This window comes from Marinospirillum sp., from assembly GCF_035271045.1.
In the GTDB taxonomy this organism is placed as follows: domain Bacteria; phylum Pseudomonadota; class Gammaproteobacteria; order Pseudomonadales; family Halomonadaceae; genus Marinospirillum.
In genome coordinates this window covers 1-57,671 of the sequence record NZ_DATESC010000028.1, presented here as the reverse complement: position 1 = coordinate 57,671, position 57,671 = coordinate 1, and the positions used below count along the sequence as shown (strand labels likewise).

Here is a 57,671-nt window from a genome sequence, read left to right as displayed (position 1 = left end):
TTACTATCGAAATAACCATTTTCAAGAAGATATAGAGGTTGACATGGAAATCACAACGAATACAACAACGCGTCAATTAAACACGCCAACAACCCAAGCCACATTAAAAAACAATCAAAGCCCCTCACAAGAAACAATCACTGCTCAAATAAAGCCAGAATTAAGTTCCACCAGCCAAGCCGTGACGCAGGCTTTTCAACAGGCGGTGGATTGGCTGCAACAAGAATCAGTTGAACCTTTTCAAGGTCGTATGGATCAGTTGGGTAGAGTCAGCGTAAACATTGATGTAGGGCGCTACAACCTTTACTTGGTAGATAAAAAAGTTAACGAATTACAAGAGCAGTTAGGTAACTCTGTTGATATCAAAGAAATGAGAAGTCAGTTAATCCAAGCTTCTGGCATTACTACTGAAAACCCACTAAATGCTGCCAATAGAAAGGATCAGCTAAATCAAAATGTAGCTGGCCTTTTACATGAAAAAGATGTGCAAGCACTAACCGACGTGTACATCCATGCCAAAGAAAAGGGTCTTGATACCGAGCAAGTCAACCATCTAGGATTCTTTATGGGGATTTACCGCCAGAGCCAACAATCCACTCACTACTTTCACCCACCAACAGAACCTGCCGATCCAGCAACAATACAACAAGCTCAGGCCATTTATTCTAGTAAAGAAACACCCCTTGTGCAGTTTGATTCTGGCTTTCTGGAACAAATGCTCCACCCTGAAAAAAACCTTAAACCCTTCAGCAAGATGGTCGATCTGGATTTCCTTCAGGAAATGACAGGCGCAGGTGCAGGGGGTGATGTCTTTTTACCAGCAGAACAACCACCCAAGCGCCCTTCAGCAGTAACATCTGATAAAACCACCAGCCCATCAAAAGATGAATTACAAGCACAATTAGCCACTTGGCTAAACCAGCATTGGTCACAAGAAGCCTCACTGGTTAATCAACTGCTTGGCTTAAACTTAGACGATCAGCAGGATCTCTGGACACAATTACGGAGTAAGTTTGCGTGATGATTGGTGATGGCAAAAACAGTAAATGAAAACAAGAGCGCCCCTGCTGATATCAAAACAGCAGGGGCTGTTTTATCGACTCCTACCTTTAAGCCTTGTGGTAAATCTTCGCTCCCGTGGCTAAGAACTCTTTGGATTTTTCAATCATGCCTTCTTGTGCTTGGGCGTTAATGGCTGCGACTTGCTTTTCATCTAAATCACGCACTTCTTGGCTTATTTTCATGGAGCAGAATTTAGGGCCGCACATGGAGCAGAAGTGAGCAACTTTGGCTGAGTCTTTAGGTAGCGTTTCATCATGAAAACTACGTGCTGTGTCTGGGTCTAAACCTAGGTTAAATTGGTCTTCCCAACGGAATTCAAACCTTGCTTTAGAAAGGGCGTTATCACGACGCTGTGCCGCTGGGTGGCCTTTGGCTAAATCCGCTGCATGGGCAGCTATTTTGTAGGTGATAATGCCGGTTTTTACATCGTCTTTATTCGGCAAGCCTAAGTGTTCTTTGGGTGTTACATAACAAAGCATGGCACAACCGTACCAGCCAATTATCGCCGCACCGATGCCGGAAGTAATGTGGTCGTAACCCGGTGCAATGTCGGTAGTTAAAGGGCCAAGCGTGTAGAAAGGCGCTTCATCACAGCATTCTAATTGCTTGTCCATATTCTCTTTAATCAGGTGCATAGGCACATGCCCTGGGCCTTCAATCATCACCTGCACATCGTATTTCCAAGCCACTTTAGTTAGCTCGCCCAAGGTTTCTAGTTCGCTAAATTGGGCTTCATCGTTGGCATCAGCAATCGAGCCAGGGCGCAAACCATCGCCCAAAGAAAGTGCAATATCGTATTGGGTACAGATTTCACAAATTTCTTCAAAATGTGTGTAAAGAAAACTTTCTTTATGATGCGCTAAACACCATTTCGCCATTATCGAACCGCCACGGGACACGATTCCGGTTAAGCGTTTTGCGGTCAGGGGCACATAGCGCAGCAACACGCCTGAGTGAATGGTGAAATAATCCACACCCTGTTCGGCTTGCTCAATGAGCGTGTCACGGAAGATTTCCCAAGTGAGGTCTTCGGCCACGCCATTTACTTTTTCTAGCGCTTGGTAAATAGGTACGGTGCCAACGGGTACGGGAGAGTTACGAATAATCCACTCACGGGTTTCATGAATATGCTTACCGGTGGATAAATCCATAATGGTGTCGGAACCCCAACGAATGCCCCAAGTCATTTTGGCCACTTCTTCTTCAATGGAAGAACCCAAGGCTGAGTTACCGATATTGCCGTTAATTTTTACCAGAAAGTTACGCCCAATAATCATTGGTTCAGTTTCTGGGTGGTTAATGTTGCAAGGAATAATTGCCCGACCCCGTGCCACTTCTTCACGTACAAATTCTGCGGTGATTACTTGTGGAATGGCTGCACCAAAAGACTGTCCTGGGTGTTGATGACCTAGCAAGGCTTCGACAGCTTCAGTACCTAACTCATGGCGCTGCTGGTTTTCACGCAGGGCAATAAATTCCATTTCTGGGGTAATCATGCCTTGGCGTGCATAGTGCAGCTGGGTAACATTTTTACCCGCTTTGGCGCGGCGTGGCTGGCGTTTCAGGTTAAACCTTAAAGCTTCTAAAGTAGGGTCTTGGCTACGGCGCTTACCAAAATCACTGGTTGGTGCGTCAAGCAATTCAGTATCTTGGCGCTCTTCTATCCATTGCGCTCTTAAAGAGGCTAAACCTTGGCGAATATCTATCTTGGCTTCTGGGTCGGTGTAAGGGCCGGAGGTGTCGTAAACCAAAATATCAGGATTTTTTTCTTCGCCTGAATCAGTGGCAGTGATTGCTTGGCTAATGGAACGAAAAGGCACACGAATATCAGGGCGTGAGCCTTCTAAATAAATTTTACGAGAATTAGGTAAAGGTTGGACGCTGGCCGAATCGACTTGGGCAGTTTCTTTTAAATGCTGACGGGTGAAGTTGGTTTTGGGTTGATTCATTGTATGCTCCCACGTTATTTTAAGTGCGGGAACCGGACGGGCGGACAGGACGAGCAATTACTGCTTTTACTTTTCAGTAAATTACGTTTAAGTAAACAACAGAAAAAGTGCAAATATCTCGATTCCTACGCCGGTACTAACCGGTTCAGGTTCAACGGGTGTTATCTCAGCCCTTATGCAGTTTAAGCATTCAAGCACCCCGTCAAGATGTTGGGTATAGTCTAACAAGCCAAAGCAAGGTAATAAAGCAGCAGTTTTTTAATTTTCTTCTAAAGTTTTCTAATCTGAAGCCGAAATAGTTGAGACAGTCGTATTTATATCTAAAAGGTAGTAGATGCCACCATGCGTATTGAAAACGCTTATACAAAATCACTCGAAGTTCAAGAATCTCTGAACACCTCGCTAAATTCAGCGCAGGGTGCTCAATTTTCCTTGGTACTAAGTTTGATGATGGCACCTGTTTACTCACCCGACTTACATCACCTCTACAATAATCTACCCACGCAAAGTTACGCACCGCAAAGTATTTACCCCAGCCATATTCCTACTGCTTTTGACCCACCTGGATTAACTGATTACATCAATCGTCCACCTGCACATCACAACATTGTGCTAGTAGAGGATACTTACAGCCGTAGTTTAGCGCGGAATATTCAAAGTGATATGGGGCAAGCTTTAGTGCAAGGCAATTCTGGCTACTTTAGTTGGTTACGTGCTTTAACTGAAGAATACCCACGCCTGCAATTTATTACTACGCTTAAAGCGGCCGGTGCGCCTGCACCTAGCCAAGTGGCTGCTGCTTATGCTGAACAAGCTAAACCAGACACAGCAACCCTTATCAAAGAATTAAACTCCATCAGCGTTGCTGTTTAATAACGGCCGCCATGCGCTGCAAAGCTTGCTTTAGCTGTTCTGCTGTACAGCCAAAATTTAACCGCACATGAGAAGCTTGCCCATAAGCCTCACCTGCTGAAAGTGCCACACCACCGCTTAAAAAAATCGCAACCGGATCAGCCATCTGCAAAGCCGACACGTCTAACCAAGCCACAAAAGTTGCTTGTGGGCGCTGATAACCAATTTGCGGAAAGTCTTTTAACCAGTGTTCTAACAAATCCAAATTAGCATTTAAGTGAACTTTAAGCGCGTTTAACCAAGGCTCTCCTTTTTTCCAAGCGGCTTGCGCGGCAACCAAACCTAAATAATTCATATCCGGCATTAAGCCGCGGATAGCCTTGCGATAACTGGCACGCAGTTCTTGGTTAGGAATCACTGCCACAGCGCAAGACAACCCCGCGATGTTAAAGGTTTTGCTAGGGGCCATTAGTGTAACGGAACGCGCTGCTGCTGCGGAGCTAACACTGGCAAAAGGCACATGGCGTAAATGAGGTTCAAGCAGCAAATCACTCCAAATCTCATCCGCGATGACTAACAAGTCTTTTTCTTCGGCTAACTTGGCTAACGCTTCTAATTCAGCACGGCTATAAACCTTGCCCAGTGGATTTTGTGGATTGCATAAAACCACCGCTGCTGTTTCTGGTTGCAAAAAAGCCGCAAAATGCTGTTGCGTCACTGGCTCGTTAACCAACACATCAACGCTTGGGCGCTGGCGCAAATGACCCACAACACGAATGGGTGGGTAAACGGGCGATTGTACTAACACGCCTTGTTCAGCGCTTAACCAAGCTTCAATGGCCAGATTAAAACCTGGCACAACACCGGGAATCCACACCAACCAATCTTCTTCTACTGGCCAAGCGTACTGGCTAGCACACCAATCAATAAAAGCTTGGTTCAACGCAACAGGCACTTCGCCATAGCCAAATACACCCTGCTCAACGGCTTGCTGCAACGCTTTTTGCACGGCTGGTGGCGACCTTAAATCCATATCCGCTACCCACATAGGAATAACGTCCTGCTGCTCATAACGCTGCCATTTTAAACTGGCCGTGTTTTTTCGTTGTACTGGTGTTACAAAATCAAAATTCATGGTTATACCTTACTAAATCACACTTTAAACTGTGCAACCTGTTGTTTTAAATGTGCAGACAAACCAGCCAAATCATTGCTTGAAACCCTAGTTTGTTCGGTTGCTGATGCATTTTCTTCGGTTAATTGCACTAGATGTACAATATTATGGTTAATCTCTTCGGCAACTGCGGCTTGTTGTTCTGCTGCTGAAGCAATTTGATGATTCATATCTCGAATGTGTTCAACAGCACTGGCAATGGCACTCAGTGAACCCTTGGTGCTTTCTACCGCTACGACGGTTTGCTGCGTTTCTTTGATACTTGCCGCCATAACACTAACCGCTTGATCTGCCCTAGCTTGCAGCTGTGCTACCATTGTATTAATTTCTTCGGTACTTTCACGGGTTCGACTGGCTAAAGAGCGCACTTCATCAGCCACCACCGCAAAACCACGCCCTGCTTCACCGGCACGCGCCGCTTCAATCGCGGCATTAAGCGCCAGTAAGTTAGTTTGCTCAGAAACACTACGAATCACATCCAGCACCGTACCAATGTTAGAAGAATCATCACTTAACTGATTAATGACCTCCGTTGACTGGTGTACTTGATGCGCTAAACGGGCAATCGCTGCTGTCGCTAATTCAACATTATTGCGGCCTTCAACTGTCGACTTGTCGGTAGTGGTTGCAGCCGCAGAAGCATCACTGGCATTACGCGCCACGTCTAAAAAGCTGGCACTCATTTCATTCATGGCCGTTGCAATGTGATCGGTTTCTTGCGCTTGGCGAGCTTGGTTTTGAAACGCTTGCTCAGACGTTGCCGACATTTGCCCTGCAGCGGAGGCAACAGAATCCACTGAATGTTTAACTTCAGAGACTAACCCCTGAATCTTGTTAGTAAAAGCATTAAAGTGCAACGCTAGCGCAGTCACTTCATCGCGGCCTTTTTCGCTAAGGCGCACGGTTAAGTCGCCATCACCGCTACCAATTTCACGCATCGCATTCACCGTTGCATCTAACGGACGCGTAATTGAATTAGTAATCAACCAACCCATCAGCATTAGCAGCAATAACACCACAAAAGAAATTGCGCCCAGCGTTTTTAAGCTAGCCATAAACAAGGCATCAATGTCATCCACATAAACACCCGTGCCTATTAACCAATCCCACTCAGCGTTGTAGCGAACATAGGTGATTTTTGGTTGGGGTAATTCACTACCGGGGCGATTCCAGTAGTAAGGCATATAAGATTCACCCGTTGCTAAAGCTTCAGCATTTAAAAGGCTAAAAAACTGTTTACCGTTAACGTCTTTTAATTCACTTAGGTTTGCACCGCGTAATTTCGGACTAGGGTGCGCTAGCATATTCATTTTAGAATCATGTACCCAAACATAGTCATTATATTGACCATAAGTCATGGCACTCACCCTTTCTAACAAAGCCGCCCTTGCTTGCGTTTCTGTCAACTCACCCAATGTTACCCTTTTTTGATAATCAATCATTACACCTTCGGCAACATCAACCAAATGGCTGATTTCTTGCAATTTCATGCGTTCCATTTCGTTATACTGCTGTTTCACTGCAACCAACAACATCAGCAACATACCAATGACTGCAAGCAGGTTGATTATCCAAATACGGTGCTCAATTCTTATTTTTCGGAGCATAGCAGCCTCTTAAACTCAGCAATAAAATATTTATAATTTTAAAAAACAGCTTTACGTTTACGTCAAGAGTAACTCTAATAGGTTTTAGTTTTGTTAGTATTTTGTTACTTAACACCCAAATACCCTTATGGAGATCAAGTAATGTTCACCCTTAAATTTGAACCCAGCTTTACGGATACCGATGCTTTAGGACACATCAACAACACTCGCCTGCCCGTTTGGTTTGAACGCGCACGCAATGATTTATTTCGTTTATTCACCCCCGACTTAGACCCTAAAAAATGGCGTTTAATTTTAGCCAGTATTAAAGTCGATTTTTTAGGCGAGCTTTTTTATGGTGAAAACATTGAGATTCGCACCTATTTAAACCGCATTGGTAATAGCTCGTTTGTGGTGATTCAAGAAGCTTGGCAAAACGGTAAGATGGGTTCGCGCGGTGAAGCAATTTTAGTTCACTATAGCTTTGAAAACAAAGTGTCCATGCCGATTGAAGGCGAGCTGCGCGACGCATTAACAGCCCACCTAATTACAGAATAGAACGAATGAACAATAGTTAGCCAAGGACGGCTAGCTTAGAAATGAAACATAATACCTAGATGCGGGCGAAATATAACTTCACCACGCTCATTGGTATTTAGATTATTAGGGCCATAAAGCGCAGACACAGCACCTGAAATTACAAAATGACGGGTAATGGGTAACTCGTAACCTAAACGCAAATCCACACCCAGCTTAGATTTAGCCGCCTTCTTTTTATCACCATACCAATAGCCTGCACCTAACTGAAAAAAGCTACCGCTTAAATACTTTTCGTTATAGCGCTTAAAGCCCAACTCAAGCACTTCATACCTTTCGCCCGAGGCCAAGCCCATGATTAAAGCTGAACGTCGCCCAACCGAAACTTGCCCTGTCAAGTTAACCTGCCCATCGTCTTGGTTTTTATCCAACTGGCGAGCCAAATCATAGCCAAAACCAATACTTGTCGCTGCTTGAGCTGAGCCAATAACCAATAAAGACAATACTAGCCCTGCAAGCAAGAGAACCCAAAAGCGATTAAACATGAATAACTCCAATTATGGATATAAAAAACTAAAGCAAAGCATCTTAAAATAAAAGCTGCCTGCTGCCTACTCTATTAGTATTTTAAGCTGGCTACGCAACCATTTATCCAGCGCTTTCTTACCCTTCAAACCTAATGCATCTTGTAGTTTTTGCTCAGAAACCTCTTGTAGAAGTAATTGCACCCACGGCGCTAGGTTTATATTTTCTCTTGGTTTAGCCAGCACATTCCACAACCAAGCTTTTAAAGCGGTGCGACTAACCGCTAATGAGCGGTGACCATTAGCAAAGGCGTGTAATTCCAGCTGATTTTGTTCATTTAATAGCCTAGTTTTTAAAGGCAAGTTTTTTAAAGGCAAGGCTTGCAGAATTTGCACCAGTAAATCAGCAGGTAAAGCTTGCAGCCAAAGCGATAAAGCATCGGGCAAGGTTTCAATAAACCTGGCTAATAGCCGCTGCTGCAAGGCTTTTCCGGCCACAGAAATGCCTTGTACAACTTGTAAAGTATGCTCACCACTGGCTTGATCTTTGGTAATGCCTAAACGCACAGGTTGATAGCCTGCGTTAAACCAAAAGGGTAATAATTCCGGCGTTGCACCAAAGCTACTACCAATTAAATCTAACGCCGGCTGCTGCTGGGCTTTTTTTAAAACAAAATTTAATAACTGCTGCCCAACGCCTTGGCGCTGTAACCGTGGGTGAACTAAAATCCGTTGAATGCGCCACCAATTAAGCTCTGCTGCAGTTACTAAACCACCGTGAAAAGCCAGTGACTGAGCCAATAAATGCCCTTGTGGACGGCGTTTACCCATAAAAATGGCTTGGGCTAATTCAGCATCAAAACCACCTTCGTGTTGAATTAACGCTAAACCCACCGGCAAATCCCCCTGCCAAGCACAGGCTAAATGCATATTCGGTGCATCGAGTAATTGGCGAAAATCATCAGGTGTGGTGCGATAATGCGCCAACACCAATAAACCAAATACCTGCTGCAACAGCACCTCATTCGCTGCTAAATCCGCTTGTTTTAACCAACTAAAAGTCAGTGGCTGCTTGTTAATAACAGGGTTAAGAACAGGGTCAATTACCTCAGCATCTAACAGTAATAAACGATTCACCAAAATTTCTAGCGGATCACCCACAGCCCAACGCCACGGCTGTTGCAGATTAAAGGCCAACCAATTAGGCGCGTACTGGTTTAAGTGTTGCGTAAAGCGCAGTGCAAATCCCCGACCGTTGCCTTCATAACCTTGCTGCGTGGTCGCAAATACACAAGTAGGATAAGCCGCTAGCAACGCTTGTAAAACCGGCACAGGCATTGCTGCAGCTTCGTCAACGATTAATAAATCAGCAGGCGGTAAGTTTTGCAATACAGCATCTGGCGCAACAAAGCTCACTTGTGCTTGCTGCTCAGCAGGTAGATCAGCAAAGCGTGCAAAAATAGCGGCAGCAGCTTGGGTGGAAGGAGCTGTTACCAGTATTTTTTTGACAGAAGGCTGCTGAATGAGTTCGCGTAACAACAAGCCCAAGGCGCTACTTTTACCTCGCCCACGATTAGCAGTAAGCACCACTGGCGCCAGCGGTTTAGATTGAAACCAGTTCACCAACTGTTCAACCAAAATCGCCTGTTCTTCACCAGCAACACTTAACGCTGCTGTTGGTAGGTATTGATATTGAGGTAAAGCCCAATCACCCATTTTGCCTTGCGACTGACTGATTTGCGGCGCTTGGCTTTCTATTAACAACCTTTCACAACGCGCTACAAAATAATGCGTTAAATTTTTAGCGTCTAAAGGCCAAGCAGCAAAGCGTTGGTAATCTGGATCAATGGCTTCTGACCAAGCTTCTGGCGTTAATAGCAGCAGCAAACCACCGGCTTGCAAAGTACCCGCCAAAGCCCCTAAAGCATCAGGATGGAATCCACTAAAAGCATCTAAAGCCAAAATCTGTTGTTCACTGCCTAACCAGCCTCGACTTTTAGAAGCAGGCAAAAAAATCATGCCTTCAGGTAAGTCAGGCTGAGTTGAACTACCTACAATCGCTTGCACCCAACACCCTTTTAAAGAAGAGGTTTGTAGCGTTTGTTGGGATTCAATAAGTGATAAAGCTTGTGCTTGGCACCAAGCCTGTTCACCACGCAACCAAATTAGCTGGCGAAAACGGTAGACTCTAAGGGTGTGTAGCAGGTTAACAAAGGTATCTTGATTAAGCATATGACTAGAATTCATTATTTCTTAGCCTGTTACAAGTCTAAATAGACTTGTAACAGGCTAAATAAAAAAAGACCACTGTTCGAGGGAGTGAAAAGTGGTCAAAGGCATTACTCAATAAATCGACTAAATAACATTACTGAGTGGTATAACCACCATCAATAACAACAGCTTGACCCGTAATACCGCGGCCGCGGCCACTAGCTAAAAACAAGCAGTAATCAGCCACTTCTCTTGGCTCTAATAAACGCTTTTGCGGTACCAGTGGGTAGATAACTTCCTCTAATACTTTCTCTAGTGGCACGCCTCGTGTTCTAGCCAAATCATTCAGCTGACCACGCACCATTGCTGTATCAACATAACCTGGGCACAAGGCATTAACCGTGATGCCATATTCAGCGCCTTCTAAAGCGGCAACTTTGGTTAGCCCTATTACGCCATGTTTAGCAGAGTTGTAGCCCGCCTTGCCAGAAAAGCCTACTAAGCCGTTGATGGAGGCAAGATTAATAATTCGACCACCTCTCTGACGCTTCATCACAGGAAAAACCTGCTTAATAATTAAGAAGGGTGCGACCAGCATTATGTCTAAGAGTTTACGAAAGCTGTCGGAAGGAAAGTCTTCTATCGGTGCAACGTGTTGTAGACCTGCATTATTGATTAGCACATCTAAGCCACCAAACTTTTCTACCACTTCATTTACTGCTGTGTTTAGGGCTGCTTCATCGGTTACATCACAAGCCACACCCATACGGTCTGGCCCAGCACCGCCTAGGCGATCTAACGCCTCGGCGAGTGCTTCTTTATCTAAATCAAGAATCGCAACACTGTCACCTTCTTCTAAAAAGGCGCTGGCAATTTCAAAGCCTATTCCTTTCGCAGCACCTGTTATAAGTACTCGTTTACCAGCCATAATACTAATCTCCTACTTATAGAATTATTTTTATAAAAGACCCGGCAGCCAAAGTATAATGGCAGGAAAGGCAATACAAAGTATTAAGCCTGTTACTTGCAATAGTACATAAGGAATAATTGATTTATAAATAGTCGTTATTTTAACCTTACCTTCAGTAACACCTTTTAAATAAAAGAGTGCATAGCCAAAAGGCGGTGTTAGGAAGCTAGTTTGTAAATTAATTGCCATTAAGATACCAAACCACACCAAAGTAGCTTGAGTGGTCATACCAAAATCTAGCAAAGTAATAACAGGTAGCAATAGAGGTAAAACAACATAGCTAATCTCTATCCACTCTAAGAAAAAGCCAAGGACAAAAATCATTAACATAATGGATAGCAGTAAACCGTAAGGGCCTAGGCCAATCGATGAAACGATATCCATAATTAAATAATCGCCACCTAGCCTTTTAAATATCAAGCTATAAGCAGTCGCAGCAATTACAATAAATACAATCATTGCCGTACTTTTTGCTGTGTCGTAGCAAACATCTCTCAAGGTTACATAATCAAGTTTTCTAGCAATAATTGCTAAGAATATAGCACCCAAAGCACCAATGGCTGCGGCTTCGGTTGGTGTTGCAATGCCGCTCATAATAGAACCCAGCACTGCCACCATAAGAAACACAGGGCCAACCAAATCTCTTAATAAAGCCAAAGCTAGGGGTGTGGTATCTGTATCTAAGTCATCAGGATCAGCTAAAGGCATCCATTCAGGTTTAAGCCAGCCCATAAAAAATAAATAACCAATATATAAAGCACCCAACATTAAGCCCGGAATCAAAGCACCTTTAAAAAGGTCCCCTACTGAAACCTGCATAATGGAACCCATTAAAACCAGCATAATGGAGGGTGGAATAAGAATACCCAGCGTGCCAGAAGCAGCTACAACGCCTAGCGCCATTTCTTCTTTATAGTTCTGCTTAAACATAACTGGTAGCGCCAGCATTCCCAACATAACTACTGAAGCACCCACTATGCCGGTACTCGCCGCCATAACCACGCCTAATAAAGCAACAGAGATGGCTAGGCCACCACGTACTTGCCCGAACAATCTTTGTAAAGTTAATAACAGGCGACTTGCCACGCCTGATTTTTCTAGCATTAAGCCCATAAATACAAAAAGAGGAATGGCGATATACAGCCAGTTTTCAACCACCCCGCCAAATATACGTGAGCCCATAATGCCTAAATAAGGCAGTGGTATATCACCTATCAAAGCAAAAATAATGCTTAGGCCACCAAGTACAAAGGCAACAGGATAACCAGTAAAAATACCCAGCAATAAGCAGACCACCATTAAGATGGGCAGCATATATTCAATGAACATGGAAAGGCTCCTTAGTTGCTCGTTTTGGATCTATTACTATAGATAGGCTATAAAAAATTCGGCCTAAAGCATTAAGTGCCATAAAAACGAGCGCTATAGATAAAGCACCCTTAATTATAAAACGATCGGTAAGACCACCAAAATTTGATTGTTCACCTGAATTAAAACTCATCACTACTTGTGGCCAATACAAATAAGCAACCATCAAACAAAAAGGAATTAGAAAAAACACATGCCCAACCAAATCAACAAAATGCTGTGTTCTTGGTGAAAAGCGTTGGTACAACAAATCAACCCGCACATGGGAATTAGTATGGAGGGCATAGGTTGATGAAAAAAGTATTAAAAAACCATATAAGTACCACTGAAGTTCTGTTGCAGAATTAATAGTAAATGCTTTATTAAAAAGAAATATTGAGTTTTCCCAACGCAATAGCTCATTCATTCCCAACAGGTTCATAATAATAGTCGTCATGACAGCGGCTATGACTGCCAGAACAAGCCAGCTAGTCAGTCTTCCTACCCATATCCCAACCCCTATTAAGGGTTGAGATAGGTAGTGAAGAGCCGCCGCCACTTTTAGGTGAGCGGCGTCATTCATTATTTTAGCTCCTGCAAGTCGTACCAACCATCAATCAGCTTGGCGTGTTCCATCAATGACTCATAAGCTTCTTTAAAGCGTGGATTATTAGCCATTTCTTCAACGACCACTTCATCCCATGCGCCTTCTAGTGCTTTTAATGTTTCATCATTAAAGCGTCTAACTTCAAAACCTTCTTTCTTTTCCATACGAGCAATTGCACGCATCTGCTCGGGTGGCGATGCAGTCATCGACCAAGCAAGCGTTGACTGACAAGCCGTTTGGAATTGCTGCTGTTGTCTTTCACTGTACTTATTCCAAACATTTTTATTAATAATGAGCGAGAACCAGCTTGCAGACTGGTGCCAGCCTGGGAAGTAGTAGTATTTAGTGATTTCATTAAAGCCCATCACCTCATCTACCTGAGGCACCGAGAACTCTGCACCATCAATACGTCCACGCTCTAGCGCTAGGTAGATTTCACCACCAGGTACTAGCTGAGTAGAAGCACCAAACTTATTAAGTACACGCGCACCCAAGCCAGAAATACGGAAACGTAAACCATCAAAATCTTTTACTGAATTAATTTCTTTATTGTAGAAACCGCATTAAACACTTCAAAAGCTGGTACTAGATCACCTGGCTCATGCACTCGGAATTTAATCTTGCCATCAGAAGCGACATTAATTTGCTTACCCATGTACTGGGCACCTGCTCCAAGGAAGTTATTGGTTGCGAAGGTACTAGCAACATCAATACTCTTTGGCCCATCAGCCAGTGCGACTGTAGATAAAGCCATAGTTGCAGCAGCTATAGCGGCAACAAGCGGTTTTTTAATCATGATTACGACCCCTGATTATTATGTTTATTCTAGGAATTACTTAACCGCTTAGCTGGCGGCTTAAATATAGCTAAGCAAAAATCAGACCTAAAGACAATATCTACAAACAATTCAACGACTTAACAAAAGAATCTTTAATACGCAACTATCCCTCTAAATAAAAAGCCCATAAATTCCTAAAAACAGGAAACTATGGGCTTAAATTACATTGAATCTATTGTCTACAGCGTTCGGATAACCGGACTCATTCCACTTTTCAGGAAAAAATAGGTAATTATACCTTAAATCGGCCTGTTTGCTGCTGCAACTCTTGGGCATACTCGGCTAGCGCACCACTAATTTTACCTATTTCATCAGAGCGCGCCGCGCCTTCTGCAGCCAAGTCATTAATTTCGGTAATACTGCGGTTTATTTCATCAACTACCTGTGTTTGCTCTTCTGTAGCCGAGGCAACACTTACGTTCATATCAGCAATTTGGCTAATAGAATGCAGAATTGCTTGAAGCTCTGTTTCGGTATCTGCCGACAGCTTTTCAGTCGCTACAACTTCTTTACTGCCTTTTTCCATCACCTCAACAACTTCAGCAACACCAGATTGCAAATTAGCGATCATGGTTTGAATGTTTTCGGTAGATTCTTGAGTACGGCTTGCTAGCGTTCTTACTTCATCAGCAACTACAGCAAAACCACGGCCATGCTCACCTGCTCTAGCTGCTTCTATTGCTGCGTTTAGGGCAAGCAAATTCGTTTGTTCAGCTACACCTCTAATCACATCAAGAACGGTTGTGATGTTTTCAGAGTCTTCTGCTAGCTTTCTTATCGCAGTAACGGCTGTTTCAATTTGCTGGGAAAGACGGCGAACTTGCACTGTAGAGCTATGAATAATCTCTGCACCTCGATTACCATTTTCTTCAGCGCTTTGCGTTAATACCGATGCCTGCGAAGCATTACCAGCCACCTCTTCTATAGCGCTATGCATTTCATTAATGGCAGTCGCCACCATAGAAATGGCATCGACTTGTTGTGTTACGCCACCCTCATTATTTTTTGCTGCCTGAGCCAGTCTTGCAGCTTCATCTTTGAGGCTAATCGTTAAATTTTGCACAGCACCTATCATCTGCTGAAGATTGCCTAATACTGCATTAAAGCTGTTAGACAATTTACCTATATCATCATCATTAGTAACAGGAATACGCTGCCTAAGATCCCCTTCACCCTGTGCAATGTTATCTAACTGATCTCGAATCTGCTTAATAGACTGCACGATCAACTTTAAGAAAATGAAAAACAAGACCGCACTTAAAGCTAGAGTTAAAAGTGTAATAACCAATATAGTAATGGCGCTTGAATAAGCTTCTGCTGAAGCCTCCGTAGCTTGTAAATTAGCCTGTTTATCTGCGTGCTCACTAATTTTATCGTACAAACTTCTTAAACTAGAAAATAAAAGCAGTGTTTCAGATTTATGCAATTTTTGTGCAGCTTCTACACGGCCACTGCTCGCCATCTGCATAACTTTCTGAGCAGAATTAATCCATTGTTCAAAAGCCTGATCAAAACCTTTGACATACTTTTCAACACCTGTTCCTGCAAGGCGCGATGCGGCCTGTTTAAAGCGGTCTTTAGCCTGTTGAGCGTTCTCATTAAAATCATTTAATTCAGATGCACTTTCTTGCTGATATTCGACTGCTTCTACATAATTAACCTGAGCAACCAAAGCTTGGTATAGATCACGATCACCATTAAGAATTTCACTGACTGCTGGCAAATAATTTTCTGCCACCTCATCAACATCTAAAACAAGATTACGAACAGCATTAATACTAAACAACCCAATAAAAACTAAAGCAGCTGCAGTAATTATAAATGGCAGCGCTATTCGGGCACGAAATCCTAAAGTTCCAAGTTTAAACATAGCTAAATCCTTATTTTTTATTAGATAACAATTACAGATTACAATACTTTGCTATTGGGAAAAACATTTAACTCAACCCCTCCCAATGAAAGATTCATTAGTTAACTCGTAACGAGACAACTTGTCATAAATAGTTGTTTTTCCTATACCCAGCATTTTAGCAGCCAGTTGCCGATTACCTTTACAAGTAATTAAAGCTTGTTCAAGTATTTCTTTTTCTGCCACAGCCAGTTGCTCTTTTAACGTTCCTTCCACTAAATCCTTATCTGCAATTACAACCCCTGCTGTTAAAGAAGCTGGTAGCGCCTGCAAAGAAATTTTATAGCCTTGACTAAGGTAAAAAGCAGATTCAATGGCATTTTCCATTTCACGCACATTGCCTGGCCAAGTGTATTCAAGCATACGCGTCAAGGCATCGGCGGTTAATTTTGGTGCTCTGCGCCCTGTTCGAGTAGCTAGCCTATTTAAAAAATGTTCAGCAAACGCTGGAATGTCTTCACGCCTGTCTCTCAGTGGTGGTAAATCAACAGAAACGACGTTAATTCGATAATAAAGGTCTTCTCGAAACTCCCCTGCTTCAACCAGCTTTTCTAGTGGCTGATGGGTAGCTGTTACTAGGCGAGTATCAATTTTAACTAGACGATTAGAACCCACGGCTTCTATTTCACGGTCTTGCAACACACGCAATAACTTAGCCTGCATTGTTAGGGGCATATCACCAATTTCATCAAGAAAAAGCGTACCCTTGTCTGCTAGCTGAAACTTACCTTGTTTACCGCCATGTTTAGCACCAGTAAAGATAGAGCACAAAACCGATTGCGCCTATAACTTTTCCTGCTTGGCGAATGGGATAGCGATTGGTAATCATGTGCCGCCCACGCACTTCTTGTAATTTAGATAATTCTTCTTGACCACTTTTTATAACAAAATGCATACGTGTATTTTCAATTACATCAACAACATAGCATCCATAAGACGCTTCTCGCTTAATACCCAAAAATTGAGCGTAAGGCAAATTAATGAATTGGATCTTAGCAGCAGCATCAACCACTACAATCCATTCATCTAACGCATCTAAGGCTAAGTTCAAGCTAGTGAGATCTCTGTTTAAGTCAATATTCATACTTGTAGAGCTCAGTAGAGTGAAGGTGATTTAGGGTCTGGCCGTGTTTTAAAACGGCGGTGCATCCATAAATATTGTTCAGGGTTAATTCTTATCATTGCTTCAATAACTTTATTCACCTGAGTGGCATCGGCTACATCATCGCCACTGGGGAAGTTTTCTAAAGGTGGTAGGTATTCTAATGTGTAGGTGTAGTTATCTGGATTACGGTGAATACGTAGCGGTAGCACTTGTACTTTTGCCATTCTTGCAATACGAGCGGTCATAACAATGCTAGCTGCCTCAACACCAAAAAAGGGAGCAAAAACACTAACATCACGTCCAAAATCTTGATCGGGTGAATACCAACAAACTTTACCGTTTTTTACTCGACGTACTAGCTTTTTTAAGTCACTGCTAGGTATTTGTTCTTCAAAATATTGGGTACGGCCTCGCTCAATAAAACGATTAAAGACTGCATTTTTATGTGGTTTATAAATAGAGTCTCCTGTAAAAAAAAGACCATGCAAGGCACCACCTAGATCTAATGCTGAAAAATGCACACCTAAAATAATCGCGCCTTTGCCTTCAGCTAGAATTTTATCTAAATGCTCACGCCCTTTAAAAGTAACCCTCTTTTTTAGAAAAGAGATACCTCTTACTAAAGCTGTTGCGGTTTCAAAAATACCTATGCCATTAGCTAAGAAGCATTCTTTAACAAGCTTCTTCTGTTCTTTTGCTGTTTTCTCTGGAAAGCAAAGCTTTATATTTACTTCAGTAATATGCCGACGACGACCTGCAGCATACATGGCTAGATAGCCCAACCCTTTACCAAAAAATATTTTTACAGGCCAAGGTAGGTAGGCAGTAATGGTTAGAAAACCTATAATTAGCCAGGTTCCCCAATAACGAGGGTGCCAAGAATTTTTTGGGTATTTATTTTTTGCCATCAGCTGCCATCCTAAAAATCAAAAGACTAATTCTAACCTACCAGAAAAAAGAAAACCTCGGTGCTAGGCCGAGGTTTTAGTGTTATTAATAATTAGAGATTAATTTTTAGCTTTAACTAGCCAGCCATTAAGCTCTTGCAAATCTTTTACTACTAAGCTGCCTGCGACTCGCTTTAAACGCAACTGGTTTATAATGTAGTTATAACGCGCAGCATCATAATCACGACGCGCACCCCACAAAGCACGTTCAGCATTTAGCACGTCAACAATGTTGCGCGTACCCACTTCATAACCTGTGCGCGTGGCTTCTAACGCACTTTCTGATGACTGAATGGCTAATTCACGCGCCTGAACAGCCAGAACATCAGTACTCACCTGAGTAAAAAGGCTACGTGTTTGTTGCAATACTTGGCGTTTAGCCAATTCTTCGTTAGCGCGTGCTTCTTCTAATGCTGCTGAACCTTCACGAATACTAGCACTGGTCAGACCACCACCGTAAATTTCTACGTTTGCGGTAATCCCAAAAACCGTTCGATCATAACCATCACTGCTTTTAAGCTGATTAGGTAAATCGGAATCATTACTGTATTCAGCAAATAAAGCCATCGTAGGCAAATGTTTGCTGCGTTTAGATTTCAAACCTTCTTCAGCAGCTTTAAGCCCCGCCCTAGCTGCTTTTAAAGCAAGACTAGCGGTTAACGCTTGATCGACCCAAGCCTGACGATTATTAGGTAGTGGTGCAACAACAGGCAAATCAGCATTTAAGGTATCTATCTTTTCGTAACGCTCGCCAGTAATTTGCTCTAAGTTTTCATAGCTAATCATTAATGCTGCTTCTGTACCGATACGTGCTGCACGCGCACCATCGTAAGCAGCACGGGCTTCTAATACGTTAGTAATCGAAATAAGCCCCACATCGTATTGCTCTTGTGCTTGATCTAGCTGGCGCTTAATCGCTTGCTCTTCTGCTTCTGAAGAACGTAAATTATCCTCAGCACGCAATACGTTAAAATAAGCCTCAGAAACCCTTAGCAACAGATTTTGCTCTGCATTTAAATAACCCGCTTCAACCGCAGAAAAAGCTGCTTTTGCGGCACTTTTACCAAACCAAGCTTCACCGTTAAACAGTGCTTGTTGGGCAGATAATGTAACATTGGTGTTACTAACTTTATCCGTCATATTGCTAGCATCAATGTGCGAAAAAGTACCGCTAGCATTGATTTGAGGCAAAAGGTAAGAATCTGCTTGCTTCACTTGGGTACGGGATACTTCTAAACGCGCACGCTCTACCGCTAGCTCGGCATCTTGCTTAACGGCATCTTGATAAACTTCTAATAAACCAGCAGCCTGTAAGCTTGGCGCCAGAAAAAGCGCCAGCGCACTGGCTAAAAGTGTCTTGTGATACATAAGGTTAATATCCTCTTGCGCGTAAAAAAGCGACTATATAACGTTTAATCTATTGGCTAAATACAGCGAGCTTACATCAACTAGACCAGCCAGTCTACTCAAGTAAAATCCAGTATTTACAATATTAGCGCGTATTAATGTATATTTCATCCATTAACATTAAACCTAACAAATAGTCCCTTTTGTAAAACTTATAGCCGTTAGCATAACAATAACCTTGATTGATTTTACAACTTACATTAGCTTTAACATTTTCACAGGAGGTTACGCATGGAACGTCAGTACATGACTCTGGGTTACTACTCAGGCTTTGACAAACTTTTCAAACCCACTTTTGAAGTGATGGATTACTTAAAAATACCCGTCTGGGGTGATACTAAAAGCATTCGTGAGCTAGTCAAAGACAAGGTAATTCGCAGCGAAAATGATTTAGAAGGCTTAGCCAGCCACCTTAAAAGCCAAGATATCTTACATCTAACCGGACACCTCGTTGAGGGCATTATTCTTGACCGTGCCGTGCGTGAAAGAGTTCAAATTGAATTGCCGTTACGCGAAGAAGAAAAACGTTTTGGTATGGCTTGGAGTACCATCAACAAGCTTGACACCACCAATGGACGCTTACGCCGTGATGTAAAATTGCCCATTGGCGTGTTTGAAAAAGACACGCCAGTTATTGAAATATTACGCGGATTAAAGCCAGTTTTCCCTTTATTTAATTTAGACTTAGCGTTAACCGATGGCGTTAACAAAATGCTATTAATGCACCGTGAGAGCTTATTACAAGAACTAAACGCTACACAAGAATAATTCGACTCTGAGTCAATTTCAGTGGTGAGCCTTATCTTTAATTAAAAAAGCAACTGACTGAAATTGAATTAGCTTTTACGTCCTAACGCTACATCGGTCAACAATAACAGCGCCGTTTTATACGCTGAATTTGGAAGCACTTCTAAGCAGGCTTTCGCTTTTTCTGAACAAAGGCGAGCCTGTTCACGGGTGTAATCTAGCGCACCCGTTTTATTAACGATCGCCAAAACTTCATCTAAAGAATCCAATCCACCTTTGCGAATTGCTTGACGAATAAACAAAGCATCGGCTTCGCTGGCTTGTTGCATGGCATAAATCAGTGGCAGGGTTGCTTTGCCTTCGGCTAGGTCATCGCCCACGTTTTTACCCATAGTGGCTGCATCGCCTTCATAATCTAGCAAATCATCAATTAACTGAAACGCCAAACCTAACTGAGCGCCGTATTCACGCATCGCTTCTTGCTGTTCTAAAGTAGCTTCGGCCAGCACCGCAGCAGTTTGCGTTGCGCCTTCAAACAACTTGGCTGTTTTGGCGTAAATCACTTGGCGGTATTGTTCTTCGCTTACCTTGGGGTTACGCACATTGGTTAGCTGCATCACTTCGCCTTCAGCAAGCACACAAGTCACCTTGGCTAGAATTTCCATAATACGCATGGAATTAACCCGCACCATCATTTCAAACGAGCGTGAATAAAGAAAATCACCCACTAAAACGCAGGACTGATTGCTCCACTGGGTATTGGCCGTCGGGCGACCACGACGTAGGCTAGATTCATCCACCACATCATCGTGCAGCAGCGTTGAAGTGTGCATAAATTCAATTAAAGCGGCCAACAACAGGTGTTTGTCGCCTTGATAACCCAGCGCACGGGCAGTCAACAAAGCTAAAAGGGGACGTAAGCGTTTACCGCCGCTGTCGATTATGTGGTGGGCAATTTTTTCTACCAGCGGCACCTGTGAGCGGCACTCTTGGATAATAAGCCGATTAACGGCTTCAAAATCATCAGCAACAACAGCGTGTAAAGAAGAACTGGCAGACATGAATTCACTTCCTAAGCGACATTTAAGGATAGCTCAGCATCCTAGCAGCCGCTCAGGGTGTGTCAAGCAAAGGCAAGATCTAGCCAACGAATAGCAAAATTATTGCACCAACTCTTTTTCAGTAAAGATACCGTCAAACAAAGGTGTCGATAAATAACGTTCACCTGAATCGGGCAAAATAACCACAATCATTTTATCTTTGTTTTCTGGCAAGGCGGCTAAACGCAAAGCAGCCGTTGTTGCAGCACCACAAGAAATACCGGCCAAAATACCTTCTTTATTCATCAGTAAACGAGTCGTAGCAATTGCTTCATCGTTGCTAACCTGTTCAACCTTGTCGACCAAATTCAAATCTAAATTGCCCGGTATAAAACCAGCACCTAAACCCTGAATTTTATGGGGTGCAGGTTTAAGTTCAGTGCCTGCCAATGTTTGACTAATCACGGGTGAGTCGCTTGGCTCGACCGCAACGCTGGTAATCGCCTTGCCTTGGGTGTTTTTAATATAGCGAGAAATGCCGGTAATGGTGCCACCTGTACCCACGCCAGAAACCAAAATATCAATTGCGCCGTCGGTATCTTGCCAAATTTCAGGGCCGGTGGTTTGTTCATGAATAGCGGGGTTAGCGGGGTTTTCAAACTGCTGCAACATAATGTAGGTATCAGGGTTGGCATCGACCAATGCTTGCGCTTTGGCGATAGCGCCTTTCATGCCCTTGGCTGGTTCAGTTAATTCTATTTCTGCACCCAAAGCTTTAACTAGCTTGCGACGCTCTAATGACATGGACGAAGGCATGGTAAGAATTAAACGATAACCCTTAGCCGCTGCAACAAAAGCCAAAGCAATGCCGGTATTACCACTGGTAGGCTCAACCATTGTCACGCCAGGTTTTAGCAAACCACTGGCTTCGGCAGCATTAATCATGCTGGCACCAATGCGGCATTTCACCGAACCGGCTGGATTGCGTGATTCCAGTTTTGCATAAACATTACCAGCCGGCCAAAGGCGCGACAGGCGTACTAAAGGTGTGTTGCCAACCGTTTGAGCGTTATTATCAAATAATTTCATTGCACCCTTTCCTTAATGAAATAAATAGAATTTACATCTAGTCATTCTAGTGTAACTAAATAAAATATTCTGTCTTAGCTAAACTTGCTATAAGAATATAAAAAGCCAGTAGCACGCTAACATTCATCTTGCTTGTTATAACCGACTGCTTTAAAATCACGCGTCCTTTCGTCTGGACGGCTCCCTGCACGAGGGTTACCAAAGTGTTTCCCTTCATCAACAGGTATTAGCAGCCTTTCTGATCCAGAAGAAGTTAAGCAAGTGGAGAGCAGTATGTACGCAGTTATTAAATCGGGTGGTAAACAGTACCGCGTTAAAGAAGGTCAAACGCTTAAACTAGAAAAGCTAGAAATAGCGACTGGTGAAACGATTAATTTTGACGAAGTTTTATTGACTTCTGATGGCGAAAAAATCAGCGTTGGCGCACCTTTTGTTGCTGGCGCAAAAGTAACCGCTGAAGTGATTGACCACGGTCGTCGTGACAAGGTTACGATTATCAAGTTCCGTCGTCGTAAGCACCACATGAAGCGTCAAGGTCACCGTCAGTGGTACACTGAAATTAAGATTACTGGCATTTCTGGTTAATTTTCTTTCACCAAGAATTTGAGGTAAAGCATCATGGCAACGAAAAAAGCGGGTGGTAGTACTCGTAACGGTCGCGATTCCGAAAGCAAACGCCTTGGCGTTAAGCTGTTTGGCGGCCAAGCAGTTCAAGGCGGTAATATCATCATTCGTCAGCGCGGCACTAAGTTTCACGCTGGCGTAAATGTAGGTATGGGCAAAGATCACACTTTATTTGCCAAAGCCGAAGGCGTTCTTAAATTTGAAGTAAAAGGCCCTAAAAGCCGTCGCTATGTAAGCGTAGTGCCTGCTTAATTTGCTTCAAGCAAGTAATAAGCCGTAAGTAAAATTAAACTTGGTACAATTAAACTTAGTACAATTAAACTTATAGCTAAAACAAGGCTCTACCAACCGGTGGAGCCTTTTTATATGGGGCCCTCTGACCCCAGAGGTGATACCAGATGCAATTTTTAGATGAAGCAAGAATTACCGTAATCGCTGGTAAAGGCGGTAATGGCTGTATGAGTTTTCGCCGTGAAAAATACGTGCCTAGGGGCGGCCCCGACGGTGGCGATGGCGGTCATGCAGGCAGTGTTTACCTTATTGGCGATGACAGCCTAAATACCCTTATCGACTTCCGCTTTCAAAAACACTACCGTGCCCAAAGTGGCGAATCAGGTCGTGGCGGTCAGTGTGCAGGTAAAGCAGGCGAAGACCTTTACGTTAAGGTTCCTGTTGGCACTAGTATTGTTGATGAAGACACCTTAGAAGTGATTGGCGACATTACTGAAAATGGACAACTATTATTAGTCGCGCAGGGCGGCCATCGTGGACTAGGCAACATTCATTTTAAGTCTTCCACTAACCGTGCGCCCCGCCAAACCACCAAAGGTACCGAAGGCGAAGAACGCAACCTAAACCTAGAAATGAAGGTAATGGCAGACGTTGGCTTGCTTGGTTTGCCTAATGCGGGTAAATCAACGCTCATTCGCTCTGTTTCTGCTGCTAAACCTAAAGTCGCTGATTACCCTTTCACTACGCTAGTGCCTAATTTGGGCGTTGTAAAAGTCGGCTTTCACCAGCATTTTGTAATGGCAGACATCCCCGGTTTAATTGAGGGTGCTTCAGAAGGCACAGGTTTAGGCTTTAAGTTTTTACGTCATTTAACGCGCTGCCGTTTACTGCTGCACGTGGTTGATATTGAGCCTGTTGACCAATCAGACCCCGTTGAATCGGTGCGTGTTATTGCTAAAGAATTAGCTAGCTACAGTGAAACCCTAGCCGAACGCCCACGTTGGTTAGTGCTTAATAAGCTCGACTTAATGCTAGATGAAGATGCTGACGCTGCTTGTGAAAAAATTATTAGTGAACTGAACTGGCAAGGCCCAGTGTTTCGCATTAGTGCCATTAGCAACCAAGGCACAGAGCGTTTAAGTCAGGCCATTATGACCTGGCTATTAGAGCAACGGGCTTTAGAAGCTGAAAACCCTGATGCTGCCGAAGCTGAACAGCAAATACGCAGCCGTATGGAAAATGAAGCCGTTGCGCGTGTTGAAGCTTGGTTAAACCGCCGTCATAAGCGTAAAGAAGCGGAAGCAGAAGACGACGATGATGACTACGACGACGATGACTACGACGTTGCTTTTGAGTATGTGCAATAGCTCTAGGTATGATAACCATGCAAAATGAACGCCAATCGCTCACTAAAAGCCGCCGTGTGTTGGTAAAAATCGGTAGTGCTTTATTAACTAACGACGGCCAAGGGCTGGATGTTGCGGCTATTGAAGGCTGGGTCGCGCAAATGGCCAAGCTTAAAGCACAAGGCCGCGAACTGGTTTTAGTCACCTCCGGTTCGGTTGCTGAAGGCATGGTGCGCCTTGGTTGGAAACAACGTCCCAAAAGTGTTCACGAACTACAAGCAGCCGCAGCAGTTGGACAAATGGGATTAATTCAAACATGGGAAACCGCTTTTAAAAAGCATGGCATTAACAGCGCTCAAATTTTATTAACCCATGATGATTTGTCTAACCGTAAACGCTATTTGAATGCACGTAGCGCCCTGCGTACTTTGCTTGATTTAGGTGTTGTACCCATCATTAATGAAAACGATACCGTTGCCACGGACGAAATACGTTTTGGTGATAACGACACGTTAGGTGCTTTGGTGACTAATTTGTTGGAAGTTGACACGCTGGTGCTGTTAACCGACCAACTGGGTTTATTTGATGCCGATCCGCGTGACAAGCCTGAAGCCAATTTAATCCACGAAGGTCGTGCTCAAGACCCAGAGTTATTAGCCGTTGCCGGTGATGGCGGTGCGCTAGGGCGTGGCGGTATGTTTACCAAAGTGCGTGCGGCGCGTTTAGCGGCGCGTTCAGGTGCCAAAACGGTTATTTTAGGCGGGCGTACCGAGCAAGCATTAATTCGTCTGTTTGACGGAGAAACGCTGGGTACACTGCTGCTGCCAGATGACGAACCCATTACGGCGCGTAAGCGTTGGTTGGCGGGGCATCTGCAAGAAAAGGGTGTGCTGGTACTGGATGCCGGTGCAACAAAAGCGGTGCAAGAGCAGGGTAAAAGCCTCTTGCCAGTCGGTGTTAAAGAAGTGCGTGGGCGATTTAATCGTGGCGAATTAGTCGCTTGTGTAGATGAAAATGAGCAACGCCTCGCCAAGGGTTTAATCAACTACTCTTCTAGCGAAGCACGCTTATTAGCCGGACAAGCCAGCAGCCAAATTGAACGTATTTTGGGTTATATCGAGTCGGCTGAATTAATTCACCGCGATAATTTAGTGGTTATTAAATGACTAATGAGCAATCTAACGAACAACCCAACAATCCGTTGCATGGCATTACCTTAGAGCAACTAGTTACCCAATTACAGCAACATTATGGTTGGGATGGCTTGGCAAAACGTATCAATATTAATTGTTTTAAAAGTGAGCCTTCGGTTAAATCGACTTTAAAGTTTTTGCGCCGTACCCCTTGGGCAAGAACGCAAGTAGAAAACCTTTACATGAATTCTCGTTTTTAACCGTTTTTCTAAGCACCTACTTTTAACCACTACCTTTACCGGCTAGCGGTGTGGTAGAATTCTCTTCCCTTATTTTTAGGGATTTCTTGCTGGATAGAACCAGCTTTTACGATCATTGCAAGACTCCAAGGAGTTATCGTGGCCAATATTAAGTCTGCCCAAAAACGTGCGATTCAATCTGAAAAACGTCGCCTACACAACAACAGCCAACGCTCTATGGTTCGCACCAGCATCAAGCGTGTATTCAAAGCAATTCACACGGGTGATTGGGAAAAAGCGATGGCTGAATTTAATGCTGCTCAGCCCATTATTGACCGTATTGCTGACAAGGGTGTTTTCAATAAGAACTGGGCTGCTCGTACTAAGAGCCGTTTGAACGCTCGTGTTAAAGCACTTAAAACTGCCTAAGTTTTAAATTGCTAATAAAAAACCGGCCTAGTGCCGGTTTTTTTACATATAAAGCCCAAATAAAGCCCAAATTATGATGAAAAAACGTAAAAAACGCAGCTTATTAAGCTCTGGCCTTATTGTTAGTGCCATGACTTTTTTATCACGCATCTTAGGCTTAGTGCGCGATATAGTTATTGCCTCTTTTGTGGGTGCAGGTGGTGCTGCCGATGCTTTTTTCATCGCCTTCAAAATACCCAATTTTTTACGCCGCCTCTTTGCTGAAGGTGCATTTAACCAAGCCTTTATTCCGGTTTTAAGTGAATATGCTGAGAAAAAAACCAAAGCAGAACTGCGTTTATTAATTGATTCAGTAGCCGGTTGCTTAGGTTTGTCTTTAATTGCTTTAACCAGTGTTGCCATGTTGGCAGCACCGCTTTTAGTGTGGGTATTTGCACCTGGCTTTGCCAGCGACCCTGAAAAACAAGCCATGACCGCTGATTTGCTGCGTATTACCTTTCCCTATTTACTGCTGATTTCTTTAACGGCTTTTTCTGGCAGTATTTTAAATACTTGGGGGCGCTTTGCCATTCCAGCCATTACTCCCGTATTTTTGAATTTAAGCTTAATTGGCTGCGCTTTATTCTTAACGCCTTTAGTTGGCTCTGCTGCTGAAGCCTTGGCTTGGGGTGTGTTAATTGCTGGCATGGTGCAGCTAGCTTTTCAATTACCTTTTTTAGCCCAAATTGGCTTATTTCCCATTCCTCGCCCGCATTGGAAAAATGAAGGCGTTAGGCGCATTTTGAAGTTAATGGCACCGGCTTTGTTTGGGGTTTCGGTCAGCCAAATCAATCTGTTATTAGATACCGTTTTAGCGTCTTTTTTAGACGATGGCAGCGTGGGCTGGTTATATTATGCCGACCGCCTTGTTGAATTACCGCTGGGCGTTTTTGGCATTGCCATAGCCACTGTTATTTTGCCTTCCCTTTCACGCCAACACGCCAGCACCGATACCGATAAATTTGCTAAATTATTAGATTGGTCAATTCGTATGGTGCTATTAATTGGTCTGCCAGCTGCCTTAGCATTAATTATTCTTGCTGAACCTTTACTCATTACGCTCTTTCAATACGGCGCTATGACGGCGAACGATATCGTTATGTCGGCCCGCGCTTTGCAAGCTTACGCCTTGGGCTTGTTGGCTTTTATGCTGATTAAAGTGTTAGCGCCAGGTTATTTTGCCCGTCAAAATACCCGCACCCCAGTAAAAATTGGTATTAAAGCCATGCTTGCCAATATGGTATTTAACTTAATTTTAATCGTGCCTTTAGCCCACGTAGGTTTGGCCTTGGCAACCGCCGCTTCGGCTTTTTTAAATGCCGGTTGGTTGGCACAAGGGCTTAAAAAAGAAGGGGTTTTGCGTTGGTCAGCAGGCTGGGGGCGTTATAGTTTACAGCTAACAGCGGCTTTAGCAGCAATGGTGCTAGTGCTGCTTTGGGTATCGCCCAACGCTGCCACTTGGCTGGAATGGTCGATCACTGAACGCATTATACGTTTAGGCGTGGCTGTCGTGGCAGGTGCAGGCATTTACCTAGGCGTATTAGTTGTAGCAGGTATACGCCTAGGGCATTTAAAACATCAAGAATAGGAAATTAAGAACAAGAACGCTGTTGCTTATTTTTCAAGCTGAGCGAGCCACGCTTAAATGCCCAAAGCGTAATAAACGCGGGAATGTTCATTAAAATGCCATAAAGCAAAGCCACCATGCCCAACTCTGGCGCTTGTAAAAAGCTAAAGGCAATCATAATTGCCATGCCCGCATTTTGTACGCCAGTTTCAAAGCTTAAAGTGCGTGATTGCGCTTGGCTTAAACCAACCAACCTTGCCAACCCATAACCCAAAGCCAGTGCCAGCGTTGCCAAGAGTACAACCATTAACGCACTTAGCCCAAACACAGAAGGCAAGACATGGGCGTTCACCACAATAAGTACCAATATCATTAGCATTAACAACCCAATGGATACTTGCTTTAGGCGTTGTTCATTGGTTTGCACCCAGCTAGGGTAAAGTTTACGCAGCCCCATACCCAAAACTAAAGGCAAAGCCGTTACCAAAAGAAGCTGTAACACCACTTGTACATAAGACAGCTTAAATGCAACGTCATAGCCCAACCAGCCCAACTGGGTTTGTGCTGCCCAAGGCATCCAAAGCGGTGAAAGCAAGCTAATTACAGCGGTTAAAGCAATCGACAGCGGTAAATCACCATCGGCCAGCTTACTGAACAAATTAGACGTTGCACCGCCAGGGGCGCAGGCTATTAACACCAAACCAGCGGCAATAACAGGTGGCAGGTGCAAGGCTAAAATAAGCACCCACACAATCATCGGTAATAATACTAGCTGGGCAACAATGCCTAATAAAACAGCTTTAGGCTTGTGCAGCACGGGTAAAAAACTTTGTAGACTAAGCCCTGTACCCATCACCAACATAATTAAGGCCAAGCATAAAGGCAGAAGAATTTGATTTGCTAACATGGTCATTGCATTCCCTTGTATTAAATCGCTTATATTACCGCCAATGTTGCAATGGGGCAAAAGGACGTTACTGTTAAGCCAAAACTTCAACTTAGATCAATAAAGCAGCAAATGCACCTTGTCCTTTCTTAGCAAGTAACTAGGCTAAAAATACCCCTGAACATGGAGTCTAGTTCATGCCTTACGCTAACGGTTTTACGCTTTTAGAGCTACTGCTAAGCTTATTGTTAACCGCTTTAATGGTGATAGGTGTTACGCAATACTTAATGGTCAGCACACGGATTCATTTAACGATACAGCAAGAAGCGCTGGCAGCAAGAACACTAGAAGAACTGATTTTGAAAAGCACCCTGCAAAGCATTAACCATCCACAATGCCCTAACAATCTAGCCTTACCAAATTTTAGCTGTAGCACCAGCAGCACATTTTTATTAATTAAATGGCAATCACCCAGCGGCTTACGCCAGATACAACGGCCTTTTTCTTAACAAGGAGAGTGTTAACAAGGAGAACACACCATGCAAAAAGGTTTTACACTACTTGAAATGCTAATGGTTAGCTTGTTTGGTGGTCTACTACTGCTAGCAGCTAGTCAAGTAATTATTAATTTAATTAATACGCAAGCCGATCAATCAGAACTGTTGCGCCTTGCTGAAAATGCTATGTTAGCTGAGCTAGTTTTAAAAAAAGAAATTTCAGAAGCTAAGAGTATTTTATTAAGCGGCGAGGCAATCAATAGCCGCCTAGTAAAAACATCAGAATCTAATTTGTTAACAGCTAATAATCTAAACAACGAAATAAAATTTAATCAGTTTAAAAATTCTGACTGGCTATTACTATATACTACAAGAGTAAAAGAAAATAATAACTGTGACAACAAATATATCATATTACACATTGATAAAAAAGAATATGCTTACGGTTTGTCTTATAAATATTATGAAATAGCAAGTAAAGGTACAATAACCAACGCGACAGATAAAACAATCGAATTAGATCCACTAAATAACCCCATATTAAGTAGTGATACCTCACGTTCTGATACGCTAGTCAGCCAAATTGAGTTAATCCGTTTTCGTTATTTTTATGAACAAGAAAGCAAATGGATAAAAAGCAATGAAATCCTAGACTATAGTTTAATTAAAAAAGTTCAGTTCGCATTTATTATAGGTACTAACAACCCTGTTAAAAAACAAAATCCTAATTATTTCACACTATGGGATGAAATAATTAATCTACCTAAAGATGGCATTTATCGACAGCTAGTTACAGCCATTGTCAATTTGAAAGGTGTAGAATGCATAGAAAACACAACCAAGGATTTATATTAGCACCTATACTAATATTAACATTAATTAGCTTGTTAATTATAGCAACCGGAAGTAACGAGTTGCATCAAACAGTATTAATGCATAAATTACAGCTTTATAAAAATTGCATAAATATGATTGAACAATTTGAACCTAAATTAGAAGCAAGCTTTTGCCCTGCTTGCCCACTGCCTTTAGGCTGTCATTAAAATGGCTGGACAGCGCGGTTTTAATTTAATAGAGGTATTAGCCACCCTTGCCATTGCTAGCTTTTTAATGGGCATTGCTGTGCCTTCTTACCAACGTATACTTGAACAGCAAAGCCAAATGTTAGCGCTAGCAAGGCTGCAGGCCGTATTAAGTCATGCGCGTTTAATGGCAAACGTAAATGCAACATCTGCAACTGCAATAAAAGTGGAAGATAGGGGGCTTATCTTGTGTTACAGCACCAACGGTCAAGATTGCAGCACAGAAACAGCCACCAATGATAATATTTTAGTGCTGACTAAAAAAGATCGGCAGTTAGTACATTTCTCAAGCGGTGCAGGTTTTATACTGATTTGGCCAGCACCTGAGTTGCTTATTCGCCCACTACCTAACCGAGGTTCAACGGGTACTTTTTTACCCTGCACGGGCTTTAAACACGTTAAACCCAAAGGCATCACGTTGTCTTCAGCAGGCAGCCTAAGGGTGAATGATGGCACAGGCAGAGCGACTAATTTAAAATTAATAACGGAATTAGCCAACCAATGCCTTTAAAGCGAATAATGCAAGCGGCTGTTAGTAATAGCGTATCTTCTATATAATCATCTGCTCAAATTTTATCACTCTCATCAACTAACCAGAGCCTAAATGGAACTGATTCGCGGTATTCATAACCTTCGTAAAGAGCACCGTGGCTGCGTGGCAACCATTGGTAATTTTGACGGTGTACACCTTGGCCATCAGCAAATTCTGCAACAAGTCAGAGAAATTGCTGCACGCCTACGCCAACCGTCAACGGTTATGGTTTTTGAGCCTCAGCCGCGTGAATTTTTTGCAGGCGATCAAGCACCACCACGCATTAACAGTTTTCGTGAAAAGTTAGAGCGCTTAACTGAATACGGTGCTGAGCGCATTGTTTGTTTGCAATTTAATAGCCGTTTACGCCAACTAACCGCCGAAGCGTTCGTCCAAAAAATTTTGGTGGATGGCTTAGGTATTGCACACCTAGTAGTAGGCGATGATTTCCGCTTCGGCTGCGATAGGTCTGGTGACTTCCATCTATTACAAAAACTAGGGCCAGAAAAAGGCTTTAGTGTTGAACACACCCATACCTTTTTAATGGACAATGAACGTGTTTCTAGCACACGAGTGCGTGAACAACTCATCAACGGCAATATCGCTGAAGCTGCCCGCTTGTTAGGCCGTCCTCATAAAATTTCTGGACGCGTTGTACATGGTCGTAAACTTGGCCGCACGCTAGGCGTACCGACTGCCAACCTTTTACTTGGTGATCGTAAACCTGCATTAAATGGCGTGTTTAGCGTATTAGTAAAAATGCCTAATGGCCTTATGCGCCCCGGCATTGCCAATATAGGGCTACGCCCAACCGTTGATGGTGTTGTACCTGCGCTTGAGGTGCATTTACTGGGTTTTAATGGCAATATTTATGGTCAGCGGCTTGATGTTTTTCCGCTTGCCAAACTTAGAGATGAACAAAAATTTACCGGTTTAGAAGCATTAACCACCCAAATCAATAAAGACATTACTCAGTGCTACCACTTTTTTAAGCAGTATGATTCTCAATGGCAGTCTGGTGAATTTTGGTTAACAGCAAACACCGCGCCAATGCTAGCCAAAATACCGCTTTAATTTCAATTAATAATTTCCAGTTAACCGCAACCTTGATGACACAATAACCATGACCGACAAGAACACGGACCAATACAAAGCTACGTTAAACCTTCCTGAAACCACCTTTCCAATGCGCGGTAATTTGCCTGCTAAAGAACCCGAACGTTTAAAGCAATGGCAGGCAATGGATCTTTACGCCCGTTTGCGTGAAGAAGGTAAAGGCCGCCCTACTTTTGTACTCCACGATGGCCCACCCTACGCCAACGGTAGCATTCACATTGGTCATGCGGTTAACAAAATCATTAAAGACTTTATTGTTAAATCACGCACCCTAGACGGCTTCGATGCGCCTTACGTGCCGGGTTGGGATTGCCACGGTTTGCCAATAGAACACAAGGTTGAAGTCACTCACGGTAAAAATTTACCATCAGACAAAGCCCGTGAATTATGCCGTGATTATGCTGACAAACAAGTTCAAGGCCAGATGCAAGACTTTATTCGTTTAGGCGTTATCGGTGATTGGAAAAAACCTTACCGCACGATGAATTTTGAAAACGAAGCCGGTGAAATTCGTGCGCTAGCTGAAATGGTAAAAGGCGGCTATGTTTTTAAAGGCTTAAAGCCGGTGAACTGGTGTTTTGATTGCCGCTCAGCCTTGGCTGAAGCTGAAGTTGAATACGCTGATAAAAAGTCCGACGCTATCGACGTTGCCTTTACTTGCAACGACACTAGCGAACTGGCTGCTGCCTTTGGTTTAGCTGAATTAAGTAAACCCACTGCGGTGGTTATTTGGACGACTACCCCTTGGACCATTCCTGCCAACCAAGCGTTAAATGTTCACCCAGAGTTTGTATATGCGTTGGTGGATACTGGTGAGCGCTTCCTACTGCTGGCTGAAACTTTGGTTGAATCCAGCCTTGAGCGCTTTAAGTTAGAGGGTAAAGTTATTGCCACAACTACAGGTGATAAACTAGAAAACATTCGCTTTAAGCACCCTTTTTATGAGCGTTTATCGCCCATTTATTTAGCCGATTACGTTGAAGCTGAAATTGGCAGTACGGGCATTGTTCACTCAGCACCAGCCTATGGTTTAGATGACTTTATTTCTTGCCGTGAACACGGTATGGAATTTGATGACATCATCAGCCCCGTACAAAGCAACGGTGTTTATTCCGACGATTTAGATTTTTTTGGCGGTCAAATGATTTGGAAAGCTAACCCACAAATTGTGGCTAAGCTGGCTGAAGTGGGCGCGTTGATGAATCACCAAGAAATCACCCACAGCTATATGCATTGCTGGCGACACAAAAGCCCCGTTATTTACCGTGCCACCGCGCAATGGTTTGTAGGTATGGATATTCCTAGCAAAATCGACGGTAAAACGCTGCGTGAGAAAGCCCTAGCCGGCATTGAGCAAACGCAGTTTGTGCCTGCTTGGGGGCAAGCACGTTTGCACTCAATGATTGCTAATCGTCCTGACTGGTGTATTTCACGTCAGCGCAACTGGGGCGTACCGATTCCTTTCTTTTTACACAAGGCAACTGGTGAACTTCACCCACGCACCACCGAGTTAATGGAAGCCGTGGCAGTTAAAGTGGCAGAAAAAGGCATTAATGCTTGGTTCCAAATGGAAGCCAGCGAATTGCTAGGCGCTGAAGCCGCTGATTACGATAAAGTCACTGATACGCTAGACGTATGGTTTGATTCAGGCACTACGCACTGGCACGTTTTGCGTGGTTCTCATGCGCATGGACACGAACAAGGCCCGCGTGCTGATTTATACCTAGAAGGCTCAGACCAACACCGTGGTTGGTTCCATTCTTCATTATTAACCGGCTGTGCGATTGACGGGCATCCACCGTACAAAGCGCTGTTAACCCACGGTTTTACAGTCGATGCTAAAGGCCACAAAATGTCTAAATCTTTAGGCAACGTGGTTGCACCACAAACAGTCATGGATTCAATGGGTGCCGATATTTTACGTCTGTGGGTGGCTTCTACTGATTATTCCAGTGAAATGGCGGTTTCTGATGAGATATTAAAGCGCACTGCTGACTCTTACCGTCGCATTCGTAACACTGCACGTTTCTTGCTTTCTAACCTAACTGGGTTTGATCCAGCCAAAGACTTGCTACCAGCGGATGAACTGCTGGCACTAGATCGTTGGGCTGTAGATGCTGCTTTACAGCTACAAGAGCGTATTACTAAAGCCTTTACTGACTACCGCTTCTTAGACGTTTATCAACAGGTTCACCACTTTTGTGTACGTGAATTAGGTGGTTTTTACCTAGATATAATCAAAGACCGCCAATACACCATGCAGCCAGATTCACGCGGTCGCCGCTCTTGCCAAACTGCGCTGTATCACATTGCTGAAGCCTTAGTGCGTTGGGTTGCGCCCATTCTTAGCTTTACAGCCGAAGAAATTAACGAAGCCCTACCCGGTCAACGCCCTGATTCCATTCAGTTAACCACTTGGTACAAGGGGCTTTACGCACTACCCGCTAACAGCGATTTAAGCCGCGAATACTGGGGGCGTTTAATTGAAGTCAAAGATGCTGTTAACAAGTGCTTAGAAGACGCACGTAATGAAAAGCTGGTTAAAGGCTCGTTAGGGGCTGAAGCCACGCTTTATGTCAGCGATGAATTAAAAGCTGACTTAGAGCGTTTGGGCGATGAGTTGCGTTTTGTGTTGCTTACTTCTGAAGTTACTTTAAAGCCTTTGGCTGAAGGCACAGCAGCGCGTAGCACAGACTTAGATAACCTTAAAGTTACCGTACAAGCTTCTGAAAAAACCAAGTGTGTACGCTGCTGGCATCACCGTGAAGACGTAGGTAGCCACGCCGAACACCCAAGCTTGTGTGGCCGCTGCATTACTAACCTGCCAGAAGGTGAGGGCGAAAGCCGCAGCTATGCCTAATTCAATTAATCAGGATAGCAAGCAGCAAAACTGGATAACGCAGGGCTTAAGCAGCCTTGCGTTTCAAAAGCGCAACTTGCCTTGGGTGCTTATTGCGGCGCTGGTGGTCTTGCTTGATCTTGCCAGCAAAGCTTGGATAAGCGGCAATTTTGACTATGGGCAACGGCTAGAAGTCTTGCCCGTATTTGATTTGGTATTACTGCACAACACCGGCGCAGCCTTCAGCTTTTTAGCCGACAGTGGCGGTTGGCAACGCTGGTTTTTTGTCGGTATAGCCGTGGTTGCTTGTTTAGTTATTTGGGGCTGGTTGAATAAACTAAAAGCCCATGAAAAGCTCACTGCCTTGGCTTTGGCACTCATACTAGGCGGCGCATTAGGCAACCTACATGACCGTTTTTTTTATGGCTATGTGGTTGATTTTTTAGCCTTTCATTGGCAGCACCGCTACTTTCCAGCCTTTAATATCGCCGATAGCGCTATAACGCTAGGCGCACTACTGCTTATATGGGAAACGCTGTTTGGGAAAAAACAAAAATAGCCTGAATTCAAGACCAAAAAAAGCCTTCAATTGAAGGCTTTATTTTATTTTTTATTAATATAATCAATACCGCTCAGTGCACAGAAGTCTGCCAAACTCCTTACTTCACCCAAACCATAAGCAGTTCCCTTTAAGCCATCACCATAAAAAAGTCGCAGCACTCTTTTTTTAGCTCTCGCCCTTAAATAAGCCCCATCTAACGCCCGTTTAGTGCTGGTGCTTTTATGCCAATGGTGGGTAGTGTGCTCTTCCCCTGCTTTTTTATATAAATGGTAAAGCGGTATGTAGTTAGGGTTATAAATATCCCAGCCACGCGTATAAGCTCGAACTGCTAAGCTTTGTTCTTCGCCATGAAAGTAAAGGTAAGGGTCGTAGGGTACTTCCTGCATAAAATTAGCACTAGTAAAGATAAACCCACCTGCAAGATGATAACCCAACACTGGCTCATCACTTAATTGATGCTCGGCTCTGAACCTTAATACGGCATTGTCTTCATTTAATGAAGTGTCTGGATGAGGCCTTAGTACCAAGGCATATTTTCGAGAAGGTTCCTTAAAAGTAGGATTGTTATTTTCATCAAAAGAAAAAGCATAGGGGTAGGTTGAAATAATTGGCTTAGCCGACTTCTTCTTCAACTCTTGATACTGCTTAAGTAAGTTTGTATCCCAACCTTCTTCAAAAAGGGTGTGAGAATCTATTTGCAGCAAGTAATCTTCATCATCCCATAAAGAAAAGGCAACATTTCTTGCCCAAGAAACCCCAAAGGTATCTAGCTTATTAATAAATACATACCTAACTCTTGCCCCTAAACCTAGTCCTTCTATGGCATCTTTTTGCGATGCTTCATTCTGATCAACGACACCAAATACTAGGTTTTCAGGTATAGCAGCCTTAGCTAAGCAGTCTTTAATGGTAAAAAAAAGCAGCTCATCGCAATAAGAAGCAACACTAATAAAAATCTTCATATAACTCCCTAGAAACAATCTAGTAGAAAATAAATAAAAAAGCCTTCGATTATGAAGGCTTTTTAACTTAATAGTTAACGCTTAAAACTCTTCCCATTCTTCATCATTTTGACGCTTGGGTGCAGGTAAAGGCTTGCTAGCTACTTTTCTAGCTGCTGGCTGGCTGACTGCTGCTTTTGTTTTCTGGGTTTGTTTTACAGCTAACTTTGGCTGAGGTGCCGATTGTTTAGCAGCGGCTGAAGCGAGTTGTTTAGGCTGGCTAGATTGATTAGCAATGCGGAATTCTGCCACTGCCTCATCTAAAGATACTACCTGCTCTTCAAGCGACTCAGCTGCAGCGGCGGCTTCTTCAACTAGCGCAGCGTTTTGCTGAGTTACTCCATCCATCTGCATTACGGCTTGGTTAACCTGCTCTATGCCCTGGCTTTGCTCATCAGATGCAGCAGCAATCTCACCCATAATATCGGTAACACGCCTAACGGAGCCAATAATTTCTTCCATACTGGCGCCAGACTCATTCACCATTTGGCTTGTTGCACTAACAATTTCACCATCTAGCTTAATTAACTCTTGAATCTCTTTGGCGGCGGCGGCTGAACGCTGAGCCAAGGAGCGCACTTCACCGGCAACAACTGCAAAGCCACGGCCTTGCTCGCCAGCACGCGCTGCCTCTACGGCTGCGTTTAACGCCAAAATATTAGTCTGGAAAGCGATACCATCAATAACCGTAATAATTTCGCTCATTTTTGCAGCACTGGCTGACAATTCGTTCATTTTCGTCACGGTATAGCGAACTTTTTCACCGCCTTTAACTGCTTCTTCATTAGCAGCAGCAGAAAGCTGGTTAGCTTGGCGAGCGTTGTCTGCGTTTTGTCTTACGGTTGAAGTTAACTCTTCTAAGCTTGATGCAGTTTCTTCAAGGCTCGAAGCTTGCTCTTCTGTACGCTGAGAAAGGTCTGAGTTACCTGCAGCAATTTCACTAGCTGCTGTGCCAATACTGGCAACTGATTCTTTAATGCCGCCAATTAAGTCATTTAAGTGATCGGCCATTTCTTGCAGGGCTACGGCTAGACCACCAATTTCATCAGAACGGCGTAAGTGCTTAGGATCAATACGCTGAGTTAAATCACCCGCAGCTATGGCTTTAGCAAAGTTAACAGCATCAATTAATGGACGACTAATTAGGCGCGATAAAATAATACCCAGCAGTAAACCAATGATGATTGCTACAAATACACCAATAGTAATGATTTGGGTACTATGATTTTGAGTACTTATCATCTGTGCAGCACCTTGTTGAGCCGCACCTTCAGCCTGCTTAATCACATCCTGACCTAAAGTAGCCATACGTGGCAGGATTTCTTTAATTAACTTGTCATCATTAACAATCCAAACAGCAGCAGCAGTAAAATAATTATTAGTAGCAATACGCGCTGCATTCACTTCTTTATCGGTTTTACTAGGATCTAATTGATTAAAATAGCCGGTTAATCGTGTCCGTAGCTCTATCATCCTCTTATAGTGCGTACGATTCGCATGAATCCGCTCTTCTTTTTCATGCTTCATAATCTCTAATGCCGTTACCCAAATACCTAATGCCGCATCAGAAGGCGCTTGCCTATATTGACTTTCTGCTAAGCGAGCAACTTCTAAGCCATTTTGAATCATCAACTGAACGGCTGCGTTATTTTCTTGTAAAGCCTTTACACCTGCATCATAGCCTTTACGGTACTCATTAGTGCCTTCTCTGGCAGCCTTGGAGCGGCGTAATAAATCAGGATCTGTGCTTGATGCATCTATTTTATCTAAAGCACTAATAATAATATTCATACTATTAAGTGCTTTTTGGTGCGTCTCAGCTTTGGCTTCTAACAGGTAGTTTTTTTCTTCCATAATGGTTAAGTACGCATTACGTTCAACTTGCGTAGCTTGCTGTAGACCATCGAACTTTTCACGTATTTCATTTAAGTTAATGATTGCCGTAACACCAAGTATCGTTAAGATAGTAAGTACAGCGATAAAACCAGCTAGAATTTGTTTACCCAAATTCCAGCTAAACATTCCTGATGATTCACTACTTTTAGTCATAAAACTTCCCCTTCACCTAAATCGAACATTCTGATGCTACAGCCATATTATTACATTTTGTAATAATACTTAACTTACCACTAAATTATTATCTTAATATGTTTTTAGCCAGTTATGTTATTAGCAGGCCCAACATCCAAAGCAACTGACTGAGTGTTTCTTGACTATCCGTGATAAGATTTTGCTTTTATTAATTGCCCGGAAAAACACCATGAACGACTTAAAAATAAGCGAAGGTACACAAGTATCCCTTCACTTTGCACTGCTACTTGAAGACGGTGAAGCCGTCGATTCTAACTTTAATAAAGAACCCGCAACGCTAATCATTGGTGATGGCAATCTACCTGAAGGGTTTGAAGCTTGCATTCATGGCTTGGTTGCAGGCGATCAAAAGACATTTACTGTCTTGCCTGAAAAAGCTTTTGGGCAACACAACCCTAGCAACGTTCAACAAGTCTCTCGTACTGATTTTTCTAATATTGATGCATTAGAAACGGGCATGATTATTGGCTTTACTGATAAGGCAGGGAATGAACTGCCCGGTGTTGTTGCTGAAATTGGTGAACGTCAAGTGACCATTGATTTCAACCACCCTTTGGCGGGGCGCACGCTCACCTTTAAAGTTGAAATTTTAGACGTTAATCCCGTTACACTTCAATAATACAGGTAAAAAACATGAATAAAAATATCCAGTTAGCTAATCCTCGCGGTTTTTGTGCTGGCGTTGATCGTGCCATTGAAATTGTTAACCGTGCGCTGGATGTTTTTGGTCCGCCCATTTATGTACGCCATGAAGTAGTTCACAACCGTTTTGTCGTAGAAAAACTGCGTGACCGTGGGGCTATTTTTGTTGATGAACTCGACGAAGTACCCGATAACGTTATTATTATTTTTTCAGCACACGGTGTTTCGCAGGCTGTGGAAAAGGAAGCCGAACGCCGCAACCTAAAGATTTTTGATGCGACCTGCCCGTTAGTAACCAAAGTTCATATGGAAGTCTTACGCTATGCTCATTTAGGGCAAGATTGTGTGCTGATTGGTCATGCCGGACACCCTGAAGTCGAAGGCACTATGGGGCGTTATGATGTCAGTCACGGTGGGCATATTTATTTAGTTGAAAGCGAAGCCGATGTAGCCAGCCTAGTGGTTAATAATCCAGAAAATTTGGCTTACGTTACCCAAACCACTTTATCAATGGACGATACAGCACGAGTGATTGATGCCTTACGCCAGCGTTTTCCTAGCATCAGCGGGCCGCGTAAAGATGATATTTGTTACGCTACTCAAAACCGCCAAGATGCTGTTAAAACGTTGGCTGAAACGTCTGACCTAGTGCTGGTGGTTGGTAGCCCCAATAGTTCTAACTCCAACCGTTTACGTGAACTAGCCGAACGTATGGGTGCAAAAGCCTATTTAATTGACGGCGCTGATGATTTAAAAAAAGAATGGCTTGATTCGGCACAATCTATCGGTATTACCGCAGGCGCTTCAGCGCCAGAAATTATTGTCCGCGATGTTATTAATCAGCTAATGCGCTGGGGTGCTGTGTCACCTAAAGAGCTTTCAGGGCGACCTGAAAACATCACCTTTTCAATGCCAAAAGAGCTACGCTTAACGCCCATTGATTAAACGTACCTTTAAATACCTATCAGCCTTGGGCTAACTAGCCGAATCCGCTAGAATGACGACCCTATTTTATACAAGCCGCTTCTAGGAGGCTTTTTTGATGTCTGTTACTTCTGCCCAACACCTTGTATTTGTTCCGGGTCAACGCTGGATAAGCGATGCTGAAATTGAGTTAGGACTTGGCACTATTTTGCAGTGTGACCGGCGCAGTGTAACGCTGCTGTTTAATCACAACGGTGAAACAAGGGTTTATTCAACTTCGACCGCTCCTTTAACGCGCGTTATTTTTAGCGAAGGCGATCAAGTTACGCATCAAGACGGCTGGAATATGCGCGTTACCGAAACGCAGTCTTTAGACGGCTTGCTGGTTTATTTTGGCGAAAGTGACCAAGGCGAGCCGCTTGAATTAATGGAAACGCAGCTAGATTCACAAATACGCTTCCAAGGCCCAAGAGAACGATTGCTAACGGGGCAAATTGATAGAAACAACGAATATATGCTGCGAGCGCTGAGCCGCCAAGCCCAAACCCGTTTAGCTAAAGACCCGATGCGTGGCTTGCGTGGCCCTAGAGTTGGACTGATTCCGCACCAGCTGTATATCGCTTATGAAGTGGGTCGCCGTTTAGCGCCCAGAGTGTTGCTAGCCGATGAAGTAGGTTTAGGTAAAACCATTGAAGCCGGTTTAATTTTGCATCAACAACTGATTACTGGCCGTACCCGCCGTGCATTAATTTTAGTGCCCGGTAGCCTTTGCCACCAATGGTTGGTTGAACTACTGCGCCGTTTTGGTTTGCCGGTTACTTTGGTAGATGCAGACCGCGCCCAAGCCACAGGTGCGCCATTTACCGATGCGACCATCGCCTTAGCGAGTATTAATTGGCTAACCAACGATGCAGAAGCCATGCAGCAAGCGCTGGCTGAAAATTGGGATTTACTCATTGTTGATGAAGCACACCACCTGCGTTGGTCGCCCGATGAAGCCAGCCCAGAATATGAATGCGTGCGTAAGCTTTCTGAGCCAACACCTGGTTTATTATTGCTAACAGCAACGCCAGAACAATCGGGTGAAGCGGGCTTCTTTGCCCAGCTGCAACTGCTAGACCCAGCACGCTACCCCAACTTAGAAGACTTTTTAGCCGAAGAAGAAGGCTACCGTTCGTGTGCTACTGCCATTGCCCGACTTGAAGCCCAAGAACCTTTAGAAGTTGAAGATTTAGCCGCCCTAGAAGAGCGCCTTAGCGGTGACAGCTTAGCCTTATTAGCCTTGCTAGATAACCCACAAAGTAGCAACGAACAGCGCAATACCGCACGTCAGCAATTAACGGAACAACTGCTTGATCGCTACGGTACGGGGCGCGTGTTATTCAGAAACCGCCGCGCTAGCGTCCCCGGTTTTCCAGAGCGTAAAGTTTTCCCTGTTGCCCTAGAATGCCCTGCTGTTTATAAAACCATCTTAGAAGAATACGAAGAACCACATAAACAACTGATGGCAGCGGCCTTAACGGGGCAACATTGGCCCTATGCTGCGCTCTATCCAGAACGCTTATACGCCATTCAAAAACGTGAAGAAGGCGACTGGTGGAAATTTGATCCTCGTGTCGATTGGCTGCTTGAAAAATTAGTCGAATTACACGACGAAAAAGTGCTATTGATTTGTGCCCATGCCGATACCGCACTAGATTTAAGTGATGCGCTGCGCCGTAGAGCCGGTATTTTAGCCGCTGTTTTCCATGAAGATATGCCGCTGATTGAGCGTGACCGAGCTGCGGCTTGGTTTGCCGATGACGAAGATGGTGCACCGATTTTAATTTGCTCTGAAATTGGTAGTGAAGGGCGTAACTTTCAGTTTGCTCACCATTTAGTGCTGTTTGATTTACCCGCACACCCCGACTTATTAGAGCAACGGATTGGTCGTTTAGACCGTATTGGACAAACCCAAACCGTTAAAATTCATGTCCCTTATTTACAAGACACCGCTCAAGCGCCTTGGTTAGCTTGGTGCAATGAAGGTTTAGAACAGTTCACCCATCCACGTCCGGTTGGCGCGACTTTGTGGCTACAATACCAAGATGAGCTACATAATTTTTTAGAAGGCATTCTGGAAGCGGATGACTTTCTACCCCAAGTAAAAGCCACCCGCCAAGCAGCAGAAATCGAGCTTGAAGCCGGTCGTCATCGCTTATTAGAATTGGCTTCTCACCGCCCTGACATTTCAGCCCAGCTGGTTGAACAGCTAGCCGATACTGAAATGGACAAAGAGCTTAGAAATTATTTAGAAGTAGCGCTGGATGTTTATCGTATTCAAAACGAAGATTTAGATGCTGACACTTGGTATTTAAAACCTGGCCAAGAATCGGACACCGCTATTTTTACTGATGTGCATTTTGATATGGAAGAGGGCAGCTCTGGCACTTTCTTGCGTGATAAAGCTTTGGCGCGTGATGATTTGCACTTTTTAACGTGGGAGCACCCTTTAACGCGTAACTGTTTAGAGGCGGCAACTAGCACGGTGCAAGGCAACGTAACGGTTGCCTTGTTAAAAAACCCAGCCTTGCCTGCGGGCACTTTGTTGCTAGAAGTGTTCTTTTGCTTAGAAAGCACGCAGCGTAACAGCCTAGATATTAATCGCTACTTACCGCCACAAAGCTTGCGTTTATTATTAGACGGACAAGGTAATAACCTAAGCAGCAAGGTAAAGTTTAAAGGTTTATCACGCCAACTGGTTCGAATGAAAAAAAGCCTCGGCCGTGAAATCGTTAAGCTGCGTAAAGATCAGCTGCGCCAGTTATTAGATAAAGCAGAAACCCTTGCTGAAGAAGAATTGCCTTCAATACTTGAACTAGCACAAACAGATATGCGCGAGTTGCTTGATCCTGAAATTGCGCGTTTAACCGCGCTGCAACAAAAGAACCCAGCGGTACGCAGCGAGGAAATTGACCAGCTAGTGCAATTACGCAAACAACTCGACTCATCGTTAAATGCTGCAACGCTACGCTTAGATGCGCTGCGGGTGATCGTTGCCGGTGGGCAAGAGTAAAACGATCCAAAGGCAGGACTAAGATGCAATTATTTACTTTACTCAGTGGCTTATTGCTTATTACCCTGCCTAGTTTGTTACTAGCAGCCAATAATACTAACTGTGCAGAGTCCATTGTTGGTTGCTTTCAAACGTCTGAACAATCGGCTTTAAGTGTTTACGAACCCATGTATTTAATTGCTGGTGGTGAATACGGCGAAGACTTAAAAGGACGCTTCCAATTTAGCTTTAAATACAAGTTATTTGATGATCAGTCTTCTTTAATTGACTCAGCACCTTGGCTAGATAGCTTACATCTTTCTTATACACAAACCAGTTTGTGGAACTGGTCTAAAGATTCGTTACCTTTTGAAGATACCAGCTATAAACCTTCTTTTTATTTTACGCTAAACGAAAGCCCCTTTTATGATTTACTGGCTTTTGGCTATACCCATGAATCCAATGGGCAAGCTGAAGAGGTTTCGCGCAGCATGGATGCACTTTTTATTCAGCCCATTTGGACTTTTCCAGTAGCCAATAGCTCATTAACCGTTTTTCCACGGTTTTTGTACTACCTAAGTAAAGGTGAGTTTAATGACGATCTTGCCGATTACCGTGGTTATGTTGATTTAAACCTACGTTATGGTAATGAGGATAGCTGGGGAATTAACACCCTTTATCGCTACGGAAGATCAGGCCAATACAGTGTGCAAGTTGACCTAACCTACCCCATTAGAACCCCCATTTCGATACGCACGGGTGGCTTTTTATACCTACAATACTTTCAAGGTTATGGCGAAAGTATGTTGAATTATAACGAACAAGTAGGCCCAATTTTAAGAATTGGGCTGGGCATAGTGCGTTAACTTTTTATAATATTTTTTAAAGCAGTATCTAATTGTGGGTAAGCAAATTGAAAACCTTCTTCCACTAAACGCTGCGGTAGCATTTTATCGCTGACCAGCAACAGTTCAGCCATTTCACCAAACAGCAGCTTTAAAACTTTCTCTGGCATAGGGAAAAAAGTTGGACGGTTAAGCGCCTTGCCCAATGCTTTAGTGAAATCAGCATTAATAACAGGATTAGGCGCACTGGCGTTAAACACACCGCTAACGCGTTCAGTTTTTAGCAACCAAGCATAAATGTTTGCCATATCATCTAAATGAATCCACGGAAACCAATGCTTACCCTTACCCAAAGGCCCACCCATGCCCATACGAAAAGCCGGCAGCATTTTAGCCAACGAGCCACCGCCTTGCCCCAACACTACGCCAGTACGCACCAAGCAAACCCGCACACCTAAATCGTTAGCTGCTAACGCTGCGGTTTCCCAAGCGGCACATAAATCATGCGTAAAACCAGCAACGGGCTTGGTTTGCTCCGTTACGGTTTGCTCACCCTGTTCGCCGTAATAACCCACCGCAGAAGCCGATAACAAAACTTTAGGGCGAATGGCTTGTGCAGCGATCCACGCCACTAGCTGCTCAGTGGTTTTTACACGCGAGCTAATTAATTGCTGTTTGCGTTCTTTTGACCAGCGCTTATCAGCAATGCCAGCACCGGCTAAATTAATCACCGCTTGTACTGAATTAGGTTCTAATTCATTAAGCTGGTGTACATAATCCGTTACACCTTTGGGTAAACGTGGTTTTAATTGCCTTGTCCACAAAACTAACTCGTACCCTTGACTCGCCAGCAAAGGACAAAGTGCTTGACCAACAAACCCTGTACCACCTGTGATTAAAATACGCATACTCACCTCAAGCAACTTAATGTACAATAACTATACAATACTTTAACAACGTACAATAAAGCTAGGTAAACAAATGAAAAAAATAAACTCAGTTGTTATTGGTAAACACGCAATCATCGGCGCAGGTCTTGCTGGTCTGGCAAAGCCGAGACTTTATTACTTGAAGCACACCGTTGGCTGTATGCCTTTACTGCACAATCATTGGGCGTGGCTTATTTACAAAAGATTTAGCCCAAAGATTAAATGTGTGTGGTGACTATTGTGGCTGCTTAGGTGATGATTTAAGTCATCAAGCTGAAGTGGTTTGGCTTTCCGGCGATCAATTGGGCAAACAGCTGACCAAAGTTATACAGTAATTCTTCCAATACGCGACTAAACTGTATTTAACTTTACTTTAAGTTAAACTAATTTATTCAATAACACTGCAGCAGGCTAAGTAATGGAGACTCACCAAAACCCCTTATACCCCATTCGTGAAGTGTCACGTCTAACCGGCGTAAATACAGTCACACTTCGCGCTTGGGAAAGACGTTATGGCTTAATTACGCCACAGCGCACACCTAAAGGGCATCGCCTTTATTCTGCAGAAGACATTGAAAATGTACGCCGTATTTTACAATGGCTAGATAAGGGCGTTACGGTTAGTCAAGTCAACGACCTACTTGATAAGCCACCTGAAGCCATTGCGCCACCAGAACCTGCGGGGGATTGGTTGGTATTAAGAATGCAATTTAATGCCTGTTTACAAACATTAAATGAAGAAAATTTAGACGCACTGTTTTGTGCAAGCTTTGTGCGTTGGTCTGCTAGCCAACTGGCTCAAGCCGTGTTCCAACCGTTACTAAAACAGCTAGATGCAGCAACTGCCGCGCAAGGTTTATTGCTGCGTTATTTAAGAACACGGGCTGGCGAACGCATTCAACAACGGCGCAAATTGCTGGCTGGGCCAAAACTTTTACTCTGTGCAACTGAATATAACCCAAGTGAACTAACCCTAACTTTGCTGGCGCTTAGTGATTTAGACTTTCAAGTTTTTTGGTTCGATCAGCCGCTGAGCTTTAACGAAATTATGCATACTGCTCAACAATTTAAGCCGCAAATACTGCTGCTCGGACAAGGCATTTACACGTCAGAAGACCATAAAACACTGGCAATAAGCACTAACGCAACGGTTGCCGAACTTGCCACGTTAACGGACGTTAATTCGATAACACTTTACAGCCTGCTAAGAGAAAAATAATGCCGCGCCAGCTTATGTGGTTTCGTAATGATTTACGTGTTGAAGATAACCCAGCATTTTTTCAGGCCTGCCAGCAGAGTGAAGTGGTGGCCGTTTTTGTTCATTCGCCAGAACAATGGCAAGAACATGGTTGGGGCGCTTTAAAAACAGCTTTTGTTCTAAGCAATCTTCATTCCTTACAGCAGCAGTTAAGTAAGCTGAATATTCCGCTAAAACTACTCACTATTACAGATTTTACTGCCGCACCTGCTGCACTGTTAAACCTTGCCCAAGAGCTAGGTGTTAGTGGGTTATTTTTTAATGATGAATACGAATTTAATGAACAGCAGCGCGACAACCAAGTGGTTACTGAGTTTACTAAAGCAGGATTAGACGTAGAGCGTTTTACTGACCAAGTTATTTTTGAACCGGGTAGAATCCGTACTGGCAAGGGTGATTTTTATACAGTTTTTACGCCTTTTTACCGTAACTGGCTAAGCCAACTTAAACCAGAACACCTAGTACCTTTGCCAGCACCCAAAGCCCAAGCGTCTACTCAACTAGCCAATGACCCTTTACCCGCCTTTGTAAGCAGCCAACAACTTGAGCATTGGCCAGCCGGTGAAGCGGTTGCCCACCAAAAGCTACAAGATTTTTGTGAAAAAGCGTTGAATAACTATGACCAACAAAGAGACTTTCCAGCGATTGAAGGCACTAGCCAAGTATCAGCTTATTTAGCTGCTGGCGTGTTATCAAGTCGTCAATGTTTAGCCGCTGCACAAATGCATTCTGCTGGCAGGTTTATGGACAAAAGCACCGGCGCTGGCGTATGGGTTTCAGAATTAGTCTGGCGGGAATTTTATCGTCATTTGCTAATTGGCTTTCCACGTATTAGCAAAGGTCGAGCTTTTAAACCAGCAACAGAAAAGTTAGCTTGGCGCTCGATTGAAAACTCTAAAGTACAAAGGGATTTACAGGCTTGGCAAACAGGGCAAACCGGCTTTCCTATTATTGATGCCGCCATGCGCCAGTTGTTAGAAACAGGCTGGATGCATAACCGTTTAAGAATGCTAGTGGCGATGTTTTTAAGCAAAAACCTGCTGATAGACTGGCGAGTAGGTGAAGCCTTTTTTATGCAGCATTTAATTGATGGTGATTTAGCGGCCAATAATGGTGGGTGGCAATGGGCGGCTTCCACCGGCACCGATGCTGTGCCCTACTTTCGTATTTTTAATCCCTACACCCAATCCGCTAAATTTGACCCAGAAGGTAAGTTTATTCGCCGCTATGTTCCAGAATTAGCCCACTTAACCAATAAACAAATTCACCAACCGCCTGCTAACCTGTCATTTAATCAGCAACAGGCTGTGGATAAGTTAACCGGTGATTTGTTTAGTAATGAAAGTGGAAATGAAGATGGCAAGCGCAGCAGCTACCCAGCACCCATTATAGATTTAAAGCTAAGCCGAGACAGAGTAATGCAAGCTTTTGAAGCGATTAAGTAGTGTGTGCTAATTTATAGCCATAAAAAAACCGCAGTCTTAATTAAAAGCTGCGGTTTTTATTAGGCAAGTCAAAAAACAATGTTTTTGAAGGTGCAGCTAGTTATTTTTAAGCTTTCTTTACAAACTCAGTTTTCAACTTCATCGGTCCAATGCCATCAATTTTACAATCAATGTCGTGGTCGCCTTCAATTAAGCGGATATTCTTAACCTTAGTACCCACTTTAACCACAGATGAAGAACCTTTAATTTTTAAATCTTTAATCACGGTAATGCTGTCACCATCGACTAAAACAGTGCCGTGAGCATCTTTATACACTTTTTCTTCTTCACCGCTGGCTTCAACAGCATCTTTTGACCATTCATGCGCACATTCAGGGCAAACATACTGTAAGCCATCATCGTAAGTGTATTCAGAGCCACATTTAGGGCAGTTGGGTAAACCACTCATAGTAAAACCTTCTTATATAGTTAATATCTAGAAACCTAAAAATAATGTTACCAAGGGTGCAGGTAACATTATTTATATCACTAGTATAACCTAAAGACCCGCTGCTGCTTTTAGTTCAGCAATGCGGTCTGTTTTTTCCCAAGGGAAGGCAGTGAAAGTTTCAACCATTTCTTTACCGTTATCGTCTTTCCAAGCATAGCTGCTATCAAACGCTTCACGGCCAAAATGACCATAAGCAGCAGTTAACTGATACATAGGGTGTAGTAAATCGAGCATACGTGTAATGGCATAAGGGCGCAGGTCAAAGCATTCACGCACTAGCTGATTAATTTTTTGCTCTGAGATTTTGCCCGTACCAAAAGTATTAACCGAAACTGACGTAGGCTCAGCCACACCAATCGCATAAGACACTTGAATTTCACAACGGTCAGCCAAGCCAGCCGCAACCAGGTTTTTAGCGACATAACGACCTGCATAGGCCGCTGAACGGTCTACTTTAGAAGGATCTTTACCCGAAAAAGCACCGCCGCCATGACGCGCCATACCACCATAGGTATCCACAATAATTTTACGGCCGGTTAAACCACAGTCACCCACTGGGCCACCAATTACAAATTTACCCGTTGGGTTAATGTGGTATTTGGTATTTTTATCGAGCAGATTAGCCGGAATAACCTGCTTAACAATCAGCTCCATCACCGCTTCTTGTAAGTCTTTCTGGCTTACTTCGGGGTTATGCTGAGTCGAAAGAACAATGGCATCTATACCCACTACCTTACCATCTTCATAACGGCAAGTTACTTGGCTTTTAGCATCAGGGCGCAGCCAGTTTAGCTGACCACTTTTACGCACTTCAGCCTGACGCTCAACTAAACGGTGCGCGAGGGTAATGGGTGCTGGCATTAATACTTCCGTTTCATTCGAGGCATAACCAAACATTAAACCTTGGTCACCAGCACCCTGTTCTTCTGGACTTTGACGATCGACACCCTGAGCAATATCAACGGATTGCTTGCCAATAATATTGATTACGCCACAGGTATCGCCATCAAAACCAACGTCAGATGAGTTGTAACCTATGTCTTTAATAACACCACGCACTAGGTCCTCTAAATCAACCCAAGCCGAAGTAGTAATTTCACCACCGACTATTGCTACACCCGTTTTCACCATCGTCTCACAGGCAACACGCGCTTGTTTATCGCGGGCAATTAACGCGTCTAACACTGCGTCAGAAATTTGGTCAGCTAGTTTATCGGGATGACCTTCAGAAACAGATTCCGAGGTAAATAAAGAATATTCACTCATAGTAGAGTAGCTCCTATAGCTTTTTTAGATGGCTAGCATTCTAACCAGCCTACCCCTAGATTGCACATGAATTAAACTTGCAGCTTAATGAAAAAGGTTGGATTTTTACATTGCTTAAATGTATGAGCATTTTGTGTAAACTATAGTTAAAATCAGCAACTAATAAACATTTGCTTCACTCAGATAAAAATAGGATTTTTTATGCAGAAGTTCCTTTCACTTTTTTTGGTTATCACTAGCCTAGTTGTTGCGATCCCTCCTCAAACTTTCGCATCAGCTTTTGATGACACCATAAAAGAAACAGTACAATTTTCATCTAAACTGATTTTCAAAGGCTCTCATTCTAACGAGCTAGTTAAAGCTGTATTCAATAGCTCAGGTAATTTGGCATTAAGCTATAGCCAAGATGGTGAATTAAAATTATGGGACACCGTTAATTTAAAGTTATTAAAAACGCATCAAATCAACCAAATAAAAGACATTGCTTGGTTATCAGGCACTAATAACTTTGTAGTACTTACTAAAGATAAGGCTACTTTTTACAAAGAAGGCTTTGAGTCATACGGCACTATAAGTAACGAATCTAGTCATCCCTTTGAGCAAATGGCCTCCTTCCATACTAAAGATCAGATTGCAGTTACCCAAAGAAACTTATTTACAGTTTATGACAGCGAGGGTGTTGAAAAAGGTAAAGCTAGCATTAAAGACGGAACAGCAACCAATATTTTAATTAGCCCAAATGATCAAGACTTAATCCTCATATCGAATCATAGAAGAAAACTCTATTTATATAATACTAATAACTTAGACTACCAGAGAGAAATAGGTGCGGCTTATTCGCCTGTAAAAAGCAAAATGGTCATTGTTGGCAAAGAGTTATGGATTCAAGCTGAAAAGGGTATCAATCGAACTCAGTTATCTACTGGTGTTACCCATTTCACACCACTTGAAAACTGGACTAATCACGATAAAAATTATAACTTCATTCAAGCCGATAAAAACTACTTTATCTACAATGATGAAATATATACCCCTAAAAAGCTAAAGCTTGCCCTGTTAGATACAATGGATAACTATCAAATACTAACGGAAGGAAAAGTAAGTTTTATTGATGCCAGTTCACTTGTATACAATGAAGCTGCCCGCCAACTTATTGCTTTGAAGGACAAAGATATTTATATCTATGACCTTAGCGCTCTCTACTCAGAAAAAACCCAATCTACAGTAGTCGCTCCGCTTGTAATCTCTAAACCTGAACCCAAGCCTGAACCTCAAATTAAAATAGCAGCACCAACCAAAGCGATAGAAGTTGAACGTCTACCGCCCTCCACACCTGAGCCAAAAAAACCGATAGATATAACCATTTCGGCTAGTGTTACCGAAGGTATTGCTCCTTTAGACGTTACTTTTTTATTAAACTCAGCTAGACCTGAAATGGTTGCAGCGACCTATAGCAATATTGCCAATAAAGAACAACTGCATGAAGGCATACCTCTCACCATAAAGCATACTTTTACTAAACCAGGTAAACATTCTGCAGTTTTTGCATTTCGTACAGCCGAAGGAAAAGTCGTTAAAGACAGCGTACTTATTGATGTACGAAAAGAAAGTTTTGAAGACTATAAAAAACGAACATTAGGCCACTAATTTTTCTCGTTTGCTACTAACTGAAAGATGCGAGAAAATAGCGCAAATTTAATTAAGGAGTGTATTACCCATGACTTCACGTTTTGATCGTGCCAACGCCATACGCGCACTGGCTATGGATGCTGTACAGAAAGCTAAATCTGGCCATCCGGGTGCGCCAATGGGCATGGCTGACATCGCCGAAGTGTTATGGAATGACTACCTAAAACATAACCCAACCAACCCTAACTGGGCAGACCGTGACCGTTTTATCCTTTCTAATGGTCATGGTTCAATGCTTATTTATGCACTCTTGCACTTATCGGGTTATGACTTATCCATTGAAGATTTAAAAAACTTCCGTCAGTTACACAGTAAAACCCCCGGCCACCCAGAATATGGCTACACCCCTGGCGTTGAAACAACGACCGGCCCTTTAGGTCAGGGTATTGCTAATGCGGTGGGTATGGCACTAGCAGAAAAAACCTTAGCAGCTCAGTTCAACCGCCCCAACCACGAAATTGTAGATCACCACACCTACACCTTTTTAGGCGATGGCTGCATGATGGAAGGTATTTCACATGAAGTGTGCTCACTAGCTGGCACGCTAGGCTTGGGTAAGTTAATTGCTTTTTATGATGACAATGGCATTTCTATTGATGGTGAAGTAGACGGTTGGTTTACCGACAACACCGCTCAGCGTTTTGAAGCTTACGGTTGGCAAGTGTTGCGTGCTGATGGTCATAACGCAGAAGAAATTAAAGCAGCAATTGAAATGGCGCGTGAAAATGACGACCGCCCTAGCCTAATTATTTGTAAAACCCAGATAGGTTTTGGTTCACCCAATAAAGCCAACACCGCCGACAGTCACGGTGCGCCACTAGGCGATGATGAAATTGCTTTAACGCGTAAGCAGCTAGGTTGGAATGCCGGTCCTTTTGAAGTTCCTGCTGATATTGCTGCCCAGTGGAATGCCCAAGAAAAAGGCCAGCAAGCTGAAGCCGCTTGGAATCAGCGTTTTGAAGCTTATCAACAAGCCTTCCCAGAACTGGCCGCTGAATTTAAGCGCCGCCTAGCGGGTGATTTACCTGCCGACTTTACTGCTTCCGTTGATGCCTACATTCAAGAACTGCAAGCTGCAGGCGAAACGGTTGCTAGCCGTAAAGCCAGTCAAAATGTATTAAATAAATTAGCACCCCAGCTACCTGAATTATTAGGTGGTTCTGCTGATTTAGCCCCGTCCAACTTAACTTTTTGGAAAGGCGCACAAGCCATTACAGCTAAAGATGCTTCTGGCAACTACCTGCATTACGGTGTGCGTGAATTTGGTATGGCGGCAATTATTAACGGTATTGCTTTGCACGGTGGTTTTATTCCTTACGGCGCAACCTTCCTAATTTTTATGGAATATGCCCGTAATGCACTGCGTATGGCGGCACTAATGGGTATTCAACACATTGAAGTTTTCACCCATGATTCCATTGGCTTGGGTGAAGATGGCCCAACGCACCAACCGATTGAACAGCTTGCCAGCTTGCGTGGCACGCCAAATATGAGCGTTTGGCGACCTGCCGATGCGGTTGAAACTGCGGTGGCTTGGAAGTCTGCTTTAGAACGCAAAACTGGCCCTACAGCACTGATCTTCTCACGCCAAAACTTGCCCCACCAACAGCGTGATGCAGCACAGCTAGCTAATATTGCCCGGGGTGGTTACATTTTAAAAGACTGCCAAGGCGAGCCAGAAGCCATTATTATTGCCACGGGTTCAGAAATTGGTTTAGCCATGCAAGCGGCTGAAAAACTGAATGCTGAAGGCAAAAAAATTCGTGTGGTTAGCTTACCCAGCACCGATGTATTTGAGCAGCAAGATGCTGAATACCGTCAGTCAGTGATTCCTGCTGAAGTCGCCGCACGTTTAGTGATTGAAGCCTCGCATAAAGACTGGTGGTACAAATACGCTGGTTTAGAAGGCACGATTATTGGTATGGAAAGCTTTGGCGAATCTGCGCCAGCCGACCAACTCTTTGAAGCGTTTGGTTTCACTTTAAACAATGTATTGGCTTGCTTAGAAGAGTTACTAGAAGACCTAGATGACTAAGCTTGGTTTGTAAAAACCGTTTTAAAAACAGCACTTAAAAAGCAAGGCGCTTTCCTTTAAAGGTCAGCGCCTTTTTTTATTGGCTGCTACACTCAGCGCACCTTATTAGGAGTGAATTATGTCCGATCATCCGTTTGCAAGACTTACCCCAGATTTAGTTTTAGATGCTGTAGAAAGCCTTGGCTTAATCAGCGATGCGCGGGTTATGGCGTTAAACAGTTACGAAAATCGCGTGTATCAGGTGGGTATTGAAGGCAGCGAGCCATTAATTGCTAAGTTTTATCGCCCAGAACGCTGGAGTGATGCACAAATTTTAGAAGAACACACCCTCTCTTTCGAGCTAGCCGAACTAGGTATCCCTTTAGTTGCACCTATTCAACATAACAGCAAAAGCTTGTTTGACTACGCAGATTTCCGGTTTTGTTTATTCCAAAGGCGCGGTGGACGTGCGCCAGAACCAGGTGATTTAGATCAGCTTTATCGCTTAGGGCAACTGCTGGGTCGTTTACACGCGGTGGGTGCCAAACAGCCTTTTATTAAGCGCCCAGAATTAAACCTTGCTACTTATGGACAAGCTTCTTTTGAATTCTTACGGGCGGGTAACTTTTTACCCAAAAACTTAAAAAAAGAATGGGAAACCGTCACCCAAGAGGTATTAAAAAAGGTCGACACGCTTTTTAAGCAGCACCCTTATACGCCGATTCGTATTCATGGCGACTGTCATCCTGGTAATCTTTTGTGCCGTGAAGACAGCTTTTACATTGTTGACCTAGATGATTGCCACATGGGACCAGCGATTCAAGATTTATGGATGATGCTAACCGGCAGCTACCAAGAACGTAACTTACAACTGTCAGAATTGATTAGTGGCTATCAAGAATTTTATGATTTTTCGCCCCGTGAGATACCACTCATTGAAGGCTTGCGTACACTGCGTTTATTACATTATAGTTCATGGCTGGCCAAACGTTGGAAAGACCCTGCCTTTCCCAATAGCTTTTCATGGTTTGGCACCGAACACTACTGGAATGAACAAATAGCCATTCTACGTGAACAAAAAAATACCATAGATCAACCTTACTTAAAATTGTTTTAAAATAACTGCAACAATTCCACTGTACACTGACATTTAATGTTAAAAGATTTCCGCCATTATTAATAATCACCATTCACGTTAAAAAACAATAACTATAGAGGTTTGCAAAGGTGAAGGATAACCAATCAATCACACAAAAAGAATACGTGGTTCGACCAGACTGTGCGATTATTTCATACACTGATGCTTCTGGAAATATTACTTACGTTAACGATGAGTTTATTGAGTACGCAGGTTTCTCACACGCTGAGCTTATAGGTAAACCGCATAATATCATTCGCCACCCTGATATGCCTCCAGAAGCCTTTCGTGATATGTGGGCTACGCTAAAAAAAGGCCGTGCGTGGCAAGGCATCGTAAAAAACCGATGCGCTAACGGTGATCACTATTGGGTAAAAGCAACGGCAACGCCTTTATCTAAAGGTGGCTATATGAGCGTGCGCTTAAAGGCAACCGATCAAGAAATACAAGCAGCGGCGGCACTTTATGCACGTATGCAAGCCGGCAGCCGTGACCGACTTTGTGGTGGATATCATTTAACAGGAATTCTTTCACGTTTTTCGCATTTTTATCAAGGCATTAATTTAACACCCACTGCAATGCTGCCAATGCTCTTCTTTCTTGTAGCAACGCTTGGAATGATTTTAGGTTGGCATTTTAATACCCATGATCCAGCCGCTCATCAAATAATGCTGCCTTTGGTTACTGGTATTGCCACCATTGGTGGCATTTCTTTTGTCTGGTTGTATTTCGTTATGCGCGAGCAAACACGGCGAATTAACTACGTTAGAAAGGTGGCACTTGAAATAGGTTCTGGTAATTTAGTCGGTCATGCACCTATGGGTAAAGCTGATGAAATAGGTAGTGTTTTCAATGCCGTACAAGTCATGCGTAACCACTTACTTGAAGTTGCATTTCAAATGAATCGGTCAACCAAATCCCTTGACCTTGCTGCCATAGAAATGCTCGCTACCAGCAAAATAACTGCTGAAGGTGCAACCGCTCAATCCATTTCATCCACCAGCATGGCGGCAGCATTAGAAGAGTTAAGTGCTTCAGTGAATCAAATTGGTGATAGTGCGCTGGATGCTCATTCAGCATCTAACAAAGCAGGTGAAGTATCACGCATGGGTGCTGAAGCCGTTTATGCCAGCACCCAAGAAATTAGCGCCATCGCTGATACCGTTAATCACTCTTCAGCCAAATTAAAAGACTTGGCACAACTGTCGAACAATATAGGCAAAATTGTATCTACCATTCGTGAAATAGCCGACCAAACTAACTTACTGGCTTTAAACGCTGCCATTGAAGCAGCACGTGCTGGTGAACACGGTCGTGGTTTTGCTGTCGTGGCTGATGAAGTCCGCAACCTAGCAGAACGCACCGCACACTCCACCGTAGAAATATCCGACATGGTTGCACAAATTCAAAAACGTACCGAAGAAGCCGTAGTCGAAATGCAAAGCAGCGTCAAACAAGTTAGTAAAGGTGTTAGCAAAGCAGAACGCGCTGGCCATTCGGTAGCAGAAATTGAAGTAGAAACCAGTAAAGTTGTACAAGCAACACAAGACATTCAAGCCATTCTTCAAGAACAAGCGCTAGCAGCTAAAGAAATAGCAGAAACAGTCGAAGGCATTGCACGCTTAGCCGATTGTAATGCTGCTCAAGCATCACAAACACTGGCAGCTAGCCAAAATATACAAACCACCACACAACTGCTTAACCAATTGTGCCAGCAATTTAAAGTTCATCCTGACTAAAACGCACAACGAATTAGAGATTAATTAATCTATGAAAATACGGTACTATAAAGGGGTATTTTTATGGGTTAATTAACTATGGTCAATAAAATCATGCAAAACAAGCTACTCAATTTAAAAAATTTAATTATTTTATTAGCTTTTTCTGTGGCTTTTATTACCCTTACTAATGGTTTTTATGCTAATTATCGAGTACAAAAAAGTCAGCTAATCAAACACTCGTTAGATACTAACCATTCTTACGCTCAAAAGTTAGCAGCAGCAACGGATAACTTTATAATTGCTGCCCACCAGCAACTTGCTTTTGCAGCTAGAATCATAGAAAAAAATTTAGATAACCAATTATTAATAATGAGTGAAGCAGAACGTATTCACTTACAAACCGCTAGTTTTAACTCGGTAACCATTGTTAACAATCAAGGCTTTGCTTTAGCAACATCGCCCAATACATTAGGCATTATTGGCAAAAAACTACAATCCATTGGCGCACAAGAAGCGCTAAAAGCACAAAAACCCATGATTAGCACACCCTATATTTCGACTGCTGATAATTTTTTAATACTTGTTTCTTCACCCCTATTTAGTAAAGAAGGAAAGTACTTAGGCTATGTTGGCGGCACTATTTATTTAAAAGAAAAGAGCATACTTAATGACCTGCTAGGAAAACACTTCCATAAAGATGGCTCTTACATTTATGTTGTAGATAAAAATAAACGCATTATTTATCATCCTAACCCTAAACAGGTTGGCTCTTATATTGAAAACAATGAAGCTATAAATTCCGTTACTAAAAATATCAGCGGGTCAGCCCAGGTAACCAATAGTTTAGGCATTGAAATGCTGGCTGGTTTCTCACCTATTACAACAACCAATTGGGGTGTTGTTGCTCAGCGTCCTGTTACCGCCACACTGAGTTCGCTAGACGATTTAATGAAGCGAGTAGTTTATCGTACTTTACCTCTGGCACTATTTACCTTTTTTATTATTTGGCTGTTTGCCAACTACATTTCTCGCCCTTTACGCCAGCTAGCCACCACAGCTAAAGAAATGGACTCACCTAACGCACACACTAACTTAACTGAAGTTAACTCCTGGTATTTTGAAAGCAAAGAATTAAAGCAAGCCATGTTAAAAGGGTTAGGCTTACTAAACACTCAAATCAATCAGTTAAAACAAGATGCTGCAACAGATCCTTTAACCGGTGTTTTTAACCGACGCAGCCTGCAGTTATTACTTAAACAGTTAGAACAAAAAGGCATTCCTTTTTCTGTATTGGCTGTTGATATTGACCACTTCAAAAAAGTGAATGATACCTTTGGCCATGCGGCTGGTGATAAAGCGTTAATTGAGTTAACTCAAATGATGCGCCAAATCTCAAGAGAAGAAGACCTAGTAGCCAGAACAGGTGGTGAAGAGTTTTTATTAATTCTTCCAAACACTACCAGCTCTAGCGCACAGGCTATTGCTGAAAGGTTACGCAAACTGGTTGCACAAACCCAAATTGAACCCATTGGATCAATACAAGTATCCATCGGTATAGCGACCAGCCTAGAAAGTAACTTTTCTACCGACCTAGTCTTAGCCCAAGCTGACCAAGCACTTTACCAAGCTAAAAAATCGGGTCGCAACCGCTGCATTGTGTTTTCACCAACCGTCTAGGTAAAAAAAACTAGGTAGAAAACTTATACATCGCCATCAATTCTACTTGTTGACCTTTAGGCCGTGCTGCACTATCGGTAGTGGTGGGCGACGTATTTTGTGCATTTTGATCACGCCATTCAATACCAAAATCTAAATTAGGCAAATAGGTGTAAATCAAATTCACGTTAACCATTTTAAAGGTATCATTGGTTATAGTTGGATTAGGGTGCTTAAAGTGATTCGCTTTAACTTGCCCATAGCGCACTGTGCCGCGCAACGTGGGCGTAAATTTTTGGGTAATGCCTGCTGAAAACCCCGTCGTGGTAATTAGCTTACCAGTAGCGTTGTTCACATCGGTATTTTGATTAGCCCCTGCAGCACCTAAATAGCCCCAGCCTGCATAAACACCCGCACCTTGCCCAGTAAACGCACTTAATGCCAAGGTTGTGCCAGCTAGCTGAAACTTACTGCCAAGTGATACCGCAGCAGCAAATTTTGATTC

At 43.3% G+C, this 57,671-nt stretch carries 52 protein-coding genes, 1 pseudogene and 1 riboswitch; of the genes and pseudogenes, 29 read left to right on the top strand and 24 right to left on the bottom strand.

Features of this window, described 5'->3' with window-relative positions; genetic code table 11:
- The first annotated feature begins 43 nt into the window (after positions 1 to 43).
- Entirely contained in the window at positions 44 to 1,021 is a 978-nt protein-coding gene (locus VJY63_RS10515) for a hypothetical protein (protein ID WP_324050655.1), read from the top strand.
- 88 nt (positions 1,022 to 1,109) lie between these two features.
- Here the strand turns inward: VJY63_RS10515 and thiC are convergent, their stop codons facing one another.
- Positions 1,110 to 3,011: a phosphomethylpyrimidine synthase ThiC gene (thiC, locus tag VJY63_RS10510; protein WP_324050654.1), complete on the bottom strand. Its 1,902-nt coding sequence runs from the start codon at positions 3,009 to 3,011 to the stop codon at positions 1,110 to 1,112.
- Between the two features lie 105 nt (positions 3,012 to 3,116).
- A riboswitch (TPP riboswitch) is annotated at positions 3,117 to 3,223 on the bottom strand.
- A gap of 130 nt (positions 3,224 to 3,353) precedes the next feature.
- Here thiC and VJY63_RS10505 point away from each other — a divergent pair.
- Positions 3,354 to 3,884 (top strand): hypothetical protein, encoded by a 531-nt coding sequence (locus VJY63_RS10505; RefSeq protein ID WP_324050652.1) that lies wholly within the window; start codon positions 3,354 to 3,356, stop codon positions 3,882 to 3,884.
- Here VJY63_RS10505 and VJY63_RS10500 read toward each other — a convergent pair.
- The gene (locus VJY63_RS10500; RefSeq protein WP_324050650.1) at positions 3,868 to 4,998 is read right to left on the bottom strand and encodes a PatB family C-S lyase; all 1,131 of its coding nucleotides are present in this window, start codon (positions 4,996 to 4,998) and stop codon (positions 3,868 to 3,870) included. The genes VJY63_RS10505 and VJY63_RS10500 overlap by 17 nt on opposite strands.
- A 17-nt stretch (positions 4,999 to 5,015) precedes the next feature.
- On the bottom strand, positions 5,016 to 6,644 hold the full coding sequence (locus VJY63_RS10495; protein ID WP_324050648.1) for a methyl-accepting chemotaxis protein: 1,629 nt from the start codon (positions 6,642 to 6,644) through the stop codon (positions 5,016 to 5,018).
- A 141-nt stretch (positions 6,645 to 6,785) separates the two neighbouring features.
- On the opposite strand from VJY63_RS10495, the gene VJY63_RS10490 reads away from it, so the two are divergent.
- A complete protein-coding gene (locus VJY63_RS10490) occupies positions 6,786 to 7,181 on the top strand; it encodes a thioesterase family protein (RefSeq protein WP_324050646.1) in 396 nt (131 codons plus the stop codon).
- Between the two features lie 35 nt (positions 7,182 to 7,216).
- Here VJY63_RS10490 and VJY63_RS10485 read toward each other — a convergent pair whose 3' ends face one another.
- The 12 genes from VJY63_RS10485 to VJY63_RS10430 all read right to left on the bottom strand — a co-directional run bounded on the left by VJY63_RS10485 (position 7,217) and on the right by VJY63_RS10430 (position 18,986).
- Complete coding sequence (locus tag VJY63_RS10485; RefSeq protein WP_324050644.1) at positions 7,217 to 7,705, bottom strand: hypothetical protein; 489 nt, start codon at positions 7,703 to 7,705, stop codon at positions 7,217 to 7,219.
- Positions 7,706 to 7,771: 66 nt separating this feature from the next.
- Complete coding sequence (locus VJY63_RS10480) at positions 7,772 to 9,931, bottom strand: tRNA(Met) cytidine acetyltransferase TmcA (RefSeq protein ID WP_324050642.1); 2,160 nt, start codon at positions 9,929 to 9,931, stop codon at positions 7,772 to 7,774.
- A 118-nt stretch (positions 9,932 to 10,049) separates the two neighbouring features.
- Complete coding sequence (locus VJY63_RS10475; protein ID WP_324050640.1) at positions 10,050 to 10,823, bottom strand: 3-hydroxybutyrate dehydrogenase; 774 nt, start codon at positions 10,821 to 10,823, stop codon at positions 10,050 to 10,052.
- A 30-nt stretch (positions 10,824 to 10,853) separates the two neighbouring features.
- Complete coding sequence (locus VJY63_RS10470) at positions 10,854 to 12,194, bottom strand: TRAP transporter large permease subunit (protein WP_324050638.1); 1,341 nt, start codon at positions 12,192 to 12,194, stop codon at positions 10,854 to 10,856.
- Complete coding sequence (locus VJY63_RS10465; protein ID WP_324050636.1) at positions 12,184 to 12,795, bottom strand: TRAP transporter small permease subunit; 612 nt, start codon at positions 12,793 to 12,795, stop codon at positions 12,184 to 12,186. Before VJY63_RS10465 ends, VJY63_RS10470 begins: the two co-directional genes overlap by 11 nt.
- Positions 12,795 to 13,313: a hypothetical protein gene (locus VJY63_RS10460; RefSeq protein WP_324050634.1), complete on the bottom strand. Its 519-nt coding sequence runs from the start codon at positions 13,311 to 13,313 to the stop codon at positions 12,795 to 12,797. The genes VJY63_RS10465 and VJY63_RS10460 overlap by 1 nt, the downstream gene beginning before the upstream one ends.
- A 35-nt stretch (positions 13,314 to 13,348) precedes the next feature.
- On the bottom strand, positions 13,349 to 13,615 hold the full coding sequence (locus VJY63_RS10455) for a hypothetical protein (protein WP_324050632.1): 267 nt from the start codon (positions 13,613 to 13,615) through the stop codon (positions 13,349 to 13,351).
- A 274-nt stretch (positions 13,616 to 13,889) separates the two neighbouring features.
- Positions 13,890 to 15,527: a methyl-accepting chemotaxis protein gene (locus VJY63_RS10450; protein WP_324050631.1), complete on the bottom strand. Its 1,638-nt coding sequence runs from the start codon at positions 15,525 to 15,527 to the stop codon at positions 13,890 to 13,892.
- A gap of 72 nt (positions 15,528 to 15,599) precedes the next feature.
- Positions 15,600 to 16,337, bottom strand: coding sequence for a sigma 54-interacting transcriptional regulator (locus tag VJY63_RS10445; RefSeq protein ID WP_324050629.1), 738 nt, complete (start codon positions 16,335 to 16,337; stop codon positions 15,600 to 15,602).
- On the bottom strand, positions 16,312 to 16,650 hold the full coding sequence (locus VJY63_RS10440; RefSeq protein WP_324050627.1) for a PAS domain-containing protein: 339 nt from the start codon (positions 16,648 to 16,650) through the stop codon (positions 16,312 to 16,314). Before VJY63_RS10440 ends, VJY63_RS10445 begins: the two co-directional genes overlap by 26 nt.
- A gap of 11 nt (positions 16,651 to 16,661) precedes the next feature.
- Positions 16,662 to 17,579 carry an LpxL/LpxP family Kdo(2)-lipid IV(A) lauroyl/palmitoleoyl acyltransferase gene (lpxL, locus tag VJY63_RS10435; RefSeq protein WP_324050625.1) on the bottom strand — a complete coding sequence of 306 codons (918 nt, stop codon included), beginning with the start codon at positions 17,577 to 17,579 and terminating at the stop codon, positions 16,662 to 16,664.
- A gap of 99 nt (positions 17,580 to 17,678) precedes the next feature.
- Positions 17,679 to 18,986 (bottom strand): TolC family outer membrane protein, encoded by a 1,308-nt coding sequence (locus VJY63_RS10430; RefSeq protein WP_324050624.1) that lies wholly within the window; start codon positions 18,984 to 18,986, stop codon positions 17,679 to 17,681.
- A 270-nt stretch (positions 18,987 to 19,256) separates the two neighbouring features.
- Here VJY63_RS10430 and VJY63_RS10425 point away from each other — a divergent pair, with 270 nt between their 5' ends.
- The gene (locus tag VJY63_RS10425) at positions 19,257 to 19,793 is read left to right on the top strand and encodes a hypothetical protein (RefSeq protein WP_324050622.1); all 537 of its coding nucleotides are present in this window, start codon (positions 19,257 to 19,259) and stop codon (positions 19,791 to 19,793) included.
- 68 nt (positions 19,794 to 19,861) lie between these two features.
- Here VJY63_RS10425 and VJY63_RS10420 read toward each other — a convergent pair whose 3' ends face one another.
- A complete protein-coding gene (locus VJY63_RS10420) occupies positions 19,862 to 20,833 on the bottom strand; it encodes a polyprenyl synthetase family protein (protein WP_324050621.1) in 972 nt (323 codons plus the stop codon).
- Between the two features lie 99 nt (positions 20,834 to 20,932).
- Positions 20,933 to 21,901, bottom strand: a complete 969-nt coding sequence (gene cysK / locus VJY63_RS10415) for a cysteine synthase A (RefSeq protein ID WP_324050619.1) — start codon at positions 21,899 to 21,901, stop codon at positions 20,933 to 20,935.
- Between the two features lie 273 nt (positions 21,902 to 22,174).
- Between cysK and rplU the strand changes: the two genes are divergently transcribed.
- The 7 genes from rplU to murJ all read left to right on the top strand — a co-directional run bounded on the left by rplU (position 22,175) and on the right by murJ (position 27,530).
- Positions 22,175 to 22,486 carry a 50S ribosomal protein L21 gene (gene rplU, locus VJY63_RS10410; protein ID WP_324050616.1) on the top strand — a complete coding sequence of 104 codons (312 nt, stop codon included), beginning with the start codon at positions 22,175 to 22,177 and terminating at the stop codon, positions 22,484 to 22,486.
- 33 nt (positions 22,487 to 22,519) lie between these two features.
- A complete protein-coding gene (rpmA, locus tag VJY63_RS10405) occupies positions 22,520 to 22,777 on the top strand; it encodes a 50S ribosomal protein L27 (protein WP_324050614.1) in 258 nt (85 codons plus the stop codon).
- A 146-nt stretch (positions 22,778 to 22,923) separates the two neighbouring features.
- The gene (gene cgtA / locus VJY63_RS10400; RefSeq protein WP_324050612.1) at positions 22,924 to 24,123 is read left to right on the top strand and encodes an Obg family GTPase CgtA; all 1,200 of its coding nucleotides are present in this window, start codon (positions 22,924 to 22,926) and stop codon (positions 24,121 to 24,123) included.
- Positions 24,124 to 24,140: 17 nt separating this feature from the next.
- Positions 24,141 to 25,268: a glutamate 5-kinase gene (proB, locus tag VJY63_RS10395; protein ID WP_414674850.1), complete on the top strand. Its 1,128-nt coding sequence runs from the start codon at positions 24,141 to 24,143 to the stop codon at positions 25,266 to 25,268.
- A complete protein-coding gene (locus VJY63_RS10390) occupies positions 25,265 to 25,495 on the top strand; it encodes a VF530 family protein (RefSeq protein WP_324050608.1) in 231 nt (76 codons plus the stop codon). Before proB ends, VJY63_RS10390 begins: the two co-directional genes overlap by 4 nt.
- Positions 25,496 to 25,633: 138 nt before the next feature.
- Positions 25,634 to 25,903, top strand: a complete 270-nt coding sequence (gene rpsT, locus VJY63_RS10385; RefSeq protein WP_324050607.1) for a 30S ribosomal protein S20 — start codon at positions 25,634 to 25,636, stop codon at positions 25,901 to 25,903.
- A gap of 73 nt (positions 25,904 to 25,976) precedes the next feature.
- Entirely contained in the window at positions 25,977 to 27,530 is a 1,554-nt protein-coding gene (gene murJ / locus VJY63_RS10380) for a murein biosynthesis integral membrane protein MurJ (RefSeq protein ID WP_324050605.1), read from the top strand.
- 4 nt (positions 27,531 to 27,534) lie between these two features.
- Here murJ and VJY63_RS10375 read toward each other — a convergent pair whose 3' ends face one another.
- On the bottom strand, positions 27,535 to 28,422 hold the full coding sequence (locus tag VJY63_RS10375; RefSeq protein ID WP_324050603.1) for a bile acid:sodium symporter family protein: 888 nt from the start codon (positions 28,420 to 28,422) through the stop codon (positions 27,535 to 27,537).
- A gap of 170 nt (positions 28,423 to 28,592) precedes the next feature.
- Between VJY63_RS10375 and VJY63_RS10370 the strand changes: the two genes are divergently transcribed.
- The 6 genes from VJY63_RS10370 (at position 28,593) to lspA (ending at position 35,020) form a co-directional block, all read left to right on the top strand.
- The gene (locus VJY63_RS10370) at positions 28,593 to 28,904 is read left to right on the top strand and encodes a prepilin-type N-terminal cleavage/methylation domain-containing protein (RefSeq protein WP_324050601.1); all 312 of its coding nucleotides are present in this window, start codon (positions 28,593 to 28,595) and stop codon (positions 28,902 to 28,904) included.
- Between the two features lie 30 nt (positions 28,905 to 28,934).
- A complete protein-coding gene (locus VJY63_RS10365; protein ID WP_324050599.1) occupies positions 28,935 to 29,747 on the top strand; it encodes a prepilin-type N-terminal cleavage/methylation domain-containing protein in 813 nt (270 codons plus the stop codon).
- 189 nt (positions 29,748 to 29,936) lie between these two features.
- Positions 29,937 to 30,485, top strand: a complete 549-nt coding sequence (locus tag VJY63_RS10360; RefSeq protein WP_324050597.1) for a prepilin-type N-terminal cleavage/methylation domain-containing protein — start codon at positions 29,937 to 29,939, stop codon at positions 30,483 to 30,485.
- Between the two features lie 93 nt (positions 30,486 to 30,578).
- A complete protein-coding gene (gene ribF, locus VJY63_RS10355; RefSeq protein ID WP_324050595.1) occupies positions 30,579 to 31,580 on the top strand; it encodes a bifunctional riboflavin kinase/FAD synthetase in 1,002 nt (333 codons plus the stop codon).
- A gap of 49 nt (positions 31,581 to 31,629) precedes the next feature.
- A complete protein-coding gene (gene ileS, locus VJY63_RS10350) occupies positions 31,630 to 34,482 on the top strand; it encodes an isoleucine--tRNA ligase (protein ID WP_324050594.1) in 2,853 nt (950 codons plus the stop codon).
- Positions 34,475 to 35,020: a signal peptidase II gene (gene lspA, locus VJY63_RS10345; RefSeq protein WP_324050592.1), complete on the top strand. Its 546-nt coding sequence runs from the start codon at positions 34,475 to 34,477 to the stop codon at positions 35,018 to 35,020. The genes ileS and lspA overlap by 8 nt, the downstream gene beginning before the upstream one ends.
- A gap of 44 nt (positions 35,021 to 35,064) precedes the next feature.
- Here the strand turns inward: lspA and VJY63_RS10340 are convergent, their stop codons facing one another.
- On the bottom strand, positions 35,065 to 35,985 hold the full coding sequence (locus VJY63_RS10340) for a GlcNAc-transferase family protein (RefSeq protein ID WP_324050590.1): 921 nt from the start codon (positions 35,983 to 35,985) through the stop codon (positions 35,065 to 35,067).
- An 81-nt stretch (positions 35,986 to 36,066) separates the two neighbouring features.
- Positions 36,067 to 38,073 carry a methyl-accepting chemotaxis protein gene (locus VJY63_RS10335; RefSeq protein WP_324050588.1) on the bottom strand — a complete coding sequence of 669 codons (2,007 nt, stop codon included), beginning with the start codon at positions 38,071 to 38,073 and terminating at the stop codon, positions 36,067 to 36,069.
- Positions 38,074 to 38,284: 211 nt separating this feature from the next.
- Here VJY63_RS10335 and fkpB point away from each other — a divergent pair, with 211 nt between their 5' ends.
- The 4 genes from fkpB (at position 38,285) to VJY63_RS10315 (ending at position 43,581) form a co-directional block, all read left to right on the top strand.
- Complete coding sequence (gene fkpB / locus VJY63_RS10330; RefSeq protein ID WP_324050586.1) at positions 38,285 to 38,734, top strand: FKBP-type peptidyl-prolyl cis-trans isomerase; 450 nt, start codon at positions 38,285 to 38,287, stop codon at positions 38,732 to 38,734.
- A gap of 14 nt (positions 38,735 to 38,748) precedes the next feature.
- Complete coding sequence (gene ispH / locus VJY63_RS10325) at positions 38,749 to 39,702, top strand: 4-hydroxy-3-methylbut-2-enyl diphosphate reductase (RefSeq protein ID WP_324050584.1); 954 nt, start codon at positions 38,749 to 38,751, stop codon at positions 39,700 to 39,702.
- A 97-nt stretch (positions 39,703 to 39,799) separates the two neighbouring features.
- Positions 39,800 to 42,736 carry an RNA polymerase-associated protein RapA gene (rapA, locus tag VJY63_RS10320; protein ID WP_324050582.1) on the top strand — a complete coding sequence of 979 codons (2,937 nt, stop codon included), beginning with the start codon at positions 39,800 to 39,802 and terminating at the stop codon, positions 42,734 to 42,736.
- A gap of 23 nt (positions 42,737 to 42,759) precedes the next feature.
- Positions 42,760 to 43,581 carry a phospholipase A gene (locus tag VJY63_RS10315; protein WP_324050581.1) on the top strand — a complete coding sequence of 274 codons (822 nt, stop codon included), beginning with the start codon at positions 42,760 to 42,762 and terminating at the stop codon, positions 43,579 to 43,581.
- Here the strand turns inward: VJY63_RS10315 and VJY63_RS10310 are convergent.
- Positions 43,578 to 44,468, bottom strand: coding sequence for a TIGR01777 family oxidoreductase (locus VJY63_RS10310; RefSeq protein ID WP_324050579.1), 891 nt, complete (start codon positions 44,466 to 44,468; stop codon positions 43,578 to 43,580). The two genes, VJY63_RS10315 and VJY63_RS10310, sit on opposite strands and share 4 nt — an antisense overlap.
- 173 nt (positions 44,469 to 44,641) lie before the next feature.
- Here VJY63_RS10310 and VJY63_RS10305 point away from each other — a divergent pair, with 173 nt between their 5' ends.
- The 3 genes from VJY63_RS10305 to phrB all read left to right on the top strand — a co-directional run bounded on the left by VJY63_RS10305 (position 44,642) and on the right by phrB (position 47,192).
- Entirely contained in the window at positions 44,642 to 44,824 is a 183-nt protein-coding gene (locus VJY63_RS10305) for a hypothetical protein (RefSeq protein ID WP_324050577.1), read from the top strand.
- Positions 44,825 to 44,907: 83 nt separating this feature from the next.
- Complete coding sequence (locus tag VJY63_RS10300; RefSeq protein WP_324050575.1) at positions 44,908 to 45,708, top strand: MerR family transcriptional regulator; 801 nt, start codon at positions 44,908 to 44,910, stop codon at positions 45,706 to 45,708.
- Positions 45,708 to 47,192: a deoxyribodipyrimidine photo-lyase gene (gene phrB, locus VJY63_RS10295; protein ID WP_324050573.1), complete on the top strand. Its 1,485-nt coding sequence runs from the start codon at positions 45,708 to 45,710 to the stop codon at positions 47,190 to 47,192. The genes VJY63_RS10300 and phrB overlap by 1 nt, the downstream gene beginning before the upstream one ends.
- Positions 47,193 to 47,298: 106 nt before the next feature.
- On the opposite strand, the gene VJY63_RS10290 is transcribed toward phrB, so the two are convergent.
- Positions 47,299 to 47,640 carry a zinc ribbon domain-containing protein YjdM gene (locus VJY63_RS10290; protein ID WP_324050571.1) on the bottom strand — a complete coding sequence of 114 codons (342 nt, stop codon included), beginning with the start codon at positions 47,638 to 47,640 and terminating at the stop codon, positions 47,299 to 47,301.
- A gap of 90 nt (positions 47,641 to 47,730) precedes the next feature.
- On the bottom strand, positions 47,731 to 48,948 hold the full coding sequence (gene metK, locus VJY63_RS10285; protein WP_324050570.1) for a methionine adenosyltransferase: 1,218 nt from the start codon (positions 48,946 to 48,948) through the stop codon (positions 47,731 to 47,733).
- Between the two features lie 201 nt (positions 48,949 to 49,149).
- Here metK and VJY63_RS10280 point away from each other — a divergent pair, with 201 nt between their 5' ends.
- The 5 genes from VJY63_RS10280 to VJY63_RS10260 all read left to right on the top strand — a co-directional run bounded on the left by VJY63_RS10280 (position 49,150) and on the right by VJY63_RS10260 (position 57,187).
- On the top strand, positions 49,150 to 50,595 hold the full coding sequence (locus VJY63_RS10280) for a hypothetical protein (protein WP_324050568.1): 1,446 nt from the start codon (positions 49,150 to 49,152) through the stop codon (positions 50,593 to 50,595).
- 70 nt (positions 50,596 to 50,665) lie between these two features.
- Positions 50,666 to 52,672: a transketolase gene (gene tkt, locus VJY63_RS10275; RefSeq protein ID WP_324050566.1), complete on the top strand. Its 2,007-nt coding sequence runs from the start codon at positions 50,666 to 50,668 to the stop codon at positions 52,670 to 52,672.
- Positions 52,673 to 52,790: 118 nt separating this feature from the next.
- On the top strand, positions 52,791 to 53,768 hold the full coding sequence (locus VJY63_RS10270; protein WP_324050564.1) for a serine/threonine protein kinase: 978 nt from the start codon (positions 52,791 to 52,793) through the stop codon (positions 53,766 to 53,768).
- A 110-nt stretch (positions 53,769 to 53,878) separates the two neighbouring features.
- A complete protein-coding gene (locus VJY63_RS10265) occupies positions 53,879 to 55,528 on the top strand; it encodes a PAS domain-containing methyl-accepting chemotaxis protein (protein WP_324050562.1) in 1,650 nt (549 codons plus the stop codon).
- A gap of 78 nt (positions 55,529 to 55,606) precedes the next feature.
- Positions 55,607 to 57,187: a sensor domain-containing diguanylate cyclase gene (locus VJY63_RS10260; RefSeq protein WP_324050560.1), complete on the top strand. Its 1,581-nt coding sequence runs from the start codon at positions 55,607 to 55,609 to the stop codon at positions 57,185 to 57,187.
- A 10-nt stretch (positions 57,188 to 57,197) separates the two neighbouring features.
- Here VJY63_RS10260 and VJY63_RS10255 read toward each other — a convergent pair.
- Positions 57,198 to 57,671 (bottom strand): annotated as a pseudogene (locus tag VJY63_RS10255) (hypothetical protein); the annotation flags it as partial.

Coding starts and splice junctions, on each gene's coding strand:
- VJY63_RS10290 (WP_324050571.1), bottom strand. CDS start 47,640: ATGAGTGGTTTACCCAACTGCCCTAAATGTGGCTCTGAATACACTTAC.
- proB (WP_414674850.1), top strand. CDS start 24,141: ATGCAAAATGAACGCCAATCGCTCACTAAAAGCCGCCGTGTGTTGGTA.
- VJY63_RS10340 (WP_324050590.1), bottom strand. CDS start 35,985: ATGAAGATTTTTATTAGTGTTGCTTCTTATTGCGATGAGCTGCTTTTT.
- cgtA (WP_324050612.1), top strand. CDS start 22,924: ATGCAATTTTTAGATGAAGCAAGAATTACCGTAATCGCTGGTAAAGGC.
- VJY63_RS10490 (WP_324050646.1), top strand. CDS start 6,786: ATGTTCACCCTTAAATTTGAACCCAGCTTTACGGATACCGATGCTTTA.
- murJ (WP_324050605.1), top strand. CDS start 25,977: ATGATGAAAAAACGTAAAAAACGCAGCTTATTAAGCTCTGGCCTTATT.
- ispH (WP_324050584.1), top strand. CDS start 38,749: ATGAATAAAAATATCCAGTTAGCTAATCCTCGCGGTTTTTGTGCTGGC.
- rplU (WP_324050616.1), top strand. CDS start 22,175: ATGTACGCAGTTATTAAATCGGGTGGTAAACAGTACCGCGTTAAAGAA.
- VJY63_RS10505 (WP_324050652.1), top strand. CDS start 3,354: ATGCGTATTGAAAACGCTTATACAAAATCACTCGAAGTTCAAGAATCT.
- tkt (WP_324050566.1), top strand. CDS start 50,666: ATGACTTCACGTTTTGATCGTGCCAACGCCATACGCGCACTGGCTATG.
- cysK (WP_324050619.1), bottom strand. CDS start 21,901: ATGAAATTATTTGATAATAACGCTCAAACGGTTGGCAACACACCTTTA.
- VJY63_RS10335 (WP_324050588.1), bottom strand. CDS start 38,073: ATGACTAAAAGTAGTGAATCATCAGGAATGTTTAGCTGGAATTTGGGT.
- thiC (WP_324050654.1), bottom strand. CDS start 3,011: ATGAATCAACCCAAAACCAACTTCACCCGTCAGCATTTAAAAGAAACT.
- VJY63_RS10300 (WP_324050575.1), top strand. CDS start 44,908: ATGGAGACTCACCAAAACCCCTTATACCCCATTCGTGAAGTGTCACGT.
- lpxL (WP_324050625.1), bottom strand. CDS start 17,579: ATGGCAAAAAATAAATACCCAAAAAATTCTTGGCACCCTCGTTATTGG.
- VJY63_RS10425 (WP_324050622.1), top strand. CDS start 19,257: ATGGAACGTCAGTACATGACTCTGGGTTACTACTCAGGCTTTGACAAA.
- VJY63_RS10375 (WP_324050603.1), bottom strand. CDS start 28,422: ATGACCATGTTAGCAAATCAAATTCTTCTGCCTTTATGCTTGGCCTTA.
- VJY63_RS10500 (WP_324050650.1), bottom strand. CDS start 4,998: ATGAATTTTGATTTTGTAACACCAGTACAACGAAAAAACACGGCCAGT.
- VJY63_RS10365 (WP_324050599.1), top strand. CDS start 28,935: ATGCAAAAAGGTTTTACACTACTTGAAATGCTAATGGTTAGCTTGTTT.
- VJY63_RS10485 (WP_324050644.1), bottom strand. CDS start 7,705: ATGTTTAATCGCTTTTGGGTTCTCTTGCTTGCAGGGCTAGTATTGTCT.
- VJY63_RS10430 (WP_324050624.1), bottom strand. CDS start 18,986: ATGTATCACAAGACACTTTTAGCCAGTGCGCTGGCGCTTTTTCTGGCG.
- VJY63_RS10280 (WP_324050568.1), top strand. CDS start 49,150: ATGCAGAAGTTCCTTTCACTTTTTTTGGTTATCACTAGCCTAGTTGTT.
- VJY63_RS10465 (WP_324050636.1), bottom strand. CDS start 12,795: ATGAATGACGCCGCTCACCTAAAAGTGGCGGCGGCTCTTCACTACCTA.
- VJY63_RS10515 (WP_324050655.1), top strand. CDS start 44: ATGGAAATCACAACGAATACAACAACGCGTCAATTAAACACGCCAACA.
- VJY63_RS10450 (WP_324050631.1), bottom strand. CDS start 15,527: ATGTTTAAACTTGGAACTTTAGGATTTCGTGCCCGAATAGCGCTGCCA.
- VJY63_RS10495 (WP_324050648.1), bottom strand. CDS start 6,644: ATGCTCCGAAAAATAAGAATTGAGCACCGTATTTGGATAATCAACCTG.
- metK (WP_324050570.1), bottom strand. CDS start 48,948: ATGAGTGAATATTCTTTATTTACCTCGGAATCTGTTTCTGAAGGTCAT.
- VJY63_RS10420 (WP_324050621.1), bottom strand. CDS start 20,833: ATGTCTGCCAGTTCTTCTTTACACGCTGTTGTTGCTGATGATTTTGAA.
- rpmA (WP_324050614.1), top strand. CDS start 22,520: ATGGCAACGAAAAAAGCGGGTGGTAGTACTCGTAACGGTCGCGATTCC.
- VJY63_RS10270 (WP_324050564.1), top strand. CDS start 52,791: ATGTCCGATCATCCGTTTGCAAGACTTACCCCAGATTTAGTTTTAGAT.
- VJY63_RS10360 (WP_324050597.1), top strand. CDS start 29,937: ATGGCTGGACAGCGCGGTTTTAATTTAATAGAGGTATTAGCCACCCTT.
- ribF (WP_324050595.1), top strand. CDS start 30,579: ATGGAACTGATTCGCGGTATTCATAACCTTCGTAAAGAGCACCGTGGC.
- rapA (WP_324050582.1), top strand. CDS start 39,800: ATGTCTGTTACTTCTGCCCAACACCTTGTATTTGTTCCGGGTCAACGC.
- VJY63_RS10475 (WP_324050640.1), bottom strand. CDS start 10,823: ATGGCTGGTAAACGAGTACTTATAACAGGTGCTGCGAAAGGAATAGGC.
- VJY63_RS10370 (WP_324050601.1), top strand. CDS start 28,593: ATGCCTTACGCTAACGGTTTTACGCTTTTAGAGCTACTGCTAAGCTTA.
- VJY63_RS10390 (WP_324050608.1), top strand. CDS start 25,265: ATGACTAATGAGCAATCTAACGAACAACCCAACAATCCGTTGCATGGC.
- phrB (WP_324050573.1), top strand. CDS start 45,708: ATGCCGCGCCAGCTTATGTGGTTTCGTAATGATTTACGTGTTGAAGAT.
- VJY63_RS10470 (WP_324050638.1), bottom strand. CDS start 12,194: ATGTTCATTGAATATATGCTGCCCATCTTAATGGTGGTCTGCTTATTG.
- VJY63_RS10455 (WP_324050632.1), bottom strand. CDS start 13,615: ATGATTAAAAAACCGCTTGTTGCCGCTATAGCTGCTGCAACTATGGCT.
- VJY63_RS10310 (WP_324050579.1), bottom strand. CDS start 44,468: ATGCGTATTTTAATCACAGGTGGTACAGGGTTTGTTGGTCAAGCACTT.
- VJY63_RS10440 (WP_324050627.1), bottom strand. CDS start 16,650: ATGAATATTGACTTAAACAGAGATCTCACTAGCTTGAACTTAGCCTTA.
- VJY63_RS10260 (WP_324050560.1), top strand. CDS start 55,607: ATGGTCAATAAAATCATGCAAAACAAGCTACTCAATTTAAAAAATTTA.
- VJY63_RS10480 (WP_324050642.1), bottom strand. CDS start 9,931: ATGAATTCTAGTCATATGCTTAATCAAGATACCTTTGTTAACCTGCTA.
- ileS (WP_324050594.1), top strand. CDS start 31,630: ATGACCGACAAGAACACGGACCAATACAAAGCTACGTTAAACCTTCCT.
- fkpB (WP_324050586.1), top strand. CDS start 38,285: ATGAACGACTTAAAAATAAGCGAAGGTACACAAGTATCCCTTCACTTT.
- VJY63_RS10315 (WP_324050581.1), top strand. CDS start 42,760: ATGCAATTATTTACTTTACTCAGTGGCTTATTGCTTATTACCCTGCCT.
- lspA (WP_324050592.1), top strand. CDS start 34,475: ATGCCTAATTCAATTAATCAGGATAGCAAGCAGCAAAACTGGATAACG.